General features: G+C 60.1%; 38 protein-coding genes and 6 pseudogenes (1 of these 44 running past the window's edge). 11 read left to right on the forward strand and 33 right to left on the reverse strand.

What is annotated here, in order from left to right; genetic code table 11:
• The 3 genes from E4K65_RS40475 to E4K65_RS40485 all read left to right on the forward strand — a co-directional run.
• Positions 1-236 (forward strand): ATP-binding protein (locus E4K65_RS40475; RefSeq protein WP_135177966.1); only part of this gene is annotated, 236 nt, incomplete at its 5' end.
• Entirely contained in the window at positions 233-916 is a 684-nt protein-coding gene (locus E4K65_RS40480) for a response regulator transcription factor (protein ID WP_135178852.1), read from the forward strand. The genes E4K65_RS40475 and E4K65_RS40480, both read left to right, overlap by 4 nt.
• A gap of 85 nt (positions 917-1,001) precedes the next feature.
• Positions 1,002-1,388, forward strand: a complete 387-nt coding sequence (locus E4K65_RS40485; RefSeq protein ID WP_167771550.1) for a response regulator transcription factor — start codon at positions 1,002-1,004, stop codon at positions 1,386-1,388.
• 918 nt (positions 1,389-2,306) lie between these two features.
• Here E4K65_RS40485 and E4K65_RS50235 read toward each other — a convergent pair.
• From E4K65_RS50235 to glmS, 3 genes and pseudogenes are all read right to left on the reverse strand, one after another.
• Positions 2,307-2,950 (reverse strand): annotated as a pseudogene (locus E4K65_RS50235) (Effector protein NopP).
• A gap of 627 nt (positions 2,951-3,577) precedes the next feature.
• On the reverse strand, positions 3,578-5,542 hold the full coding sequence (locus tag E4K65_RS40495) for a glycoside hydrolase family 127 protein (RefSeq protein ID WP_135178854.1): 1,965 nt from the start codon (positions 5,540-5,542) through the stop codon (positions 3,578-3,580).
• Positions 5,543-6,647: 1,105 nt separating this feature from the next.
• On the reverse strand, positions 6,648-8,474 hold the full coding sequence (gene glmS / locus E4K65_RS40500) for a glutamine--fructose-6-phosphate transaminase (isomerizing) (RefSeq protein ID WP_135178912.1): 1,827 nt from the start codon (positions 8,472-8,474) through the stop codon (positions 6,648-6,650).
• 992 nt (positions 8,475-9,466) lie between these two features.
• On the opposite strand from glmS, the gene gmd reads away from it, so the two are divergent.
• Complete coding sequence (gene gmd / locus E4K65_RS40505; RefSeq protein ID WP_135178855.1) at positions 9,467-10,552, forward strand: GDP-mannose 4,6-dehydratase; 1,086 nt, start codon at positions 9,467-9,469, stop codon at positions 10,550-10,552.
• Complete coding sequence (fcl, locus tag E4K65_RS40510) at positions 10,533-11,510, forward strand: GDP-L-fucose synthase (RefSeq protein WP_135178856.1); 978 nt, start codon at positions 10,533-10,535, stop codon at positions 11,508-11,510. The genes gmd and fcl overlap by 20 nt, the downstream gene beginning before the upstream one ends.
• Before the next feature lie 311 nt (positions 11,511-11,821).
• Here fcl and E4K65_RS40515 read toward each other — a convergent pair whose 3' ends face one another.
• The 6 genes and pseudogenes from E4K65_RS40515 to trbJ form a co-directional block, all read right to left on the reverse strand.
• Positions 11,822-12,958, reverse strand: coding sequence for an MFS transporter (locus E4K65_RS40515; protein WP_404558859.1), 1,137 nt, complete (start codon positions 12,956-12,958; stop codon positions 11,822-11,824).
• 412 nt (positions 12,959-13,370) lie between these two features.
• On the reverse strand, positions 13,371-16,472 hold the full coding sequence (locus tag E4K65_RS40520) for an efflux RND transporter permease subunit (RefSeq protein ID WP_135178858.1): 3,102 nt from the start codon (positions 16,470-16,472) through the stop codon (positions 13,371-13,373).
• 3,193 nt (positions 16,473-19,665) lie between these two features.
• A pseudogene (gene trbF / locus E4K65_RS40535) lies at positions 19,666-20,097 on the reverse strand (conjugal transfer protein TrbF); the annotation flags it as partial.
• Positions 20,098-20,100: 3 nt separating this feature from the next.
• A complete protein-coding gene (gene trbL / locus E4K65_RS40540; RefSeq protein ID WP_135178859.1) occupies positions 20,101-21,462 on the reverse strand; it encodes a P-type conjugative transfer protein TrbL in 1,362 nt (453 codons plus the stop codon).
• Positions 21,459-21,779, reverse strand: a complete 321-nt coding sequence (gene trbK-alt, locus E4K65_RS40545; RefSeq protein WP_135178860.1) for a putative entry exclusion protein TrbK-alt — start codon at positions 21,777-21,779, stop codon at positions 21,459-21,461. The genes trbL and trbK-alt overlap by 4 nt, the downstream gene beginning before the upstream one ends.
• Positions 21,780-21,790: 11 nt before the next feature.
• Positions 21,791-22,141: pseudogene (gene trbJ / locus E4K65_RS40550) on the reverse strand (P-type conjugative transfer protein TrbJ); the annotation flags it as partial.
• 443 nt (positions 22,142-22,584) lie between these two features.
• Here trbJ and E4K65_RS40555 point away from each other — a divergent pair.
• A complete protein-coding gene (locus E4K65_RS40555; protein WP_135178861.1) occupies positions 22,585-23,151 on the forward strand; it encodes a hypothetical protein in 567 nt (188 codons plus the stop codon).
• A gap of 25 nt (positions 23,152-23,176) precedes the next feature.
• On the opposite strand, the gene E4K65_RS40560 is transcribed toward E4K65_RS40555, so the two are convergent.
• The 13 genes and pseudogenes from E4K65_RS40560 to E4K65_RS40620 form a co-directional block, all read right to left on the reverse strand.
• Entirely contained in the window at positions 23,177-23,722 is a 546-nt protein-coding gene (locus E4K65_RS40560; RefSeq protein WP_235885940.1) for an IS66 family transposase, read from the reverse strand.
• 50 nt (positions 23,723-23,772) lie between these two features.
• Positions 23,773-24,285 (reverse strand): hypothetical protein, encoded by a 513-nt coding sequence (locus tag E4K65_RS40565; RefSeq protein ID WP_135178862.1) that lies wholly within the window; start codon positions 24,283-24,285, stop codon positions 23,773-23,775.
• A 43-nt stretch (positions 24,286-24,328) separates the two neighbouring features.
• Entirely contained in the window at positions 24,329-26,320 is a 1,992-nt protein-coding gene (locus tag E4K65_RS40570; RefSeq protein WP_135178863.1) for a c-type cytochrome, read from the reverse strand.
• 9 nt (positions 26,321-26,329) lie between these two features.
• Positions 26,330-26,773 carry a copper resistance CopC family protein gene (locus tag E4K65_RS40575; protein WP_167771551.1) on the reverse strand — a complete coding sequence of 148 codons (444 nt, stop codon included), beginning with the start codon at positions 26,771-26,773 and terminating at the stop codon, positions 26,330-26,332.
• Between the two features lie 131 nt (positions 26,774-26,904).
• Positions 26,905-27,372, reverse strand: a complete 468-nt coding sequence (locus E4K65_RS40580; protein WP_135178865.1) for a hypothetical protein — start codon at positions 27,370-27,372, stop codon at positions 26,905-26,907.
• Between the two features lie 95 nt (positions 27,373-27,467).
• Positions 27,468-28,790, reverse strand: coding sequence for a bacterial ammonia monooxygenase, subunit AmoB (gene amoB / locus E4K65_RS40585; RefSeq protein ID WP_135178866.1), 1,323 nt, complete (start codon positions 28,788-28,790; stop codon positions 27,468-27,470).
• A 27-nt stretch (positions 28,791-28,817) separates the two neighbouring features.
• A complete protein-coding gene (gene amoA / locus E4K65_RS40590) occupies positions 28,818-29,675 on the reverse strand; it encodes a bacterial ammonia monooxygenase, subunit AmoA (RefSeq protein WP_135178867.1) in 858 nt (285 codons plus the stop codon).
• Positions 29,676-29,796: 121 nt separating this feature from the next.
• Positions 29,797-30,588, reverse strand: coding sequence for a bacterial ammonia monooxygenase, subunit AmoC (gene amoC / locus E4K65_RS40595; protein ID WP_135178868.1), 792 nt, complete (start codon positions 30,586-30,588; stop codon positions 29,797-29,799).
• A gap of 494 nt (positions 30,589-31,082) precedes the next feature.
• Positions 31,083-31,469, reverse strand: a complete 387-nt coding sequence (locus tag E4K65_RS40600) for a hypothetical protein (RefSeq protein WP_135178869.1) — start codon at positions 31,467-31,469, stop codon at positions 31,083-31,085.
• A gap of 93 nt (positions 31,470-31,562) precedes the next feature.
• A complete protein-coding gene (locus E4K65_RS47895) occupies positions 31,563-31,775 on the reverse strand; it encodes a DUF4238 domain-containing protein (protein ID WP_167771552.1) in 213 nt (70 codons plus the stop codon).
• 1,052 nt (positions 31,776-32,827) lie between these two features.
• A complete protein-coding gene (locus tag E4K65_RS40610; protein WP_135178871.1) occupies positions 32,828-33,256 on the reverse strand; it encodes a CopG family transcriptional regulator in 429 nt (142 codons plus the stop codon).
• 6 nt (positions 33,257-33,262) lie between these two features.
• Positions 33,263-35,244, reverse strand: a pseudogene (locus E4K65_RS40615) (conjugal transfer protein TraG).
• 40 nt (positions 35,245-35,284) lie between these two features.
• A pseudogene (locus tag E4K65_RS40620) lies at positions 35,285-37,017 on the reverse strand (relaxase/mobilization nuclease domain-containing protein).
• Positions 37,018-38,633: 1,616 nt separating this feature from the next.
• Between E4K65_RS40620 and E4K65_RS40625 the strand changes: the two are divergent.
• The 3 genes from E4K65_RS40625 (at position 38,634) to E4K65_RS40635 (ending at position 43,236) form a co-directional block, all read left to right on the forward strand.
• Complete coding sequence (locus tag E4K65_RS40625; protein ID WP_135178872.1) at positions 38,634-38,999, forward strand: Nif11-like leader peptide family natural product precursor; 366 nt, start codon at positions 38,634-38,636, stop codon at positions 38,997-38,999.
• A 46-nt stretch (positions 39,000-39,045) separates the two neighbouring features.
• Complete coding sequence (locus E4K65_RS40630; RefSeq protein ID WP_135178873.1) at positions 39,046-40,578, forward strand: radical SAM family RiPP maturation amino acid epimerase; 1,533 nt, start codon at positions 39,046-39,048, stop codon at positions 40,576-40,578.
• Between the two features lie 675 nt (positions 40,579-41,253).
• Positions 41,254-43,236, forward strand: a complete 1,983-nt coding sequence (locus E4K65_RS40635; protein WP_135178874.1) for a RiPP maturation radical SAM C-methyltransferase — start codon at positions 41,254-41,256, stop codon at positions 43,234-43,236.
• Between the two features lie 309 nt (positions 43,237-43,545).
• On the opposite strand, the pseudogene E4K65_RS40640 reads toward E4K65_RS40635, so the two are convergent.
• Positions 43,546-43,716 (reverse strand): annotated as a pseudogene (locus tag E4K65_RS40640) (AbiEi antitoxin N-terminal domain-containing protein); the annotation flags it as partial.
• A 92-nt stretch (positions 43,717-43,808) separates the two neighbouring features.
• Between E4K65_RS40640 and E4K65_RS40645 the strand changes: the two are divergent.
• Entirely contained in the window at positions 43,809-44,168 is a 360-nt protein-coding gene (locus E4K65_RS40645) for a hypothetical protein (protein WP_235885944.1), read from the forward strand.
• Between the two features lie 184 nt (positions 44,169-44,352).
• On the opposite strand, the gene E4K65_RS40650 is transcribed toward E4K65_RS40645, so the two are convergent.
• From E4K65_RS40650 to E4K65_RS40670, 5 genes are all read right to left on the reverse strand, one after another.
• The gene (locus E4K65_RS40650; RefSeq protein ID WP_235885945.1) at positions 44,353-46,206 is read right to left on the reverse strand and encodes a TRAP transporter large permease; all 1,854 of its coding nucleotides are present in this window, start codon (positions 46,204-46,206) and stop codon (positions 44,353-44,355) included.
• Between the two features lie 35 nt (positions 46,207-46,241).
• On the reverse strand, positions 46,242-47,267 hold the full coding sequence (locus E4K65_RS40655; protein WP_135178877.1) for a TRAP transporter substrate-binding protein: 1,026 nt from the start codon (positions 47,265-47,267) through the stop codon (positions 46,242-46,244).
• Positions 47,268-47,454: 187 nt separating this feature from the next.
• On the reverse strand, positions 47,455-48,465 hold the full coding sequence (locus tag E4K65_RS40660) for a transketolase family protein (protein WP_135178878.1): 1,011 nt from the start codon (positions 48,463-48,465) through the stop codon (positions 47,455-47,457).
• A complete protein-coding gene (locus tag E4K65_RS40665; protein WP_135178879.1) occupies positions 48,462-49,313 on the reverse strand; it encodes a transketolase in 852 nt (283 codons plus the stop codon). Before E4K65_RS40665 ends, E4K65_RS40660 begins: the two co-directional genes overlap by 4 nt.
• A 23-nt stretch (positions 49,314-49,336) precedes the next feature.
• Positions 49,337-50,086: an SDR family NAD(P)-dependent oxidoreductase gene (locus E4K65_RS40670; protein ID WP_135178913.1), complete on the reverse strand. Its 750-nt coding sequence runs from the start codon at positions 50,084-50,086 to the stop codon at positions 49,337-49,339.
• A 114-nt stretch (positions 50,087-50,200) separates the two neighbouring features.
• Between E4K65_RS40670 and E4K65_RS40675 the strand changes: the two genes are divergently transcribed.
• Positions 50,201-51,097, forward strand: coding sequence for a LysR substrate-binding domain-containing protein (locus tag E4K65_RS40675; protein WP_135178880.1), 897 nt, complete (start codon positions 50,201-50,203; stop codon positions 51,095-51,097).
• A gap of 571 nt (positions 51,098-51,668) precedes the next feature.
• Here the strand turns inward: E4K65_RS40675 and E4K65_RS40680 are convergent.
• From E4K65_RS40680 to E4K65_RS40700, 5 genes are all read right to left on the reverse strand, one after another.
• On the reverse strand, positions 51,669-52,571 hold the full coding sequence (locus E4K65_RS40680; RefSeq protein ID WP_135178881.1) for a terpene synthase family protein: 903 nt from the start codon (positions 52,569-52,571) through the stop codon (positions 51,669-51,671).
• On the reverse strand, positions 52,568-54,118 hold the full coding sequence (locus E4K65_RS40685) for a hypothetical protein (protein WP_135178882.1): 1,551 nt from the start codon (positions 54,116-54,118) through the stop codon (positions 52,568-52,570). Before E4K65_RS40685 ends, E4K65_RS40680 begins: the two co-directional genes overlap by 4 nt.
• Positions 54,119-54,401: 283 nt before the next feature.
• A complete protein-coding gene (locus tag E4K65_RS40690; protein WP_167771559.1) occupies positions 54,402-55,400 on the reverse strand; it encodes a polyprenyl synthetase family protein in 999 nt (332 codons plus the stop codon).
• A gap of 132 nt (positions 55,401-55,532) precedes the next feature.
• Complete coding sequence (locus tag E4K65_RS40695; protein WP_135178884.1) at positions 55,533-56,876, reverse strand: cytochrome P450; 1,344 nt, start codon at positions 56,874-56,876, stop codon at positions 55,533-55,535.
• Positions 56,876-57,671: the 3' portion of an SDR family oxidoreductase gene (locus E4K65_RS40700; protein ID WP_135178885.1), read on the reverse strand. The gene runs 50 nt beyond the window's last position; the window shows 796 of its 846 coding nt (coding positions 51-846); the start codon falls outside the window, past its right edge; its stop codon occupies positions 56,876-56,878. The genes E4K65_RS40695 and E4K65_RS40700 overlap by 1 nt, the downstream gene beginning before the upstream one ends.

The following is a 57,671-nucleotide window of genomic DNA, read 5'->3' on the forward strand; positions in this document are numbered from 1 at the left end:
ATGTGGGGCACGTCCACCTTGCCGTGACCGATTGTGGCGTCGGCATCGCCGAGAACGACGCGGACCGCGTCTTGGATCCCTTCTTCACCACCAAATCGACTGGCCTTGGAATGGGTCTTTCGATCTGCCGGTCGATCGTGGAATCTCATGGAGGACGACTGTCGATGGTCCACAAAAATGGACCGGGCGCGACGTTCCAGTTTGCCTTACCGCTGCATAAGGAGGCCGTCTCGTGACTGCACGATTTGACGCGCCAGATGAAGGCAGCAATGCCGAGGCCTCGACAAAGGCGACCGTCCTCGTCGTGGAGGATGACATCTCAATGCGTCGCTCGCTTACGAACCTTTTTCAATCGGTAGGGTTAGACGTCGTTGCATTCGGATCAGCCCGCGAAATGCTGCAGCGCACAATTCCGGACGTTATTAGCTGCCTAGTTCTTGATGTCCGACTGCCAGGCTTGAGCGGCCTTGACTTCCAGACTGAGCTAGCGAGGCTGAACATACATATTCCGATCATTTTCATTACCGGCCATGGCGACATTCCAATGACTGTCAGGGCCATGAAGGAAGGAGCGGTCGATTTTCTCAGCAAACCGTTTCGCGATCAGGAACTGCTTGATGCCGTGGTTGCGGCGACCGAACGCGATCGCAAAAGACGGGAGGCTCAGCAGACGGTCGCGAACCTGCAGTCTTTATTTGAGACCTTAAGCCCGCGCGAGCAGGCGGTGATGAAACTGGTCGCTGCCGGCCTGATGAACAAGCAGGTCGCCGCCGAGCTTGGGCTCGCCGAGATTACGGTCAAGATCTACCGGGGACACGCAATGAAAAAGATGCGTGCACGCTCGCTGGCCGACTTGATCAGAATGACTGAGACGCTGGGAGTTCGCACTGATCGTCCTGAACAAACCCAAGTATGATTTTACAATTTCATCAGTCGAGCCCACTTTTCGCGCAAGGTGGCTAATGCTTGCAGCCGCTATTTCCGCTCCAGGAGGGCTCGTCTTGTCCACGCCTTTGATTTCCGTCGTTGACGACGACGCCTCAGTCCGTGCGGCGACAGAGAATCTTTTGAAATCGCGTGGCTACATCGCCCAAATATTTGCGTCGGCCGAGGAACTCCTGAGGTCCCCGCAATTGGACGAGACATCCTGTGTCATTACCGATATGCAGATGTCGCCTATAAGCGGCCTGGAGCTGATGGCAGAGATGCGGACACGGGGTTACGACGCACCATTCATTTTCATTACCGCTTTCCCCAACGACCGCGTGCGCGCGTCAGCGCTGGGTGCCGGAGCGATTGGCTTCCTCGCCAAACCCTTTGCCGGACAAGCGTTAATCGAGTGCCTCGACACCGCGCTGAACGCGTATGACGGCCGAGGCGGCATCTGATGCAATCAACATGCGGCTTGAATTGATGTGCGATCTAAACGCTCCACGCGTCGATCTCGCCACCGATCAACCTCTTCGGAGTCAAACACGCTAGTTGCTCTAAACGGCGAACGAGAGGCGAATTGTTGCCCTGTCCATGCTTTACCGACTCTCGCCGGGCGGCTAGTTTGGTGCAGAACAATCTTATCGCTGCGAGGACCGGAAGGGCGCGTTAGCTCGGCTCATTCTGTAGGTCGACGTTCAACTTAATGCTCACCCAAAGCAGTCGACGACTTAAGCACTTCTTAACTCGTCTGGATCGAGGCTATATACTTCATTGCAGAGTGGAGCTGGCGCAAGAGCGCTCGATAAAGCAAGAGATTGGCTGTTCGCAGCCCGACTGCAGTGACGATGATAACGGAGCTTCACCTAGGACAACCGCCCCGCGTGTTGTGTTGAGCCTTTTCTGGTGAAAGAGCTCTGCACGATGCGCGTGCGCACGGCGTCGTTATGTCCGTTGACGCATGCCGGCCGTCTTGCCCATAAACGCCGCTTCGCTGTGCATTTCCTTGCCGACCGACTCACGGCAGGCGCGACGCGCTTCCTACTTCGTAGGCCGTCCTCTGTAGAAAACTTCTGCCTCCAAGCCGTCCAAGGTGCTCGGCGCAACACGCCCGGTCCCTCGGGGGCCGGGCGCACTTTGGCGGCACCCCATGTAGGTCCTCGCCGCAGCGAGCATTGCCGTAATTGCCTTGCGCAGTGAGCCCCCTACTTCCAACGCTCAAACAACTCAGTAACGGCTAGCCAAGGTGCACTCTGGGGGCAGTCTTCTGAACCAACACAGAGGAACTCTCAGCCGAAAAGGCTATAAACACAGACGAGCCCGGAGCAGGCTAGATTAGTCTACTCCATCGGGCCCAATCACCGGTGATCCCATGGTCACATAAAATCATCCTCATAATCGTATGCTGAGCGGCTCGCTGGGATCTCGGTATCACTACCTTCACTGTCGTCAGCTTTGGAAAGATATCGCGCAGGAGCGCCTTTTCGCTGCCATTTGCCGTCGCTATTCCTTACCCACTTATCTGACTTCTCTGGATCGAGAACCATGTTGTCGGCGTCAACCTCGATGAATCCCATCTTTGCCGCACGGGCTCTTGCTTCCGGATTAGCCGGACGCGAATTGAGCAGCGGCTGTTCGCCGTCCATTCGAAGCTGGTGCTCGAGCAGGATATCGCCAGCGTTCTCGACAAGCGGATGAACGACTCGAAAATCCACCGTCGAGGTAGTCCCGTGGTGTCGAGGAAATAGCTTCTTCCACCTTTTGACGTCGAACTCGGTCATGCTGTCGCCGCCTTCCGTTCTTAGAAGTCCGACACTCTTGTTGCCCAATTGGTAGCTAAAGATCGCGCATCCTCGGAATCTCGGGTTGTTCCGTAGTTTTTGGCAACTTCTGCAGTTCGCCCTGCCTTGGCGGACACGAAGTCGGAGTACTCTTGGGGGTTGTCGCGGATGTACTCGATTTCGTCGCCATGATAAGCCTTCGCGGCTTCTCGGAATGAGCGACGATCGATCTCTATGATGGGAGGGGTTGAAACGAGCGAATACGGTCTTGTTGCCGAAGATTAACTGCCACTCCAACCAGATTCGGCTAAGCGCATACTGGCGAACGCATCCGCAAAGTTGGCTGTGTCCATTTGCTCATCAGTTTCTGCAAAGTTGGAGGATTGGAAGTAGGACGAGCCATTGATCCGATTATACATGGCGATTGGTGCTCCCGTCGGACATACCGCATCTAGTTTTGGCTTCTTCGGCCTAGCGGCGCTGATAGGGAGCCTGGCTTACCAAAACCTGACGTGGCCGCCCTTACGTTGGTTTGTCATAGACTTCCTTCTGAACGACACGGGGGCACACGCTCGTGCCATTGGCATTCATCTGGTTTTGATGAGAGGTCGCGAACACAGCTCCGAGGAAGCTCCTTTATTAGAAATTTGGTTGATCGCCGATTGACCTGCTGACGCCAATCGGATTGTGCTCTTTTCGTTGTTCCGCCGCGCCGTCTCATATCCGGGTTTTCTTTTCGACGTTCCAGTGGAACTCGCGGACCGCCTTCGACAGATTGGCCCATTTCCAGAATTTGAGCAACGATATCGCCTGCCCAGAAACGTAGTCTAACGTCGGCTCGTAGAAGCGCGACCGCGCGTTCGGCGTCAACGCTCATTTACCCAAATCCGCATTTCGCCTTCGCCGCGGTTAGCCCAGCTGAACAACGGAATGAATGTCAGCTGCTGCGGTTCTAGCTGTCCAGGCACTTTGTCGTAGTGATAAAGCGCCGCTTCTTCATAATGCGTGTGTTGCAACCGCGTCCCGCCGGCCTCCAGCAAGATCTTGCCACTAAAGAGACCAGTTCCTTCGATAAGTGAAAACCGACTGTCTGCATTAAGCCAAAGGTTGTGTAACTCGGTCCCGTTGTCGGCCTCCTCCAGACAATAAATTAAGGGGCCACGCTGGATGGCCACCTTGCCGGCCAAATTGCGAAGTTGTGGATGGCCGTATACGCGACGCACTTGCATTGGCAGCGATAGTTTGACGCGATCTCCCTGCCGCCACGTTCGGCGAATGTGCAAATAGCCCTTGCGCGGCTCGCAATTCACGGGCTTGCCGTTCACGCTCGCCTGCGGCGCGCTGCACCATTCCGGCAGGCGCAGGGCGAGCGTGTGGGCAATTGGCGGCGCAGATTCGACGGCGATTTCCACCTGGTCTCTCCAGGGATAGCTGCCGCTGATGAGCAACCGCAGCGCATGTCCGTCGACGGATATTGCCACCCTATTACCAACGTAGAGATTTACATAGAGCGCGTCGGTGCTGGGCGTGTAGATGTAGTGACCAATCGATGTGAAAAGGCGTGCGATGTTCGGTGGGCAGCACGCGCAGCCAAACCAGCGTCGTCGAACCGGCGAGACGTGATTGTAGATGCCATTAGACCTCAGCGTTTTGGGATGCACTTCGAGCGGGTTAACATAGAAATAGTGACGCCCGTCGAACGCGATGCTGCCGAGAACGGTATTGTAGAGCGCGCGCTCCATCACGTCGGCATAGCGGCCGTCCAGTTCCATCTCCAACATACGGCGCGCGAACATCATCAGGCCAATCGACGCGCAACTTTCCGCGTACGCCGTATCATTTGGCAAATCGTAATCGCTGCTGAACGCTTCGCCGGCGCCTTGCGAGCCGATGGCTCCGGTAATATAGATCTGGCGCTGAACCATGTTTTGCCATAGCCGCAGGCAAGTTTGGCGCTGCTGCTCGTTCTGGCGCAGACGCGCGAGATGAGCTACTGCCGTCATGAGGTATACAAAACGAACCGCATGACCGGTTGCGGTCCGCTGCTCCGAAAGCGGCAACTGCGCTTGGCTGTACGCTTTGTTTTTTACCATCCAAGGCGCGGCATCGGATTTTGGCACGCAGGATTGCTGGCGCTTCTCGTACTCAATGTCGTAGAAGTGTGGCTCCGTGCCGCGCTGCTCTACGAAATAATTGGCCAGCGTGAGATATCGCTGCTCCTTTGTCGCTTCGTAGAGGCGTGCCAACGCAAGTTCGATTTCTGGATGGCCATCATAGCCGTGCAACTGATCGCACTCTGGGCCGAAAACTGTGCAGAGGTGGTCAGCAAGCCTGCAAACGACCTCCAGCAACCGCCGTTTGCCAGTCCCCTGAAAGAATGCGACACCCGCTTCAATCAAGTGGCCAGCACAATAAAGCTCGTGGCACTCCGTTAAGTTGGTCCAGCGCTCCTGAGGCGCGTTCAGTATGAAATAAGTGTTGAGGTAACCGTCGCCGCTTTGGGCGGCCGCAATCAATTCAACCAGCTCGTCGACGGCTTTCTCCAGCTCTGGATTTGGTGCCTGGCATAGCGACCATGCAGCCGCCTCAAGCCATTTTGCGACGTCACTGTCCTGAAAAACCGTGCCATGAAACTCGCCCCTCGCACGCCCGGCAGCAAGGCGGAAGTTCTCTACCGCGTGACTCGGTATCACCTCGGGATTGCGATCGTTTAGCACCTCCCATTGGTAGGGAATTGCCACTTCCCTGACCAGCTGCTGGCATTGCCCAATCAGTGGATCCGAGACCTGTAGGTTGTGAAGATCGACTTCGGCCACATTTCGATCATTCATCGCATTCCTCCTTGAAGTGTGGCGAGCGGAGACCTAGCTTGGCAGGCCATCTCACCACGATTGCGTTGTTGAGCTTGTCGCCCGGAGATTTTCGGCTACACACTCGTACTCTCGGGGCGAGGCTTCAAAACGATCAAATGGAGAGGCTGCCCTAAGGCGCCGCCCTCCCAGACATGCGTTGACAGCAGTCGGTCGAGGAGCGGGACAGCAAATCCCGTGCCCGGAATAAGGAGCGGTTCTTCTGGTCAACCAGATCTGCGGCTCCCCGTAGGAGCCCGATGCGATTGCTGCCCACCAACCGGATTTGCCAGTCGTGCTAAATCCCGCGTCGCTGCAAGGCCGGTTGATCCTGCTATATGAGCGGGTCGGCCGTCGCTGGATAGAATAGTAGTACTCTCCTGCCGCTACAGGCGGGGGCACCGCGTCTTTCCGGCGCGGCGCCCCCTGCACTTAATTTTAGGCCCTCGACCTTGCGCGAGAATGTTCGGTTTCTAACAATCCATTTGATGACACGTAGCAGCTGGGAGGGCCGCGGTGACGCGTATGGTCCAACAGGATTGCGTGAGCCGCTGCTAGGCGCCGAAGCGACAAACTGGACTGCTAATCCTAAGCAATCGTCGCAGGGAGTCGAAGTGCATGCTCAACGTGCCCGACATGGGGGCGGATGCTGGCAATCGCGAAAAGTAGGTTGTTGCGCGTATGCGCCGCCAGTGAACAATCCGCGACGGAGCGGCTCGAAGCTGTTGTGTGCACCGACTTGCTCGTCGGCTTCGGCAAGGTGGGAGGATGAGTTAGAGAGTCACTTTTGTGTACCGAGCTTCAGGCTGATTTGGCCCTGCAAAGCAGATAGCAGACTGGATAACCGAGAGCCGACTTGGATCTCCCAATTGTGCGTAATTCCCACTTGTTATCGATCGTTCCGCTCGAACGACAGCATGGTAACGTTCACTCCATTGGCGTTGGCCGGTTGACGATGACGTAAGCAGGACTGACTCTGCTCATCGAGCTGGATCGGTCTACGATTTAGCTGTTGATAGTGGGATCGTTCTCCTTGAGCTCGCCCACTCCATTAGTGGCCTCAATGCTCAAATATGACACTGCCGCCTCATTCCACAGTCACCGATTTTGCTAGATTACGCGGCTGGTCCACGTCCGCGCCCCTTACGAGCGCGGTATGGTAAGCCAAGAGCTGAACCGGAATGGCATAGACCATCGGCGTAAAGCTTGCGACCATCTCCGGCAGCACAATGGTCATGAGTGTGTCCACCGTCGCTTCCAAAGCACCCTTCGAATCGGTCATCAGGATGATCTTGCCGCCCCGAGCCGCAACTTCTTGCATATTCGAGACGGTCTTCTCGAAGACCTCGTCATAAGGCGCGATCACCACCACAGGCACTGCCTCATCTATCAGTGCGATCGGTCCGTGCTTGAGCTCGCCGGCGGCATAACCTTCTGAGTGGATATAGGCAATTTCCTTCAGCTTGAGTGCGCCCTCCAGCGCCAGGGGGGCCGATGTGCCACGACCTAAATAGAGCACGTCCCTTGTGTCGGCGATATAACGCGCGAGCTTCTCGATCTGCGGCTCAATCAACAGTGCGGTAGCAATCAACCGCGGCACTTCGATAAGTGCACGCACAAGCTTCGTTTCCTCGATCTCAGACAGTTTATCGCGCTCTTTGCCTGCTGCGACGGCAAGCGCGGCCAATACCATCAGCTGGCAGATGAATGCCTTGGTGGAGGCGACGCCGATTTCTGGCCCCGCCAGCGTCGGCAGAACGGATTCGCTCTCCCGCGCAATCGTCGACGTCGGGACATTGACCACAGATATCGTGTGCACGCCCTGGTCCTTGGCGTATCGCAACGCAGCTAACGTGTCAGCGGTTTCGCCCGACTGCGAGATGACGATCGCGAGATCGCCCCGGCGCAATGGCGCCTCCCTGTAGCGGAACTCGGACGCTACATCGATCTCGACAGGCAAGCGCGCCAGCCGCTCGAACCAGTATTTGGCGATGTGCCCGGCATAGCTTGCAGTGCCGCACGCCGTAATTGAGATGCGCTGAATGGATTTAAAGTCGAACGGCAATGTGAGCGGCAGGGCGACGCGCTCGGCCGCCGTGTCGAGATAATGCGCCAATGTCTTGCCGGCCACTGTCGGCTGTTCGTGAATTTCCTTGGCCATGAAGTGGCGATAATTCGCTTTGTCCACAAGGAGTGACGATACGCCAGACTTTGATGTTTCCCGCTCGACGACAGATCCGTCTACGCTATAGATCACGCACATCGTGCGCGTAAGCACGGCCCAGTCGCCGTCTTCAAGATAGGTGATGGTGTCGGTCAAAGGCGCGAGCGCGATCGCATCCGATCCTAGATACATTTCGCCGTTACCATGCCCGATCGCAAGGGGCGACCCCCTACGCGCGCAGATCAAAAGATCGTCGTGGGCCTTGAACAGGAACGCCAGCGCGAAGGCACCGCGCAGCCGCGGCAGCGACGCTTGTACCGCATCCTGCGGCGAGTAACCCTTCTTGAGATAAGATTCGACGAGATGCGCCACCACCTCTGTGTCTGTCTCTGAGTTAAAATGGGCTCCATTCCGCTCCAGTTCGGCTCGCAACTCGCGGAAATTCTCAATGATCCCGTTATGAACGACCGCGACATTTTCCGTCGCATGCGGGTGAGCATTGCTCTCGGTCGGCTTTCCATGGGTCGCCCAGCGGGTATGACCGATTCCCGTGTGACCCGACGGCGGATAATAGCGCAGCCGCTCCTCAAGGTTTCTCAGCTTACCTTCAGCGCGGCGGCGCTCGATATTGAGACCTTCGAGAGTCGCGAGGCCTGCGGAGTCGTAGCCCCGATATTCCAATCTCTTGAGCGAGGCCACCAACTGTCCAACGACCGGACCACGCCCCAAAATGCCAACAATTCCACACATATCGATCAATGCAGCCCAAGTTTAAGGAGTCAGGAACCCGGTCATGAAATTCGCTTACCCGATGGTAACAGGTGTCAAGTTCGGTTTTCGCGACCGCCTGTACCGCCGCCGCATTCACAAGCGTGAGTTAGATCTCTTTCAGCCATCATCGCTTCGCGCGGCTACATTCCGCTTGTAACTGCCGATCGAGTACAAACGGCTCAGCAGCTTTAGCTTGAATTGTTCCGCGTTACTGGAGACGTTTTTCCAGCGCGGGTTTAGGAGACTTATCATACTTGAACCGAGGCAACTTACGCTCGGCCAAGGTTAAAGGATTGGCGCCGAAGCTCCATTGTACGAAAGTAAGCTCTCGATATCGAAACGTTCGTCGATCTATACCAACGTTTGCTACTCTTTCTCACTTTGTCGCGCGTCACCCGTCACTGCCTTCCGCGAGTTGGATATTAGCAACGGCACAGATCATGGTTGATGAATCGACCCAAGATTGCGTGTTCTGTTCGGAAGTTAATAGCGCTTGGTAGACTGCGGTTCTATGAGCAAGCTTTGGCTGTGTTCTGACTTGCGTGCCGCCATTCCGACAAATGCATTGACGAATGCAACGTCGCTCTCCCACGCCATGACGAGACCGCGCGAAATGCACACTTGCTCCTGAGGACAGATAAGGAGCACAGACCGTCGCTTCTATCTCATTACAAATGTCGCCCAGGGACAAACGCGCCGCGAGCACGCGCGAGGGCGTTTTGCCATCCATCTCGCCTGCTTAGGAACATCGCGTTGCTAGGGTTACTGGGCTTCATTTTCGAAGCTCAATGTGTTGGCATCCTTCAGTCCGGATATAAATGAATGTATATAGTGTGCATTCCTGCATGATGTGTATGACTGGAGCTAACGATCGCTTTCTTTTAATTGCGGGTGGAGCGCGTGTGCGCATCTAGATTTTTCGAGAAACGGCTTCGCAATGGTGTTTCTTTGCGGCGCTATTAAGGGAAACCATGGCGGCTCAGGAGTCAAAACGGCGCATTGCGCTGATTACGGGCGTCACCGGGCAGGACGGCGCATATCTGGCCGAGTATTTGCTCGGTCTCGGCTACACCGTGCATGGGATCAAGCGCCGCTCATCTTCGTTCAACACCGCGCGCGTCGATCACCTCTACCAGGACCCGCATGTCGACAACGTGCCGTTCCTGATGCATTACGGCGACATGACGGATTCGACCAGTCTGATCCGCCTGATGCAGCAGATCCGCCCCACAGAGATCTACAATCTCGCCGCCCAGAGCCACGTCGCCGTCAGCTTCGACAGCCCGGAATATACCGCCAATGCCGACGCCATCGGCGTGCTGCGCCTCCTGGAGGCGATCCGCATCCTCGGCATGGAGAAGCAGACGCGGTTCTACCAGGCCTCGACCTCCGAGCTCTACGGCCTCGTGCAGGAGATCCCGCAGAAGGAGACCACGCCGTTCTATCCGCGCTCGCCTTATGGCGTCGCCAAACTCTACGGCTACTGGATCACTGTGAACTACCGCGAAGCCTATGGCATGTTCGCCAGCAACGGCATCCTGTTCAACCACGAGAGCCCCATCCGCGGCGAGACGTTCGTCACCCGCAAGATCACCCGCGCCGTCGCCCGCATCGAAGTCGGCCTCGAGGACACGCTCTATCTCGGCAATCTCGAAGCCAAGCGCGACTGGGGCCATGCCAGGGACTACGTCGAGGGCATGCACATGATCCTCCAGGCCGACAAGCCTGGCGATTTCGTGCTCGCCACCGGTGAGACGCGCTCGGTGCGCGAGATGGTCGAGCTGGCCTTTGCGCAGGTCGGCCGCCGCGTCGCATGGCGCGGGCACGGCGTCGGCGAGACCGGCGTCGACGAGACGACCGGCAAGACCGTGGTGAAGATCGATCCCACCTATTTCCGCCCGACCGAGGTCGATCTCCTGGTTGGCGACGCCAGCAAGGCGCGCCAGGTGCTCGGCTGGAAGCCGAAACGGACGTTTGCCCAGCTCGTCGGGGAGATGGTGGCGAGCGATCTGGCGGAGGCAAAACGGGACGCCGGCCGTGGCAAGCACAGCGTTTGAGCTGAAAGGCAAGAGCGTCTACGTCGCCGGCCATCGCGGCATGGTCGGAGCCGCGCTGGTGCGCCGGCTCGAACGGGAGGACGTCAAGCTCGTCACGGTGGATCGCCGCGAGGTCGACCTCTGCAATCAGGCCGCGGTATTCGACTGGTTCGCGCGCGTGCGGCCGCAGGTGATCTTTCTTGCCGCCGCAAAGGTCGGCGGCATCGTCGCCAACAACACGCTGCGCGCCGAATTCATCTACGACAACATTGCGATCGCGGCCAACGTGATCCATGCCGCGCACCAGAACGGTGCCGAGAAGCTGATGTTTCTGGGCTCGTCCTGCATCTACCCGAAGCTGGCGGCGCAGCCGCTGCGCGAGGATTCCGTGCTGACAGGCCCGCTGGAGCCGACCAACGAGCCCTATGCGATCGCCAAGATCGCGGGCATCAAGATGGTGGAGGCCTATCGCAGCCAGTATGGCAGGGACTTCATAAGCGTGATGCCGACCAATCTCTACGGTCCCGGCGACAATTATCATCCCGAGTACAGCCACGTGGTTGCCGCCCTGGTCCGCCGCTTCCACGAGGCAAAGCTCGCGGGCTCGAAGAGCGTCGTGGTCTGGGGCACCGGCACGCCGCGCCGCGAATTTCTCTACGTTGACGATCTCGCCGACGCTTGCATCCATCTGATGAAGACCTATTCCTCGCCGGAATTGGTCAATATCGGTACCGGCGAGGACATCAGCATCGCCGAGTTAGCACTCATGGTTGCGGCGGCCATCGGTTTTCGCGGTGAGATCAGATTCGACACGTCGCGCCCTGACGGCACACCGCGCAAGCTGCTCGACGTCGGGCGGCTGTCCGGGCTCGGCTGGCGCGCCACGACCTCGCTTGAGGACGGCATTCAGGTGGCGTACCGGGCGTATCGCGCCGACGGCGATGAACGGTACCAAAGTGATCTGCCTGTTCAGGGATAACGCGCCAAATCCTAGGCATCAATCCGCGGTGAATGTCCAGCCGAGCGGACTTGCCGCTCACGTCCTCCAACTTTGCTTCGCAGTTGACAAGCTTTCATTGTCACCGGGCTCGGTCGGACGCCAAGAACCCAAGTGACGCGGTGTATCCTAGCTACGACGCAGCCAACCACTTTCAGGAAAAGGAGAATCGCCATGATCGAGACCTGCTACCATGAAGTCGAGAGCTCATCGTCTCTAAGCCGCTAAGTGCCGACCGCTGGACGGTCATTAGTCGGAAGCGTACTGGTGTCCCTTTCCTCTCGGCCAACGCCTTAGCGATGGTCTGTCATCATCCTCGCTGACAGCGTAACGATGGACATGAGCACGCCCAACATCCCAAACGCCACGCGCAAGCCAAACATGTGTGCGACGAGCCCAATGCCGGCGGGTCCAACGAGTATACCCGCGTAGCCGGCTGTCGTGATGACCGCGATCGCAACGGCTGGCGGCATCATTTTCTGTTTGCCGGCGCGTCGACAAAGTACAGGTACAACATTAGAAATGCCCAATCCAATGAGCAGGAACCCCGCCATAGCAATTAACGCAACGGGCGCGGCCACCACAGCCAAGAATCCTGTTACGATCGGCAGAGTCCCGAGTATCAATATGGCACGGTCACCGATTCGCGCCACCACGGCATCTCCGCCGAGGCGCCCTGCGGCCATTGCGATCGAGAAGAGCATACACCCAATGCCCCCATGCGCTTCCGCGAGAAGATCTCGTTCAACGAGAAGCAAAGCGCTCCAATCGAGCATTGAACCTTCGACAAGGAAAGTGATAGCCGCGAGCACAGCTATTAGCAACACACTGCGATTGGGCAAAACAAACGATGGCCCCTGCTGCCCCGCCCCCGCCGCGAGCAACCCCGGCCAGGCCGATACAATCGCGATCGTCATCAACGCCGAACAGACCAACGTCGAAAAAAGCGGGCCAAGCTGCAGCGACAGGAGCGAGGTCACGGCGGCAGAGCCGGTGAATTCCCCAATGCTGTACTGGGCGTGGAGGCCAGACATCAATGGACGGCCCGTGACGCGCTCCAATTCAATCGCGTAAATGTTCATGGCTACATCGATCGAGCCCAGTGAAACGCCGAACGCAAACAGCGTAGCACCGAGCCTGACAGGTGTGTTGGCAATTCCAAGGCACGGCAATAAGATCGCGAGTCCAAGTCCACCCCCGAGGATAATGGGCTTGCTGCCGTACCGCGCATTCAATACGCCGGTCAAAAGCATCGCGATAACGGATCCCGTTCCGAGACAGAGCAACAGAAAACCAAGCATGCGGTCACCGACCGCGAGCCGCTCCTTGGCGAGTGGCACCAAAGGCGCCCAGGCCGCGAGGCCGAATCCGGCCACAAAAAATGCGAGCCGGATCCCAAGCAGGCCGGCAGACCAATTAGCAGGCAGTATCACGGGCGCTCCTGAGAGAACGGCCTCGCGAGCGCGACGCCCCTCATCCTGCGTGCGTCGCCTGCAGGCGGCGCTATCGACAATGATGGCGTCAAGCTGGCATTCTTTATCCCTGCAAATGCAATGCCGTCACAAAAATTAGTGGACTACCTCACTAGGCAAGCGGACGGTGATCGTTGAGCCCATGGATAGGGTGTGTCGGTTATTCCTTCCCGGTTAAGCTGGCCATAAGAGGGTGACGTTTTTGCTGATCTGCGACAACCGGAGGCGCAACGCTCACTGTGGCTTTGTCGCAAAGCCTACAAACCTCGCAAAGCCAACGGGACGTGAAGATCTCGATTCGTAAGGGAACGTGAAGCGATCGCAGGCTCCTTCGCGCACCACACTGAGCGAACCTGGATTGATTTTATCGTCATTGCTTGGCCATCTGGGCATCAGCAGCGCCGGTAAGGTCGAGATCGGCAGCGATCGCGCGGCCGGAGCTCGCATCGCCACGATGATCGGACGCGATCGCGACATAGACCGCCGGCAGCACGAAGAGCGTGAACAGCGTGCCCACAGACATGCCCGCGACCAGCACGAGCCCGATCGAGAAGCGACTCGCAGCGCCAGCTCCCGTTGCGGTCATCAGGGGTATGAAGCCCGTGACCATCGCCGCAGTGGTCATCAAGATCGGGCGCAGTCGGACGCGCGCCGCCATCTCTATAGCCGAGCGACGGTTAAGTCTCTCCTTGAGCTGCAGCTCATTGGCGAACTCAACCATCAGGATGCCGTGCTTGGAAATTAACCCGACCAGTGTCAACAGTCCGATCTGGGTGTAGATGTTCATCGTCGCCCAGCCAAAGAATGGCGGGATCAAGGCGCCGACGATTGCCATCGGCACGCTGATCAGGATGATGAGGGGATCGCGCAGACTTTCGAACTGCGCCGCAAGCACCAAGAATATGATTATGAGTGCAAATGCAAAGGCAATGGCCAGTTGGTTACCCTCGTGCACATATTGGCGCGCGTCGGCAAGGAAGTCGTGACTGAAGCCTGCGGGCAGTTTCTTCGCCTCCGCTTCCAGGAAGTCCACAGCCTGACCGATCGAGACGCCGGGCATCGGCACAGCCTGAAAGGTCGCGCAGTTAAGCTGATTGTAGTGGGTGAGCGCGTTCGGATCGGTTGCAGTCTCGATGGAGACTACGGTCGACAGCGGAAGCATCGAGCCCCCCGCAGTTTTCACATAATAGCTCCCGATTGCTTGCGGCGCCAGGCGTTCTTCGCGGGGCACCTGCGGGATCACCTCGTAGGAGCGGCCCTGCAAATTGAAGCGGTTGACGTAGTTTCCGCCGAGTAAGGTGGCGAGCGCGTTTCCGATGGTCTGCATGGTGATGCCAAGCTCGTTGGCCTTGGATCGATCAACCTTGATTCGTACCACCGGCCGGTTGAACTCGAGGTCGGAGTCGCTCACCATGAACAGACCGCTCTTCTGCGCGGCTTCCTTCAGCTTCGACATCTGCTCGTAGACGGATTGGAAGTCAAACGTCGAATTGATCACCATCTGCACTGGTAGGCCATCCGAACCACCCGGAAGTGGCGGCAAGCTAAAGGCAAACGCGTTGATGCCTTCAATTTTGGACAGCTCGGCCTGGACGAGCGACTTAAGCAAGATCGATGAGCGCTTGCGCTCGTCCCATGCCTTGAGCAACATGCCGGCCATGCCACTCTGCTGGCCGCCAACACCATTGAGTACAAAGCTCAAATCGGTCTCTGGAAATTTTTGGAGCGCGTGTTCGAGCTTGGTGCCGTAATAATCGAGGTAGTCGATATTGGCGTATCTCGGCGCCTTGGTTAAAGCGAATACGATACCTTGATCCTCCTCGGGTGCGAGTTCCTTGGAAGTATTCACATAAAGAAAGCCGACGAGGCCCAGCATGGTCAGCGCAAACAGGCCGGTAATCGGACGATAGTCGAGCGAGCGGTCGAGCTTTCGGCCGTACCATCGTGTCATGGTGCTGAACCCGCGGTTCACAAATGTTGCAAACCGCCCCCCCTCTGCGCGCCTCAGGAAGACCGAGCACATCATCGGCGATAGGGTCAAAGCAATCACGCCCGACACGATCACCGCTCCTGCCAGCGTAAACGCAAACTCGCGGAACAGCGCGCCAGTGAGGCCGCCGAGAAACCCGATTGGAGCATATACCGCAGCCAAGGTAATCGTCATGGAGACAACGGGGCCGACGATCTCGTGCGCGCCCCTTATAGCAGCCTCTAGAGGCGGCGCACCTTCTTCCAAATGGCGATGAATGTTCTCCACCACAACGATCGCGTCATCGACCACGAGACCGATTGCGAGAACCATCGCAAGGAACGTCAGGAGATTGAATGAAAACCCCAGCGCCAGCATCATGCTGCAGACACCAACAAGCGATAGCGGAATAGTGACCACAGGAATGATGACCGACCGCAGCGAGGCCAGGAAAAGGAAGATTACCGCCACCACGATCACGACGGCTTGGATGAGCGTCTTCTCCACCTCATCGAGCGACGATTGAATGAATTTGGTGGAGTCGTAGGCCACGTTCATCTTCAGTGACGGCGGCAGGTTACGCTCCATTTCTGGAAACAGCGCCCGAACGCCTCGCGCTATGTTTAGCGGATTGCCTTGCGGGCTTGCCCGGACGCCGATAAAGACCGCGTGCTCGCCGTTCATAGCGACGCTAGTGTCAGTGGTCTGCGCGGCAAGCTCGACTATCGCAATGTCCGCTATGCGCACAAAGCCACCGTCATTGGATTTGACGATCATACGCTTGAAGTCATCGACACTCCGCAGATCCGTGTTTGCCGTGACATCGGAGATAGTGAAATAGCCCTTGGTCTGGCCGGCCGCGGCCTGGAAGTTGTTAGCGGCGATTGCAGCCGAAACTTCGGCCGGCGACACGCCGTGCCCTGCCATTTTCGCGGTATCGAGCCATAGCCGCATCGCAAAGCTCTGGCCGCCCAGGATGTCTGCCGCTGCGACGCCGTCGACCGTTGACAAAGCGGGCTGCACAACGCGCGAGAGGTAGTCGGAGATCGCGCTGGCCGCTAGTTCCTCGCTGGAGAAGGCGATATACATGACAGCGGTGGCCTGACCGGTCGACTTAGTGACGACCGGATCGTTCGATTCCTTCGGAATTAAGTATTTGACTGAGTTTACCTTGGAGAGCACCTCGGTGAGCGCTTCATTGGGATCAAAATTGAGCTTGATGTAGACTTGGATCGTGGAGGTACCGAGCACCGATGAGGAAATAACGTAGTCGACGCCCTCGGCGGAAGCGACTGCCTGCTCCAGGGGAGTGGTGATGAACCCCTGGATCATGTCGGCCGAGGCCCCAGGATAGGAAGTCGTGATATTGACGACCGTATTAGATAGCTTGGGATATTGCCGGATCGGCAGTACGGTGGCCGCGCGAAAGCCGATCAGTAAGATCAGGCAACTAACGACGACAGACAATACCGGACGTTTGATGAAAAGCTCGGTAAATGCCATCTCGACTCGCATTTCAAGAGGAATATGTAAATTCGCCGGCAACGCACACCAGCGATGATCATCAATGCGGCGACTGTACTAGAGACCCGAGCACAAGCGACGCGTTATTGGCTACTCTAAGAGCTCAGGCGCTGGCGAGCGTGGACGCCCTGTCCTCCGCTTCCAATTTCGTCGCTCAATAAAATGCTATTCCGCTGATCTGGTGGCTGATCGGGATCTCGATAGTGGCACCTTCTAGGAATCTCCTGCCCTTTTTGCGTGCAACAAGATGTTCGTCTCAACACCTGATTGGAACGCGCCGACTTCTGGCAAGGCATCAGTTCAAACTTCGCACTGAACCGCAGATCGAATGATCTAGGTTCGACATCGAAAGTACAAACGATCTAACCGGCGCTCAACTCTACAAAGGTAAGTGGGTGATATAGCATCGGCTGCAAAGCACTAAACCAAGGTTTGTCGAATTGGCCGCTGATCGCCGCCAACAAGACTTACAGGGTTGCCGGACACAACGTTCACGGCCCCACACATTCCGTGCGCACGCGCTGTCGCTTGGCTGACGCGCCGAACAAATTCGTATCGGCGCTCGCCCTCTGCTACCAGCTCGATACGCCTCTCGTAACAGTGGCTTGAGTGTTTCTTGCTCGATATACTGCGCACGGTTTGGCTACTCATTACGCTACCGGGTTGGCAACGCCAGTATTACGTTGTCGATCAGCCGCGTTGAGCCAACATAGGCGACCTCACAAAGCGCCGCGGGGCGCAGCAGTGGCCTCGGTTGCGACCTGTTTCACCTGTGTGACGCGGTCGTCGAACGCTCCGACTTCCGGGCACGTGGCAGCCAGGGTTTGGCTTGGCGATGCAAAATGTCTTATGGAGCGATCACGGTCCATCCACGCCTTCTTCGCGGAACGCTTGGCCATTTGGTGAAACTGCAGCGCGCTGCAGTCTTCGTCACGCCACCTTAGGATTACGCTTGGCACTATGGCCCCTCGGCCATTCCGCGTCAGAGGCGCATTCTTATGGGTATCCATCCGATCCTCACGGGGGTACGCTAAAAATTCGACATCTTCAGCTTCCTCGTTCAGGGATGGACAACCGACCGAAAACTCACATCTAAGTGGTCTCTCAGGCATCCTATCCGAAGCGGCTGCCCCTTGCGGCCCTCTAGAAGCGCGCGTATGCGCGCAGCGATCTGCCGTGCTTCCTTCGGCCGCAGGTTGGGCTTCATGCAATCGAGTATGGGTAGCATCGCCTGAACTTCGTCGATGTTAAATATTGCGGCGTCGCGATCTGATGGTCCCAGAGACTGATCGGCGGCACGGGCTTGATTGGCCGCAAGCACCGCAAGGGCTTGCGACCGCAAGGACACGATATGCCGCTCGAATATATGCATTTGTTGGCCTGAGCTGCCCTGTGGGCATAGTGCCGCAAGCGCTGGTGGCCAACCCCGTCACGAAGACTGGAGCTGGCCACCTTTGCTCCCGGGAGGCTCAAATCCTCAAGGCTACCAACTTGTATCTTCTAGAAGTACCGAAGGGCACCTACCAAAATCGGTCGGTCCCATCCTCACCGGCGGCTCTCTAAGCTAGGTCTTCGCCTTGGATAAATTGGAGACACCAGCATGCCCAGACACGTGCGCTGTGCATAAACAAGAATGAACGGCCAAACGCGCATGAGAGACGCGAGAACGTTGACGGAGTAAATCCAGACGGAGCGCGATAGAAGCAGTCCCTTTGGAAAGATTATAGTGCCGGCAACGCAGTCGGCGTCGTCGTCGCTACACATGGCGGACACAATTGCACCAAGATAACCGCGGCCGCGGCTTCGCAGGCAACCTCCTTCCCTTCCAGAGGGTTGGTGATGATTGATCGGAAGCAGTGCAGTGCGGCGCGGCTCGGCGCCGTTTGGTGGCACTGGAGCAGACGTTGTCCCTTGCCCGCCCCCATTGCTAATTGAACTTAGCACTCGGCGCTCGTCCCCCACGGGGCAGCGCTGTCCCTGCAACCCCGCTAACAGGCTCCAAGCTCAGCTAGCGGTGGCAAAATGCTAATCGGGAGCTTAGCGCTCGCAAAACGAGTAATATTGCCAGAACGAGACCTAGCCCGTGTGTCGGAAGCAGTGCGAACACGGCTCGGCGCCTGACGGCCTGGGGCATCATGAGGCACGATCTCTGCCGCATCCGCGGTGCAATGAGCTTAACGGAAGCGTCACTCGGCACATGGTGGTCCTTCAGCTCATGCGCTGTCCCTGCCACGCCCCCGTTAAACCCAACGATTGTTTATCGGGGCTGGCTTACCGAAAGCTGACGGACCTGCGCAGCAATTTACATAACGAAAGCAGCCCATGTGGCCGCTTGCCGCCGAGAGCAATATCGACGTTTACCCCTCGGATAGTAGCCACTCGGCATGTTTGCGATCAGCGGCAGCCGCTCCGGGGCGACGCGCCGGATAGCGCGCAGCCAATCCACTGCACGTTTATGACTGAGTGACCTCACGCCCCCCGGCTCGTGCCGGCTTTTTGACCGCGCAGGACTGGCCATTCGGATCGCGCATCAGTTGCTTTCGAACCCGAATACGCCACGCCGCTTACCGGGGCCCGCTCCACGCTGGGTTCTCGTACCGAAGACGATTGTGTCCGTTTCGTCAAAATGCGCTACCAAGCCTTCATCAGGCCCATTAGCCTGTAAGCGTCTAAACTAGACTGAATTGGCGAGTTCGACAGAAAGCAGCGCGGATGCGACTCGGCGTCTATATCAAGGAGCTTTCCCTATCACGTGCCGCTGGCTCAATAGTTAGCCCCCGGGGATCACAAGGTAAGGCACCCGGCTTTCCTGCGAGGCCCGTCGCCTCAGGGTACGGTAAGACTTTAGCGATAGAGCGTCCTCGGGTGACCTACCAGCATTGGTGGTCATGCACAGCAATCGAGAAACTGCCGGTCAAACTTGAAGATATGCGCGTTTACCCCGCTAATCCTGGGCAGGTTGAACTTCCCCGCTGCTCCGCTGGGTGCCCGGATGGATAGCTGATTACGGTGCCTCCTCAGCATAGATTGCCCGCGGTGCTTCTCACCTCAGTTAAGCAAGTGATGGGTTCTGGGATCTGACGCTGAGGTCGATCGTATATCGGTCGTTCGATGCGCACCACGGCTGCCGTGAGCAATACCACTACGTTGTAAACCGTCGAGAACAGCGCTCGCGCGCGTAGTCGTTCAGCGCCACAGCGCCCGCCGTGGTCGTGAAATCGTACGCCTTCAGCCAGTTCTCCCGCACGATGATCGGGTCGGCCGGAAGCGCGCGCACCATCGCGATGAAATGGGCGAGATACCAGGCGATCTGCGGATCACTTGGTCTAAAATCAGCCACAGCGGGCGCAACGGCTTGTGCCTCACCGAACTTGTCGACCTGCACCACCCAGGGAACGACGGTGCCGTGCGTGGATTGCCAGACGAGCGCGCCGGCGAGGCCGCAGCTGAGGACCAGCGAACCGAAGGCCATCAGCCGCCAGTTCTTGGCCTGCACGCGCGCTGAACCGATGCGATCGTCCCAAACTTGGGCCGCACGCTGATAGGGGGTTTCGGGTTCGGGCGTGCGGCCGTACCGGACCGACGACCGCCTGAAGACTGACATTGATTATTCTCCTTCTGAGAGGTCGACGGAGTGACCGCCGCCATGGCTGTCGCCGGATTTGAGGGCGTGGGCCGCCGTCTGCGCACCGTGAACAATCGTCTGATTGCGTTTGACACGTTGAGCCCAGGCGGGCGGACCGCTCTCGCTCGCCGCTTGAGGCGTGGCTCCATCGTTTGCGGCCCCGCCACGCTCGATGGTCCCCATGGTCGAGGAGCCACCGGTGTTTGCGACACCGGCACGGGCGCCAGAGGTGAAGCTCTCCGTCATTGCCCCCGCTGCTTGCGCAGCGGCGCGTCTGGCGGGAGCTGCCGCGGCGCTGGCAGCAGCACGGCCGGCGCCGCCGATACCTGAGGCAACGCCGCCAGCGCCGGACTGACCGGCTGATGCGAGGCTGTAGGCGGAGGACATGCCACCCGCCATCGCCGCACCACCGCGTGCGGCGGCCGCAGCACCCGAGGTCGCGGCCATCGCTCCCCGCCCCGCGAGCCCAAGCGCGGCGCCACCCGCCATCGCCGTGCCGGCGACGGCGAGCCCCGTGCCGACCGCAGCGCCCGCGCCAAGCTGCGGCGCCCCTGAGACTAGACCGGTCGCGATACCCGGACCGAAGATGCCGAGGCCGAGCATGGCGAGTGCCGCGAGCACGACGGAGAGCGCCTGCTCGATCGTCGGCTGGCCGCCGGCATAGGCGGTCGTGAACTGGGAGAACAGCCCGGTGCCGATGCCGACGATGACGGCGAGCAACATGACCTTCACGCCGGAGGCGACGACGTTGCCCAGCACCTTCTCTGCCAGGAAGGCGGTCTTGTTGAAGAGCGCGAAGGGAATGAGGATGAAGCCGGCGAGCGTCGTCAGCTTGAACTCGATCAAGGTGACGAACAGCTGCACCGCAAGAATGAAGAAGGCGATCAGCACAAGAAGCCAGGACACCATCAGCACGGCGATCTGGACAAAATTGGCGAAGAAGCTGGTAAAACCCATCGTCTGGCTTGCCGCATCTAGCAGCGGTTGCCCGGCGTCGAGGCCGACCTGTGCGAGCCGGCCGGGCCGCAGGAAGTCCGCGGTCGAGATCGACGAGCCGCCGGCCTTCAGACCGAGGCCGGCGAAGCTGTTGAAGATGACGCCCGAGAGGCTGTTGAAGTTGGTGATGATGAAGGCAAAGAAGCCAATATAGAGTGTCTTCTTCACCAGTCGCTGGAGAATGTCCTCGTCGGCGCCCCAGGCCCAGAATACTCCGGCCAAAGCGATGTCGATGACGATCAGCGTCGAGGCAAGATAGGTGACCTCGCCTTTCACCAGGCCGAAACCTGAATCGATGTAGGTGGTGTAGGTATTGAGGAAGGTGTCGATGACGCCGACGTTGTTCATGGCGTGCCTCCTTCCCTGGCGTTCGTCGTCGAAGACGTGGCCGGCGCGACCTGCGGCAGCAGAGGCCGCGCCGGCCTGCCGAAGAAGCGCGCGCGGTTCTCCTCCCAGACCGCCTGGCAGAGCGGATCTTCGGCATCCTCTGGCCCAAGCGCGCGGCAGCGGCGCAGCTCGGCCGAGAGATCGTCGGGTGCAGAGATGGCGGGGGCCTCGGATACTGGCCGCGGCGCCGGGCGCCGATGGATGTAGGACAGCGTGGCCATGAAGACGGCCAACAGGGCGACCATCGCGACTGCGCGCCAAAAATCCGAGCGATCCATCTTCGGCGCCCTTAGTTAGTGCTGAACATGGTGACGTTGCCGGGCTGGTAGCCGCCGCGCGTCGAAAAGATTTTATATTGCTGCCGCCCCTGCGATTCCGTCGCCGTCACACGGGCCTGCTCCAGCGCGTCCGCTCGTCCCTTCGCGGCGAGAACCGCGACAAGATCGGACAACTGCTGGGACTGCAAGGCAAGCAGCTGATTGCCGGCTTGGGCGGCCTGCAGCGCGCCACTTGCGGACTGGCTGGCCGACACCAGCGAGGTCATCGCACTGGAATTGGTCGGAATATTGCCGACGACGCCGGCCTGCACCTTCAGCGAGTCTTCGAACGCGCCGACCGAGTTCTGCCAACGGGTTTGTGCAGGAAACGAGTTAGTTCAACAAATATTCAGTCGTCGTAGGGGGCGAGCGTAGCGCAGAAAAAAAATACTGGCTGTATCGAAAGCGTGCTGATCGGACCTGCGACAGGTTGCGTCAATCAGGCGGTGGCTGCGCTGCCTCGCCGGCCGGACATTCGGTTCCAACGAACGACTTTTGAGCGAAACTGTTGGCCCATTTCGGACCTTCCACTGTTGTCGCTACAGACGAGTCGGCTCTGAGTTAGATCAAGAGTTTTGGGGGTCGCCTCGATGTGGCGTGTGATGCTTCACCTGTGAAGAGTTCAGGCTGCACAGCCGGCGAATCGCCGGTAAAACGGATCATCATGGGTGAAGCCAAGTGACGAAAGCGTCTGCCATGTATCCGCGGTTCCGGCGATCCGGCCGGCAGATGCTGCTGGACTTCACACGGTGACCACAAGAAGCCAGTGGTCATTGACCTGCACAACACAGGCCTGACCGGCAAGCACGACAAGTGTTACATGGCAGCGACGGGAGCTTGCGACACCAAGGTTCTCGGGCGAGCATCTGATCAGCCAGAGCGTTTTGAAGATACTTGCCGAGAAGCAGACGAGCTCAGCGGATTACCTTGGCAGAAGCCCGGTGAGAAGAAAACGCTGGGTTTCGGCAGTCTGACCACGAACGCCCTCTGCAGGCGACATAACAGCCAACTCTTGCCGATCGACACTGTCGGCGAGAGGCTATTCGAGGCGATCCAAAAGTGCGGGACGACCGATACCGGGCCTGGCCTACTATTCTTGTTATCCGGCCACGACGTAGAGCGCTGGATGTTGCGATCGTTGGTGATTTTTGGGGTCTCTGGCAACTTCGCGATCGACGGCGCCGTCATCGACCAGAACTTTGTCGACCGGCTGCGCATCATCGCGCTACCTAGCGTCTGCACGAACTGCTGCCCTGGGAATGGAAGCTCCTGCACCAAGCCGACAAGCCTGGCGATCAGCAGGCCGCCTGACCTTCACGCAAAGCTATCATAGAGCTCGCTGTGCCCGCGCGCATGCGTCAATCAGCCGACCTTCGTCGTACGCGTACGGGAAGTCTGCATGTCCGGTTTGACGAGCGGCGACTGGAAACGGAACTATGGCGCGAACTGCGACACCGGCAACTGGCGAAAGCAGCCGGACCAGTAAAGCCTCGCGACCTACGGTCACCGCGCCAGCCGTCGACTCTACCGAGCTCGATGCGTCCGTCGTCGAGGACGCGCGTCAGGCCGCTCCAATGATTGAGAGCATAGCGGATGTCCTCGGCGAGCGTCGAGCCGCTGGAGATCATCGACAGCTGGTTTTCGAACCACGGCTTCAGCGCGGCGATGATGGGCTGCGAATGCTCCCTGCGCGCGGCCAGCCGAATTTCCTGCGATGATCCGCGCACCGTGGCCTCGATCGCATAGAGCTGTGCGATCTGGTGAACCGCGGCCTCGGCGATCGGCGATTTGCTGTTGCGCGCCAGCTTGACGAAGCGCCGACGCAATTGACTCCAGCAATGCACGAGCGTCCATGAGACCTGCGGTCGAACAACCTTGGCGAGCCGATCATAGCGCACCCGCATGACTTTCCTGATAATGGCTCACACCTAAGCCCCCAATGATTGACGGCTTGCTATTTTGATTCCTTCACAACCACGTTGAGGGTCTGTACCGTCTCGGAGATTGTGTGATGCTGCGGATCCGCCCAATAGAGTCTTATTGTGTGCCGGCCAGGCTTGGCAGGGAGATCGAAAACATAGAGATAGCGGCCATCACCAAGCTGGATCAGCTGGTCTGCCATTGGCATGAGCTCGGTTTCGTCCATCGCAACATGCAGATGAACCCTCGGATTAGCAGAGCTCATGGTCATTTCTGCGATGTTATCGTCGGCTTGGAAAACGAAAGCAACACGCTCGCCGATGGTATTACCCGATTGCGGCAGGAGGATCTTCAATGCGGGCAGCTCGCCGGTATTTCCCGATCTCGCAACAGGCGCACCGTCAGACCCGCGCATATGGTGCATGCCCGGCTCATGGTGTTGTGCGTGGGCTGGAGCCGCGACCAGAGCGCCAGCCACAAGAATCATGCACCAAATGAGCTGTTCGAATCGATCGCCAAACCGGTTGGGACGGGATGATATTTGCATGCTTTCCTCCTTGGTTTGCGAGCCCTGAAAGATTTCCACTAATTCAGTGCACATGTTGAGCGGGTGGCGGGAGAATTTTGGACTCCCTATTGAGAACTCGGACCCGCGAGACCAGCTCGTCGGAATTTTCCCAACCACATTCGTCCTCCTCCTGCAACCAGCGCGCACGGATATATCCGAACCTGTCGATTAGGAATTCCATAGAACGTCTTCCCATTTCCAAACGCTTGGGATCTCCACGATTTGTAGTGCTCCGGGAGAGCAGATCGTAACTTTCTCTAACCTCTTGTGCTCCATGCCGGACATTCGGGACGCCCGCCGCCAGCTTTGCGTCCGGCGACACGATAATCGCCCACAATCGTTCTTTCCGGAATCTTTTCTGCTCAAGGCGTAGCTGTTTGACGCGCATTGCGTCGGACTTTTCGGGAAACACGAGCAGCACATTGCTTTGCTCACGGAAGTCCTTCAGTTCCCTCTCCGCCCCATTTTCGTCCTCTAAGAAAAAATTTGGAGCCCCCAGCCACGGATGATCGGGTATGATTTCAGGCGACAGGAGGCGCGCCTGAAACCCCTCTGAAAACGTCCGCAGGAAGTTGATCACATCCCAGCGGGCCTGTTCGTCCAATACATCAGCAAATCCGGGCATGCCGCTTTTTGGAATTCCATGGCTAAGCCACCAAAACATGTCGCCGACCGTGTGCAGCGCAGTATGCGGTTCGCTCAAATTCGCGGGCGGCTTGGGAAGTGTCGATGCCGCGGGACCATCGCCAAGCCCTCCGCTGCCGTGGCAATCCGCACAATTCTGGGCAAATAGACGCTTTCCATTGGTTATTGATATCGTCGAATAGGCAACCGACGGGCGGCGGTAAGTATCGGGATAGGCTTGCACGGATATCTGCGACAGACCGCCTGCGACCGAAATAACGGCGGCGGCGCCTGCCGCGACTGCTTTTACCTTTCGCCGCTTTCTCAAACAAACGAGCAGGCCCCAGAAGAGTGACAATAGTGCTAGTGAGAAGGCGCCCGCCGCGATAACGGGCGTCGGCCACGCCGGCCACGTGGCTTCGATCGAAAAGCGAAACGGCAGCCACCAGATGGGCTGATCATGTCGTGCTGGTATGACTGAAGAGAGCGCGGCTGCGCAGCCGACGATCAGAACACCGCAAAAGAATTCAGTTGCTGCCCATCCAGCTCCTGCAAGAAAAGCCGCGGGTCTTGCTCCTACGGTTTCCATGACGGGTAGGAAGCGCGTGCGAATCCGATTGGCCACCAACAGGATGCATGCAAGTAGAGCAAGCTTCGTTATAATTAGTTGACCGTAGGTCGTGCCAAGCCACTCGCCAGCCGAACTAGCGGAGCTAAACGCGAGCACCAAACCTGATGCGACGACGACGACCACGAAACCGATTGCTAGTTGGGAGAAACGTCGCAGCGTCGCTGCGACATAGACGCGCCGAGTCTCCGTGGGGGTGACAGCGACCGAAGCCACCAGCCAGATCCAAGCCGGTAAGGCCCCAAGCCAAGCAGAAACCGCGAGCACGTGAAGTTGATAAGTCGGAACGAGCCAACGGCTGTCGTCTTCCCCGGCGGCGTGTCCAGCAAGTGGACCAATCAGCGCGATCAGTGCTGCTGTCCCGGCTGTCACGATTGAAGCTGAACGTTGCCGCTCCCTCGACCAGCCGCGAATTAGGATCGTTGTCGGCAGCAGCAAAAGAAGAGAGAGCGCTAACCTTGCAAGCGTGATCCGACCGTAATGTGTGTCAAATCCGAAGCTTTCCAGCGTCTGGCCAGCCGCTACTATCTCCAGTAGTGCCATATCTGTCGCGATCGCGACTTGAGCGATAAATAACCCAGCGGTAACGAAGAGGTGAATGCTGGCTGCCCAGAGAAAGCCCACCTGCACTCGTCTTTGCCAAGCGGCAAGGAACGCATCGGAAGACGGCCCTGCCAGCAACAGAAAGAGTACTCCGCCTATGACCCATGCAAGCGCAATGTCAGCGATGGCCTTGCACAGAGCTGGAAACAATACCGTCACTCCGCATGCCTAACGTTCCTCGACGGTGAACTGATAGCCGTAGTCCACCACATGCCCGTCTTGCGAGAGCACGCGGTAATGAACCGAATAGCTGCCCGGTCTCATGTCAGATACTGCCGTTACCATGCACTTCGGATCATTGCCTGCTTTCAAATCGCCGAGCGTTAGCGACTGACCGTTGGCGTTCTTGAGCTCCACTTTCGAAAACTTGAGCTCTATGCGTTCGTTGAAGCACAGTTCGATCTGCTGCGGCGAATGAGCTAACACTGCCCGGCTCGCGGGATCTGACTTCACGAGAGCGGCATGTGCAGAGGCAGCCGTCGGCAGGCACACGAGGCCCACGCACAGCAACGTGATGCCAAGCGCTGATGCCGGACGCCTGCTTGCGGACGAGAGTTCTTTTACCGTTTCTTGAATCAGCCTAGTTCGCGCCCTGCCGGCTGCGGCAGTCAAGTTTGGCGTGCCAGCAGGATCAAGTGATGGCCGCCCCGTCGCTACTCGGATGCAATCGCTCTTGTTTCCGTGATTTTCGTGAGACATGAGTGTGACCCTTATTGCAAGACAGCGGCCGACAAAGTGCTAGCCTAGCTTTCCTTGCGCAACGTGGAGTACCAAAACAGGGCGGCTCCGGCTGCCAGCGTTCCTAGAACGATTGCGAAACTGTCCCTATATCGGACCCAAATCCCGTTGCCGTAACCAACCGAAAACGGAAATCTCGATACGTATTTCGGTCCGTCGCCGACTGTCACGAGGCCCACAAAGCGCCCGGATTCGGGGAACGTGTACTGAAACGATAGTGAGCCTGTCGGATATTTTTTTGGCGGGATTCGAAGGACGGCCTCGCTGTCTACGTCGTTGCCGGCGTCTCGCAACAACCGCACCTCGATGGGCAGATCACGTAGCACATCGCCGATGGCATCCAAGACGATGACGGTGCGGCCGATTTCCGGAATGTCCTCGCAAAATTCCTGATTCCCCTGCTTGGCCGGCTGGTATCCGGTAAAATGCATCATATAGGGCCCGGCGCGAAGCTTGCACACATCTTTCTCCATCGATACTCCCCCGTGTGCAATCGCTGGCCGCGCCCCACCGCAGTCTAGGATGAGGAGCAAAGATGCAATTCCAAGCACTGCGGCTTTTACGGTGTTCAACCCGCACCTCCTTTCGGATTCTCAGCCGTGCGGTTGTCGGGATCGGTGAATACAGGGACCATGGGGCCGCTGACGTTTGAGATTGTCCGCTTGCCGTGCTCGTCATAGTAGAACAACAGTCCTCCCAACGTGTTGTCCGGATCGTTGATCAGGCTACTCAAGCGCTCCGTCTCCCATGCCGCGTCGGCCGCTTCGATATCGACTGTCTTCGTTTCACCCGGCTTGAGCGGTCGGCTGTCGCTCACCTTAAGCCCATTCGGAGGAAGCAATTCCTTGGGGTAATTCGGATCCACCGTCGCCATTGCCTGGCTAACCTCATGGTTGATGAAGCGCTGATTGGAAGTTAAGAACTCGCCAAGCTGTGCTGACGAGCTCCCATTGTTCGTCAGTGTCACGTTCATACGAAGTGAGCGGCCAGGGACGTCATAGTTTGACTTGTTGACCACAACTTTGACCTGCTCAGGCACTTCCGGTAGGGGCTCGACGGTTGCGCGGGACCCCTGCAGCGGCACCGTCCTTGGATAAGCGGTGTCGGTCGCCTGAAAGCCGAAGAATACGGTGAGAATCGTCGCCACGAGCAAACCGGCCCCGAATAGACGATCCGTGCTGGTAACGAGCTGAGATCGATCGCCGCCTTTTTCCGTCAACGCGCGAAAACGAGGCAGCAGGAGCGGCCGGCGCAACCACCAGACAAGCCACACGATAGCGATCGCAACCCACAAGCCATGCCAGAAGAACACCCTGCCAAGGCCCCAGGTTTCGAGATTGTCGATAGTCTCGCCACTGAGAGTTTTGATTGAAAGCTTGAAGTCGCTTTCGTTCCCCGTCACCGTCAGCCAGTTTCCCGGTCCGAGCAGCGGCCCGGCTCCCATCACGTTGATCATCGGATGGACGTGATGGTAGCCTGGCACTCGTCCTTTGAGCACTGTTTTGAATTCATAGTCCCGGTTCAACTCCAGTTTGGTGGATTGAATTGCTGGGACGCCATTAATGTAGCTCTCGGTTCGGGCTAGCACCGGGCCCGGCGTCCCGTTTCCCAGAAAGGCCGCTTCGGGAAGGGGTAGGTTGACGGGCCAGATCGGGAAGAGTCGGAACTTGCCGGTGACAACGATTTCACCGTTCACGGGAATTTCGTTCGTGCTCCACTTCACATCGTAAAAATGAGCCGTTCGCATCCGCAGAAACGGCTCCTGATTGCGCTCACCATGCGCCAGAGCAGCATCTGGGACGAAGGTCAGTATTCCGATCTGCATGATCGCCGCCGCTGCCGATAAGACTACACGCACGCATGAGCTTTCGTGGAAACAGAATGTTCTCATTTGGAGTCCTCCACAGTCCCAGCAGAATCATTCGGCTGCGACGGAGCGCCCTTGCAGGCTGGTACCGTCTATCGCTTTTTGGGCTGCCTCAGCTGGCTCATCCTTATCGGTGAGCCCCATGAAATTTTTCAGGGTGTTTGGCGTCGTTACCACACGAGCGAGGAGCATTCCGATATGCCACCACGCCAAATACATCAGTATGGATACGAACGCCGAGAAAAAGGACGCGATAATGGCTGAGTGGCCACCAAAAGTTCGAAGCGTGCCCCGCTCTATCAGCCGGATATACTCGGGCAGCGCGGTGCGGGTGAAGGCATAGCTGATGTAATCGCCCACGGAAACAAGCTGCCCCATCACTTCTACGGGTAGCCGATATGGCGCCAGCCAAAACCAGTTAGTCGGGTAGAAAAGCAGTGCGAATGCAAAGGCGCCGGACATCGCCGTGAACAGAAAATTCCCGGTCAGCAAAAGAGCGATATCGAGGACTAGTGCGCCAGGTATCAGCAGCGCTGGAATGACCTCGCTCATCGGAAAGTACGACCACAGGTGGAAACCGAAATATCGATTTATCCACTGACCGAACAGGAGACAAACGACCGCAAATGTAGCGGCGATTGGAAGTCTAAATTTCGTCCAAAACACATACTGCAAAGCTGCAGGGAATGTTATGGCCATAATTGGAGTCAGGGTGACCCACCACTGTCTGTCTTTCCAATCGATCCACATATCCCAGTCCCCTGCGGTCAGCATGTAATGCAGGTGGAATGCGCCGGAGACGGCCAGAAAAAGGATAGCGGCGACGAGAAGGTCAAACACTCTTGAGATTCTTGCTGACTCTTTAGGCCATTCGAGGCCATACAGTCTCACAGACGTTCCTCCTTGCATGGCTTCCTCCTAATTCTTTTACCGAGTTGAGATCGACCTTCCTGGAAGCCGACGCCCGACTGATTACAAGACGGCAGCTTTGCATGCCGGGCTGTCAGCGATTAATGGTTCATAAGCGGTTTCAGCGCTGGGTGGCGACCGAAGCTTGGTCCTCTTGAGAAAGCCGCCCGATCACTTCAAGCATGTGCATCGCGATCTGGATCAGGAGCCCACCCAAGGCCAGCACACTCCAGCCCATCACGACAAAACCCCAGTGCAAGGGATAGGAGAACACCTCTTCCATCAGGAAGAAGGCATGACCCCACTCGTTGTAGCCCAAGTTCGGCAATATTAGAAACGGACCTACAACCGCGAGCACGAATGGAATTGAGATCTGCGTTGCGAACTTCGGCAGCCTCGTCATCGCGTACAGAAATGATCCCACGCCAAACAGCACGTAGAGTGGCATGGTGCCGTAGAACAGCACGATGTGACTTGGCGTGAAGCTTGTATCCCGGACCACAACCTGATGCCATGAGGCGTCCTGCTCGGCAAAGAAGCTGGTAGCGAACCAGACGCAAAAGGCATAGACGAAGTTGAACAGGACCAGATTGAAGTAGCGCCGGAGCTCTTCCCGCGGTTTGAGCGCGCCAAGATTGCGGTCTCGCGTGAACCATAGATACGCCCAGGTCACCACCCAGAGCAAAGGGATGACGCTAAGCTCAACCTTCAGCAACGTCATCCAGGCGGCATCGAACGCGGGCTCAGTCGAATCCAGGCCGGCACTCCAAGCATAGACCTGCTGAAAGATGCGCCAGAACACCATCAGCGCTAGCACCGCCAGAGTGACTCCTGCTGCAAGCTTGAAATTCCCCAACGGCTGAGTACGGTCCTCAGCGGCAGACTTGGCGTTATGAGTCATCGTGATCGACATCTTGTCTCCTCCTGGAGATTGCCTAAGGTGTGATGTTGTTTACGAGGGTGATGCTCACTCCGATCGTTGACCGAAAGGATATGATCTGTCTTCAAGCTCCCAGCTTTCTGGTTACCTCCTTGAGGCGGCCATTCTCGTCTCTCCTAATCTCTCCTAAATCTGCAAGTCCTGAAGGACCAGCATAGACCAACGGTTGGATTCGGCGGCCACCAATCCAGGTAGGTGCGGTGCAGTCTTTCTCCGCGATGCTCCTTGCTCCCACCCTGAGAATTGAGCCTCCGCCATCAACTGGAATTTCGCATTCACAGCATAGAAGACGATCGGCGGACCGACCTCGGTGGCGCAGCTGAGCATCATAAGCGGTGCGTCTCGTCGTCCATCACCAGCGCTGGTTACCATTCCCGGCCGTTTTGCTCCCTTAGACATCACGAAGGTTGGCAATATACAACCTGACGCTGCGTAAGCTTCAAGCCCCTCCGGTGTGTCCAATTATCCTATGCTGGCAAACGCAATGACCAGCCCATGCGCCTCCCCTGCCGATGCTTGGCTTGTGGTATCGACGGGCTGCCTGGGGTGATTACGCCTGCATTCGCTCGGGGAGCGTCAAGATGATCGTGCATCCCGCGGAAGGTGGTACAGGCAATCGAGACGCGCAGCGGGTTCGCTGAGCTAATCAGCGCGTTATTGTCGAGGACGATCTTGAAGCAGCCTTCCTCAAAAGCCGCTTTCATTTCGTCATAGGTGACGTTGTAGTCGTCCGGCAAGGCACCTTGAGCCTTGGCTTCTTGGACGCTCGCGTTGTATGTCAGTTCGTTCTGGAGGCGCGCGGCAATGTTCATCCTGCCGACGTCGCTTGCGATATCGCGGATGTTCTTACGCACATCTGGATTTCGTAAGGCCGTGAGCCCAATGAGCGTGAGGAGGTGCGCGCGATCGTCTTCGTTCTCTAGGTTGCGCACCTCATTGATACCGGCTTAGGCATCGGCCAACTTGGTCTCGAACTCCGACATGGCTGCTTCGAGCGCATCCGGATCCATGCCGTCGAGCTGGATGCGATTGAAGTAGTTCTGGCATGCCACATCCTGGGTGTTGTTCTTGTAGCGCTGCGCCTTCTTGCGGTCGAAGACCGATACGTGGTGAGCCTTCCCATGCTTATTGGCGAACTGGCGCAGGTAGCACTGTGGCACGTAGTGCTGCTTTATTGGCCGATTTCGCGTTTTTCCTATGCAGGCGTTCCCCCGCCAGTGGCCATATTGTTTCCCAGACTTGGCTTGTTTGTGCAAACGCAACCCGCGACATCTAAATACTCGGACGACGAGCCAAGGTGATAAACCTACCGGCGCTGTTGAATGTTCGCTAGTGCCGCTTATGCGATGTCGCAGTTAGGCGAGCAGGATATGAACCTAATTTGACGTCGACAGTTTAGCCCAACCAGATGTGGGAGTATCAGATCAAGTCACGAATCTAGAATCTGTTCGTTTGGCATGCACGACAATAAACCGGCCCTCAACCCACGCCGCGGATGGCAGCCAGGACTGCTCCGCAAGATTGTGCTCGCGACAGCTAGCAAGATGTTGAGTCATGGGATTTCGGCTCCGCCACCTGACTTTTTCGACGCCGTTGCCGGCCGGAGCGAAGAGATCATTCTTGAAGCCATTGCGGGAGCAACTGCCGCGAGCCACGACGATACTGATACTTTGATCGCGAATATTCGGGTCGCGACGGCTTCTTAAGCGATTCGGTTACGACCTCTTCCTCGCAACCGAGCAGGCATATGATCCGCTCCTTGCAAAACTTGCCGCATATCTCGCGTTGGAAGGATCCGATGGGTACAACGAAATCAGCTATCAGTGTGCTTGGGGGGGGGCGCAAGCTAGCCCGGATTGGGGGACGTTGTGGGGCGTCAAACAGAAGATCCGGGATTTCACACCGGGTATATTGCTGAAAGCCTGTATGAAGGGTGATTTCCGACGGCTGGCGGTTGAGTGCCATGCTCCCAACCGCGCGCTCCCCGAGGACCTTCACACCCGAGTTCGAGCCCGAACAATGGTTGTCTCTGGTATTCCTGTCCTCGCCTTTTCGCCGACCGATGTTGAGATAGACGCGTCCGCCTGTGTTGAGGAGATCGGTTATGCAGCGTCGGTTCTCGCACGGGAACTGCTCGCGATGCACGGAATTGAACCGCCACTGCGGCGAGATTTTCGTCCGCGCAGCTAGCGATCGTCTTAGACGGCTATCCTCACGTCTGCTCGCTCTGAATATCCTCCGGAATCTCCTGCCGCAGCTTCGGCCCTTGACTGAGCCGTCGCCCGAGGGCCGCAACAAAATTGTCGTACCGAACTCCAGCCTGCGCCCGCGCCGCCTTCGCGGCCGGCTCGGGGAGTGGCGGTGACGTCGTGAGCCAAAAGCGAACGAACAGCGCCAAGGTTTCGACCGAGATCCCCGTGTCGCGCTCGAGCCGCGCGATGCGGCGATCAATTTGGTCGAGTCGCTTGGCGATGGCAGCCTCCCTCCGCTCGTCGGCATCCGGCGACAGGAAGGACGCGATCGCGGCTTCGGCGATGAGAGACATCGGCTGCTCGCGCCGGGTGGCATAGGCTGACAGCGTCTTCATGACGTCTGGGTCGAGGTAGACCGACATCTGAGCTTTCTTCTTCGGCGCGGTCATGCTGCCTCACAATCCGAGATCGTCGCCGGGATCGAGTGATGCCTGGCGCGCGACGCCCTGCATCACATCGTTCAGGCGCCTGATCCGTGGGGCATCTTCGTCGAACTCGTCGGCAAGATCGGCCGCGAACTCGTTGTCGAGCGGTTCCGTCTTCTCCACAGTGTCGTGACCCAGTTCATGCTGCCGCCGACGATCGGCGATCTTCGGATCCTCTACGTCGGTCTCGTCGCTGGCCGAGGCCGGAGGGGGCATGGGGCGCGGCGGGAGTGGCCGTAAACTCCAATCGTCCGGCCGTGTGTCGTTGGGCTTGGTCAGCATCGGCGGCGCCAAAATGCGTTCCTGGAAACGAGTGTCCTCGTAGTAACGCGCCTTCCTCGCGCGGATCGGATGCAGGCCGGACATCATGACAATCTCATCCGAGGGCGGAAGCTGCATCATCTCGCCGGGCGTCAACAGCGGCCGGGCGGTCTCCGACCGCGACACCATGAGATGTCCGAGCCAAGGTGCCAGCCGGCTGCCGGCATAGTTCTTCATCGCCTTCATCTCAGTTGCCATCCCCAACGCGTCAGACACCCGCTTCGCCGTCCGTTCGTCATTGGTCGCGAAGCTGACCCGGACGTGACAGTTGTCGAGGATCGAATTGTTCGGCCCATAGGCCTTCTCGATCTGGTTCAGCGACTGGGCGATCAGGAAGCTCTTGATGCCGTAACCTGCCATGAAGGCGAGCGCCGACTCGAAGAAGTCGAGCCGGCCGAGCGCGGGGAATTCGTCGAGCATCAGGAGGAGCCGGCGCCGACCTGCCTTGGCCTGGAGATCCTCGGTCAGGCGGCGGCCGATCTGATTGAGGATCAAGCGGATCAGCGGCTTGGCGCGGTTGATGTCCGATGGCGGCACGACGAGGTAAAGGGTCGTCGCTCGCTCTGCGCCAACGATGTCGGCGATCCGCCAGTCGCAGCGCCGCGTCACCTCCGCCACCACGGGATCCCGGTAGAGACCCAGGAACGACATCGCCGTGCTCAGGACGCCGGAGCGTTCATTGCCGGATTTGTTCAATAATTCTCGCGCCGCGGAGGCGACGACAGGGTGCACGCCCGCCTCACCGAGATGCGCCGTCCGCATCATCGCAGCGAGAGTCGATTCGATCGGCCGCTTGGGATCGGACAGGAAGGCCGCAACGCCCGCGAGCGTCTTGTCCTCCTCGGCATAGAGGACGTGGAGAATTGCGCCGACCAGGAGCGCGTGACTGGTCTTCTCCCAATGGTTACGCTTCTCGAGGCTGCCCTCGGGGTCGACAAGGATGTCGGCGATATTCTGGACATCTCGCACCTCCCACTCGCCGTGCCGAACCTCCAGCAACGGGTTGTAGGCTGACGACTTTGCATTGGTCGGATCGAACAGAAGAACCCGGCCATGCCCCGCACGAAAACCGGCGGTAAGCTGCCAGTTCTCGCCCTTGATGTCGTGGACGATCGCCGATCCCGGCCAGGTCAGCAGCGACGGGATGACGAGGCCGACGCCCTTGCCCGATCTCGTGGGAGCGAAGCACAGGACGTGCTCCGGTCCATCATGGCGGAGATAAGCGCGTTCGAACCGGCCGAGCACCACGCCATCAGGCCCGAGCAGGCCGGCCAGCGCGATCTCCTTCGCGTCTGCCCACCACGCGGAGCCATAGGTCTCGGCATTCTTGGCCTCGCGGGCGCGCCAGACCGACATCCCGATCGCGACGGCGGCGGCGATGATGCCGCCGGATGCTGCGATATAGGCGCCCTCGATGAATACGTGCGGCGCATAGGCATCGTAGGCATACCACCACCAGAAGAAGGCGGGCGGAAGGTAGATCGGAAAACGAGTAGTTCGAACCAGGGTTGCCCGAGTTGAGATTGGAAGCCGAGTTGCCACGCCGTCCATTCCGTTGCGGTCCAGATCGTCAGCAAGACGACCGCAAAAACAGTGAAGATCTGCCCCCAGAGTATCTTAGTTGCGGACATTGCGACCGCCTTTCCTAGATGAGGTGATGGGAGGGATGGCTCACAGGCCGAGCCCCCGGCTGCGCCCAAAACCCCAACCGACGCCGCCGTCGTCGCGGGCAACGCCGGAGACATGCCGGCCGAGCTGCTTCTCAAGTGAGGGTGTCCAGGGCACGAGCTGGAATCCGAGGCCGTCGTCGATCATGGCGAAGCGACCGGAGGCGAGCGCGAAGCGCTTTCGGTAGGTCCCAGCGACATAATCGCCGGTGACCGACGGATTGAATGGTTGGCCCGTCTCGGCCGCGACCTGCTGACCAAGAGCCTCCAGCTCCCGGCGGCGCAGCGTGTCCACGAGGTTCTTCGAAAACACCAGCCCGCGCGCCTGGCGCTCGGCGAGACCCTGCCCGATCAGCTGCTCGGCCCGCTGTTCCAAGGCTTGCCGGACCTCGGCGCCGAAACCGGCCTGGCCAAGCGCCACCGGATCGCGCGCGACCGCCTGCCGGTCGAGCCATGTCGCACCACTCGCCGTCACCTGCGCTTCGATCGACAGATCGGAGCGAACGGCCAGCGCCACGCGACGCTGTCCTCGCGCGTCGTCGAATTTGCGGAGTTCGACGATCGAGCCTGGTGCACTGTCGCCGGCGGCGTCTAGATCGGGGAGTGGTGGCTGCGGCCATCGACGCCGTCAACGACGGCATAGGCGGTTCCCTTCAGTTCGTCATCGAGACCGCGATCGACGAGGCGTCCGATGACGGGGACGTCGAGGCTTTCGCCTGCCAGCACGTAGCTCGCGGTCCCGCGGTCGATGCCGCGTTCGGTCAGGCTGCGGTGGATACGCTTGATAATGTCACCGCGATCGCCGAGCTCGCGCAAGGTCGTCTCTGCGGCCTCGTCCATGACCCATTGGCCTGGCCCGACCTGATGCGCCAGGCCAAGGCTCTCCAGGCGCCGCAGCCGGCCGACCTTCAACGCATGAAACTGATCGGGCTGCTGCACCGGGTCGGGCGCCAGGTCGATGATGCCATTGCGACCTGCGTCGCGAACAAGCTGGCGATCGAGCTGTGTCCAGCGTTCGGCTTCGACCTGGTGCTCGAGCGAGCGGCGAATGTCGAGATCGGAACGCAGTCCGAGCTCCTGTGTGACCAGATCCTGCGCGCGGGCGCGCATCCCCTCCTTGATGTAGGCGCGAGAAATGACGAGGTCCTGGCCGTCGTCGGCGATGCCGCGCACGAGGATGTGGACGTGCGGATGCTGGGTATTCCAATGATCGACGGCAACCCAGTCGAGCTTCGTGCCGAGGTCTCCTTCCATTTGGCCGACCAGCTCACGGGTGAAACCCTTGAGGTCAGCCATATCGGCTGCATCCTCCGGCGAGACGATGAAGCGGAAGTGGTGCCGATCATCTCGGCAGCGCTCGGCGAAGGCCCTCGGATCGGCATCCTCTGTCTCGGGGCCAAACAGGTGCGCTCTCTCCCCGTTCCGGGTGACACCCTCGCGCCTGAGATAGCCGAGATGCGCAGCGAGCGGAGCCGAGCGCACCGTATGACGGACGACGCGGGTCTTGATTGTCACCAGGCGCGAGCGGCCGGTGAGCAGACGGTTCGCCCGTTCACTGGCGACCCGGCCGCGGCCAAAGCGCGATTGACTATGGCCGGTGAGGCGGCCGGCCCGCGACACGCCGCCGCCGGCGCGCTGCGCGGCCGCGAGCGCCTGAGCGATGAACGGCTTAGCCCGCTGGCTCCTTGAAGAGCGGATGCGGCCAGGACGGGGCTGAAATTCCTTCTCCTCAGCCATGACCTATGCCGGCAATGTGCGAAATTGCGAATCCGTGTAATGAGTTGATGGTGAGGCACACATTGCGTGCCCAAGGCGCACATTGCCGGATCAGCAAAAAACGAAAGCAATAACAACCGACCGCCCGGGCGCAACACCCGATTATTGCGACTGATTGAACAGCAGCTTCCTAAGCTTGCTTTATAACGGATTCCGACCGGGCCGCTGATTAAGAGTCAGCCGCGGGTTGAGAACAATCAATGACTTACTGGTCGCACCACCGGGCTTATCCGACCCAAAGTGGGCATTCGTTGCACGATCATAGTGATTGCACTGCCTGATATCCGAACACGCGCTACTCGGACTTCACGGGGCCAACTGCGACTGCAAGACCATCGATCATTGATGACGCTTGTCGTCGTCTCCGCCTCAATGATTGCGGGCCTGCCAGCACGCGCACGGAACGTAATTTCTCCAGCGAGTGGATCGGCAGCTCGCGCCAACCGAAGAAGGCGTACCGGCTGCTCGTGGGCGGTGCGATCAGCTCAGCTGCGGGCGTCGGCGTGCCAGCCCCCGCAATTCGATAAACTGATCAACAGCGGCGAGCCGCGCATTGACGAACACAACCTCCTGGTCGCGCGACGAACGCGCGCGCGGGAGCAAGGCGCGATGCTCTGCCAAAGGCCCAACGCGGCGATCGGAAATCGCATCGGGATGCCCATCGGGCGACGATCATGGCTGTGCTCGAGGCCTCGCCCGACATCACCATCGATGAACTGCGGCACAGCTTGAGCAAAAAAAGGCCTATGCTTTGGCTATGGCACGATCCGCCGCTTCTTCGAGCGTCACAAAATCGCGCGCAAAAAGAGACTCCCATGCCGCAGAGCAAGACCGTCCGAACGTTTCGAAGGCCGGGAGGCTTGCGCGAGAGTCAAATCAAAGGGAACGTTGGGCAAACGCTTGTTCGCGGCTGCCTGCCCCTCCTCCAAGTTTAGACTAGCGCAATCCACCGCAAGCGAGGCTCTCGTGGTCCAACCGGAACTACCCACGCTGACATCGTTCTCTCGCGGTCGAGGCGCATTGGGTCACACGTTGTGATTGCTCCCGAGAACGTCGTCGTTCAAGGTTCATCCAGATTAGCACCTTGCCTCGGGTGGAGCGTTCCTTCGATCAAGGTTTTTAACATTGCGGCCGGGCCTGTTAAATGCCGCGCCTTGACGAGCAAGGCCTAGATGATGCGCGCAAATCTTGTTGGCGAGTGCCACGGATGCGACCATGATCGGTCGTCTTTGCAGTCCGAATCCAGAGCGGGGCATTCAAGCCTCGTCAAGCAACTTGATGATCAAGGTCGCACTAACTATCAGCAACGTCCGAAGTCGTCGATTCCCGTGTTTTGATATCGCCCCAAGCCGCTGCGTTTGCATACTGACAACGAAAACCTCGTCCCGCGTAGTGGGCCGATTGTCAGTTCGGCAACAAAATGTCACTAAGTGGACGATACGCACGGTCAGAAAAAGCGAAAATCAGCAATCTTCAATTCGGCACGCCGCTTGCCTTCTTCACAGCGTCGGCACCGATCGCTTGTGAGCCCGTGATGGATGATTTGGCGACTTTGAGCAAAGGCAGGGAGACTGGCTGTGTCGCGAACTGACGTAGAGCGATTCGTCAACGATCTCGGGAACGAGGATGGTCTGCTTGAACGCATAAAACCAACTGCTACCGGCCTTGCATCGATTGTCGCGATCGGAAAGAGCCTCGGCTACAGCTTCACACTTGATGAAGCTAAAAGTTGCATTCGAGCCCGACAGAAGTTGACGACTAAACGGCTCGCCGGTGGGACTTTCTATTCGAGTGATACGATCTCGACCAGCGCTGTGCAGGCCCTTGCGGAGGTGGCCACGAGCGGCGCGGAAGCCGCGGAAGCGGCCTCTGACCACGCCACCGCAGTTGAGCCCGTTGCAGTTGTTGTGGTTGTTATTGTTGCGGTCGCGGCCGAGGTCTGACCTGCCTTTCGCTCTGACCGCATCGGCTGGTTGACGGAGGCGATGAATGACACTCGCTGCCGCCGAGCACTACCGACAGATTTTTGACCGGCGCTCCCCGGAGCAACTGCGCACCCTGTCGCACCTCAAACGCTTCATGGAGCGGTTAGTCGGTGACGCGGAGTTCCGCAGCGCACTTGCTGAGGCAATCGCCACCCCTCGAGCGGTAACAGAGCGGTACGGCATCAAAGTGGATCCAATGGAGGTGCTACCGCTCTGGCGCGGTGGCTACCAACAATACCGCTTCAAGCCGGAGTCTGCGCCGTGGCCGCTGGCTGTGATGTGGGATGAGTATCTCCGCGAGATGATGCGTCATCGAGACCTCTTGCGCGATGAAGGCGAGATGTCAACGATCAATCCTCGCTTTCATGCTTGGCGCGAGCGGCAAATCCGGCGCTGCAATGACCAATTGGGCGTGTCGGCGGCAGCGCTCACGCACCCCATAATCGCTTTCGAGCTAAGCGAAGGCTGCACCGTCGGCTGTTGGTTCTGCGGCCTCTCGGCCGATCGCTTCAAAGGCTATTACGACTATAGCAAAGAGCATGCAGCGCTTTGGCGGGGCGTGGTTGGTGTCGCGAGCGAAATGTTTGGTTCGGCAGTCCGCACGGGTTTCTGCTACTGGGCCACAGATCCTATGGATAACCCACACTACGACCGCTTTCTGTTCGACTACTATCAGATTACGGGCGCGTTACCGCAAACAACAACGGCAGCCCCGCTCAAGGATCGGGCACTCACCAGGCGCGTGCTCGGGCTCTTCAATCTATATCGCACGACGACGAATCGTTTCTCCGTGCTGAGCACGGCACATCTCAATCAGATTCACACGGCGTTTTCGCCTGAGGAGTTGCTAGGAGTCGAACTCATCCTGCAGGGCAACGAGGCGCTGACGGCAAAGGCCATGGCCGGGCGCGCACGCGAGCGGAAGGAGAAGCTCAAGGGCGCTAACAAGGACGGTGCAATCGCCTTTCTGGAACGCAATCACACGACAATCGCCTGTGTTTCCGGCTTCCTCGTAAATATGCGGCAGGGGCGTTTACAACTGGTGACGCCGGTGCCGGGTAGCGAGCGATGGCCTCTCGGGTACCGCATCCTGGGCGAACGCTTCTTCAGCACGCCTGACGGATTCCGGGGCGGGCTGCAGAGCATGGTCGAACGGCATATGCTCGAGGGCCCAGCCCATGATCTGCCAATCCGCTTCCGCAGGGACCTGCAATACAAGGCAGGGAGCCGGTACTTTCATCTTCGCTCACGCAACATGGAACACCGCGTGCTCGACGACATCGCCCCGATTTCCGTTGGCCGTTTGATCGCGGACGGCAACTGCACAATGTCGGAGCTGGTTATTCAGGTCGCAGCTGACGGAAAAACCCTCCTTGGGGTCGCCGACTTGCTCGATCAGTTGTACATGGCCGGCCTGATCGAAGAAGACCTCGACGATCGCTTCATCTGGCAGACCGGTGACTGGACGACGAGTCGCGTCCAAGGAGTCAAACACGCGGGCTCCCGCACGGGTGCAGATTGTGCCGATTCGCATTGAGGTACTACTTAGCCTCAAGCAACGGCAGCACCCCACCATCCAACAGTGCTGAGCGCGATGACAAGCCGCTCCGCATCCACGGTCCGTGGCTTCGTGGCGTGCACAACCGACGTGGCCACAGAAGCCCAGCGGACTTCCGCGCTTGCGTTGCGTGCATCAGCGGCGCACGACTGGACGCACGCTGTTAAGTCAAGAATGGCTTGCCCCGCCCAGTCGTCAATCAAATGGTTCTGCCAGACGACAGTGCCGCTGGTTCCGGAGAGGTCGTGGCGCGCCACTGCAACTTGCACTGGCGGTGACCCCCGGTAGCGAACGACGACGCACCTGAAACTTTGATAGGTCCATGTGAATGATGACTTCAATCCGTTCACCGATGATGAAAAACAACGCGTCGCACTCGAGCGTGGCGCCGCTCAATATCAAGAGCGGAGCCGCGTGTAGGCAATTGTTCACCGCTCGGCTCCAGCACTCTCCTTGTTCATGCCGTCCAGTCGCCGGGGGGGGAACGAACGTGAGGCGGAAATCGTGGCTCGAAGCGGGCTGCGCAGTGGCGGAATCAGCCGACTTTATGTTCACGGCTCCAGTCAGGAATTGCGCAGGAGTTCACTTTGCCGTCCGTCGCATGAGACTATGGCAGGGCGAACGCACCTGTGCGCACATCATGAATAACGTGGTATGATTATGAGTATCGATGTGCCAATCGTCCTAGTCAACATGCCTGTGTCGGCAGTCGAAAGGCCGTCGCTGGCGCTTGGTCTGCTGAAATCAGCGCTGACCCAGGCTGGACTGCAATCCACCATAGTTTATGCCAACATCTGGTTTTTAGAATACATAGGCATCGCCGACTATGGACCTCTTGAGAATTGCCCGCCAGAGGAGGCACTGGTTGATTGGTTGTTCGCGGGCATTGCTTTTCCTGGCTTCGAACGCGAACAAAACGCCTTCCTCGACCTTTATTTCGAGCGCAACCCGATACGCGCAGGCAAAGGTATGGCCGAGCGTCGCGCGAATTTCCTCAAGCTGCGTTCGCTTATCGGCGGGTTTATCGACTGGACGGCTGACAAGATACTGGAGAAGCGGCCGGCTATGGTCGGATGCAGCTCGACCTTCACCCAGCATGTCCCATCGCTCGCGTTGCTGCGCCGGCTGAGCGAGCGCTCACCTGATCTTGTCACTCTTATGGGTGGAGCAAACTGCGAGTCGGTAATGGGGTTGAGCACTCACGCGCGTTTCCCATGGGTCGACTATGTCGTGTCGGGCGAGGCCGACGCACTAATCGGCCCTCTGTGTTGGGACATCCTCAATCGCGGCAGAGATATTCCGCCTGCTGACCTGCCATTTGGCGTTTTCGGTCCGACGCATCGCGAGGCCGGCTATCCCGCGGCGTCGACGCGCGACTTAGTGCCCCGCGCAGTGATCGAGAACATGCGTGACCTGCCGCTGCCAGATTTCTCGGACTATTTTGCGGAGGTCGAGGCATCACTCTACGCCGATCGCATCCATGCCGGGCTGCCGATGGAGTTCTCTCGTGGCTGCTGGTGGGGCGAGCGTAGTCATTGCATGTTTTGCGGGTTGAACGGCGGATCGATGACCTACCGCCAGAAGCCCGCGGGCCAGGCCGCAGCGGAGATGATTGAGATGTCGGCGCGCTACGGCTCGTCGCGCATCGAAGCTGTGGACAATATTATGGCCATTGACTACCTTGAAAAGGCGCTGCCTCACCTCACCGCGCTACCCGAGAAGCTCGCGATCTTCTTTGAGGTCAAAGCCAACCTGAAGCGCCAGGAAGTGGAGAAGCTGGCTGCTGCCGGCGTCCGCTGGATTCAACCGGGCATTGAGAGCCTGGATACTCGTGTTTTGAAGCTGATGCGCAAAGGAACGACCTCAGCGCACAATGTTCTGCTCTTGAAGTGGTGCCGTCAGTACGGCGTGCGGGTCAGTTGGAGTTTATTGTGGGGCTTTCCCGGTGAGAGTGATGCATGGTATGCGGAAATGGCCTCTTGGTTGCCGTTGCTGCATCATCTGCAGCCGGGACCTGCGGTACGCTTGCGATACCAGCGCTACAGCCCTTATCATCACACAGCCGAGAAACATGGACTGAAGCTGGTCCCCACTGCCCCCTATCGCTACGTCTATCCGCTGTCGGAGCGCGATCTCTCGGATCAGGTATACTACTTCGAAGACAGCGAAGACAACGATGTCGGCGGCCATTTCACAGTTCGCGACGCTCACCGCCGTCCGGGACTAAATGCCGCCGCCAAGGGCATCGATGCCTGGCTGAAAGCCTGGTGCGCGCCGACTTTGTCTATGCTGTCGATGCAGGACTACGGCGACGAAATCATAGTCGAGGACACGCGAGCCATAGCAGTCGAGCGCGAACACCGCGTCAGAGGCCTCGAGCGAGAAATTCTTATGGCCGCGGACGAAGGCTCGCCTGAAACCCGCCTGCGCGAACGGCTAGGCGTGGCGAAGGTAATGCAGAGCGAGATTGAGGCGGCGATAGCTGACATGATCGCCCGCAAACTGATCGTACGGCTTGACGCGCGGTTGGTTGGGCTCGCGTTATGGCATCCATATACGCCAATCCTTCCCCCGACTGCGTTTCCTGGTGGCTATCTCGAACGACGCTCCACCCCAGCAGCCCCCCCGCGCAAATAAGGAACACAGCGGTGTGCACTTCGCAAGGTCGCACCTGTCGCCGGGATCTTTCTCGGCGCTCGCGCCAGTCTTGTCGCATTGTTCGCCCGCGTCGTTGAGCACAATCAACGGCGCCGAGCCCCAAGCTCCAACATATTATGGTTTGAGATATTTGGCCGAAGCGGCGGCGATAATCGCGCCAACCTAGTGGAGCCGATGAAGTTTATGCGGCGTACGGTGGGGTGGGCAATGATCGCCCAACGACGGGGATAGCTCTTGAAATCTTTGTCTTCGTTTTCCCGTCGAAGCATCGCCGATAGCTCGTCGCGCCTACCCCTGCAATTCGAGTGCAGAGCGTCCACCGACGACGAGCGGCGAATAGTTGAGAATGGTCTGAAGCGATATGACGACCTGCCGCCAGCTCAAAGTTCCACGCGGCCGGCGAAATACGCTGCGCGCGGGTTGTTCGAGCCAATCGGATTTCACGTAGAGATGTTGGAGTTGGGTCGAGTAAAGCTCTCGGAGAGCGCAGGCTTGTTGACGCGCTTGATAGCCTCTTTGTTATTCGCAAATGTACTCGTTCGGGAGGACACATGGCCTTCGTGGACGGGTATATGGACCTCGACTGGGACGGCCGCGTGGATGAGATCGATCCGGCAGTGATGAAGGTGCTCCGCGTGCTCGATCGCAAGATACGCTTCACCAATGGCATTGCCTTCGGTCCCGACAACCGCCTCTACGCCAGCGCATCCTTCACCGTCGATATGACGTGCTTGGCGAGGCAGTGCCGAAGCGGGTCGTCTTCGGCAACGTGCTGCAGCCGGATTCCAACCCGGATGTCAAAGGGCCGGACGGGGGGGCCTTTGGCATGGACGGCCGGCTCTATTGCACGGTCTACAACCAGAAGAACGTCACCGTGCTGGATCGGCGGGGCGAAGTGGTCGATCGGCTGATCCTGAACGGGCCTTCAGCCGACGAACTGTGCCTTCACCCTCGGAGGCAAGAAGCTCCGGGTTACGGAGGTTGGCAAGGGCCAGGTCGAGCAGATCGATATGTCTTGCGACGGCCTGCCCCTGCACCTGCCGAAATTCGCTTGAACAGGAGGCACGGGTTTCTGCAAGGCTCCTGCCGAGCTCGTCAAAGGAAGCCGATCGACAGCCAGGGCACGGCGGCAACGATCAGCGTGCCGATCAACAGCGCGATCATATAGCCCACGATCGGCTTCATGCCCTCGTCCGGGTTGATGCGGCTGATCGCGCAGGCCGCGTAGTAGCCGACGCCGAACGGTGGCGCGAACAGGCCGATGCCCATGGCGAGAACGACCACCATCGCGTAGTGGACATCGTGCACCCCGACCTGTCGCGCGATCGGGAACAAGAGCGGGCCGAACAGGACGATGGCCGGGATCCCCTCCAGAACACTGCCCAGGATCACGAAGGTCACGATCGTCACCGCCAGGAAGACGGGGACTCCGCCGGGAAGGCTGGTCATGAACTTGGCAAGAGAGGCGGAAAATCCCGACTGGGTCAGCGCCCAGGCCATGCCCGTCGCTGCGCCGATGATGAGCAGGATCGCCCCCGACAGCGAGGCCGTCTCGACCAACATCGGATAGATGCGACGCCAGTCGAACTGCCGATAGATAAAGAGACCCGCACAGGCCGAGTACAGGATGCCGATGGTCGAGACCTCCGTGGCCGTCGCGACGCCTTCGACGACGGCGGTCCGGATCACGAATGGCAGTGCGATGGCCGGTATCGCGATCACAAAGGCGCGGCCGATCTCCCGTCCGGTCGCCCGTTTGACGTGAGACAGGTCCTCGCATCGGTATCGCCACCACACCACGGCCGCGAGCATGACCGCGAGGACCACGCCCGGAAGCAACCCTCCGGTGAATAGCGCCGAGATCGACACGCCCGTCACCGAGCCGATCGTGATCAGAACCAGTGACGGCGGGATGGTTTCGGTCTGTGCGCCCGTCGCAGCCAGGAGGGCAACGAGATCGCCAGGCTTGGCCCCCCGCTGCCGCATCTCGGGAAACAGCACCGGAGCCACAGCAGCCATGTCCGCAGCCTTGGACCCGGAGATGCCGGAGACCAGATACATCGCCCCGACCAGCACGTAGTGCAGTCCGCCGCGGACATGACCGAGAAGGCTCGCCAGGAAGCCGACCATGGCGCGCGCCATGCCCGCCATCTCGATCAGAAGGCCGAGAAAGACGAAGAGCGGCACGGCAAGCAGGATCAGGTGACTCATGCCCTCGTCCATTCGTCCGATCACCACCACGTCGGGCGTGCTGGTTGTCAGGGCTAGGTAACCGACCGTGGCGAGGCCAAATGCAAACGCGATCGGCACGGCCGCAAAGACCATCGCTCCGACCACGAAGATGAAAAAGATCAGAAGATTCAGATTGCCAAGCGGCTTCAACACGGGCGCCAGCAGAACGAACGTTCCGATGATGCCTGCGACGATCGCCAGAGAAGCCAGCAAGCTGCGCAGGCTCGCGATGCGGATGAGCCGGATCACGGCTGCGATCAGCATCAGCCCGAGTCCGATCGGCAGCGCCGCCGCGCGCCAGCTGTTGACGATCTCGAGCGCCGGCGTGGTGACGAATGCCTCGTCGGCGGCGAATTCATAGGCCGGCCAGATGACGAGCGCGAGGAATGCCAGCGATGCCGCAGCCGCCACGACATCCAGGAACGCGCGAACTTCCGTCCCGAGAATCCCGACGATCGCGGTCATCCGCATATGCTCGCCGCGCTGGAACGCAATCACGGATCCAAACATGGCGAGCCAGAGGAAGAGAATGCCGGCAAGTTCATCCGACCAGACGATCGGCGAACGGAACACATATCTGGCTACGATGCCTGCGGACAGAACCGCGATCTCGGCCAGCACGAGTAACGCCGCCGGGACTGCGACGACGTGACCGAGCACCGCATTCGCTTTCACTATCCAACTGCGCGAGCCTGCTTGAGACGCGCCGGCCGCCATACCGGCATCTGCATGCGGCATATGACTCACGCTGGTCATGATAGCTGACCCGCGGCTTTTTCGAGCTGCGACCACGCCTCCTCGCCAAACTTGCTCTTCCAGTCAGCGTAGAAGCTCGTCTTGGACAACGCCTGGCGGAAGGCGGCACGATCGACGTCGATGAACTTGAGGCCTTTGGCCGAGAGATCGCTTCGTAATGACTGACTGAGCTTCGCGATGTCGGCCCGTTGGTCAACGGCGGAGCGATCGAGCTCGCGCATCACGATCTCCTGCACGTCCTTCGGCAGGCGCTCGAAGGCGCGCTTGTTGCCCAGGATCCAGTAGCCATCCCAGACGTGCCCGGTCAGGCTGCACGTGCTCTGCACCTCATAAAGACGTGCGGTCGCGATGATCGGCAACGGATTCTCCTGGCCGTCGACCACCTTGGTCTGCAACGCGGAATAGACCTCGTTGAAGTTGATCGGCGTCGGCCCGGCGCCGAGCGCCTTGAACAGCGAGGTCAGCAGCGGCGCGGGTGGAACGCGGATCTGAAAATTCTTCAGATCATCCGGCGTTCGCACCTCGCGGCCCGACGAGGTCACCTGACGAAAGCCATTGTCCCAGGCCTTCGACACCGCCATGATCGGCGTCTTGGCAATCTGCGACCGGATATAGGAGCCGAGGTCGCCGTCCATCGCCTTCCAGACGCTGTCGTAGTTGGCGAATGCGAAGCCGGTGTTCACAATGCCTGCGCTAGGCACCAGGGTGGCAAGGATCGAGGACGATTGATTGAAGAACTCGACGCCGCCGCTGCGAACCTGGGTCAGAAGCTCGGTGTCGGAGCCGAGCTGGTTGGCCGGGAACAGCCTGATCTCGAGCCGGCCGCTGGTCGCTTCGCGGATACGGTCGATCGCCTCCTGCGCCCGGATATTCACCGGATGGGTCGGATCCTGTCCGGTCGCGAACTTGTAAACGAACTCGGCGGCAGACGTCGGACGGGTCAGAATGCCGCAGAGAGGGACGGCGGTGGCCGCCATCAACAGCGAGCGGCGGCTGATGCGTCCGGGCTTCGAGACAGTCATGTTGTCCTCCAGATTCCTGCTTTGAATTTGCTGCCCGCTTCATCGCCGGCATGCGGGTGTTCGGACTCTTCGCCTTCCGGCTCTCGACCGCCGGCATTTGGGCATGAGCCATCGCTCGCCGCCGCAACAAGCGGCGGGCGTAGCTCTTCGCAAGGGCTTGGCTTGGTTGGCGCTTAACGCCGGTAGACTAAAGCCACTGCTTGATCTGCCTTGCGACCTCTGCGGTTGAAATCCCGTAGCGGTAGTGCAGTGTCGGAAGGGCGCCGGCGTCAAGAAATTCGTCCGGCAATGCAATTTGGCGGAAAGGCGGATGGACGCCTGAACGCATCAGAAGTGCGGCAACCGCCTCGCCAAGACCACCAATCGTTGTGTGGTTTTCGGCAACAACGACAAGGCGACCCGACTTGCCGGCTTCACGCAAGATCGTGTCGGCATCGAGCGGCTTGATGGTTGGAACATGCAGCACCGCAATATCGATGCTGTCGTCCTTCAAGATTTGCGCGGCCTCGAGCGCACGCATGGTCATGATGCCGGACGAGATGACCAGGGCCTCCTTCCCGTCGCGGATCAGCTTGGCCTTGCCGAGCTCGAATTTGTAGTCATATTCGTCCAGCACGACCGGCACTTGGCCGCGCAGCAGGCGTGTGTAGACTGGCCCCTGATGCGCCGCAATGGCGGGCACCAGCTGCTCGATTTCGTGGGCATCGCAGGGATCGATGACCGTCATGTTCGGCATCGCGCGAAACAGCGCGAGATCCTCCGCGGCCTGATGGCTCGGGCCGTAGCCCGAGGTCAGGCCCGGCAATGCGCAGACGATCTTCACGTTGCGGTCTTCCTCCGCAATGGTCTGGTGAATGAAATCATAAGCCCGCCGAGACGCGAACACCGCGTAGGTTGTCGCGAATGGCATGAAGCCTTCGGCGGCGAGGCCGGAGGCGGCGCCGAACAGAAGCTGCTCGGCCATGCCCATCTGGTAATAGCGGTCCGGAAACTCCTTCGCGAAGATGTGCAGATCGGTGTATTTGCCGAGATCGGCCGTCATGCCGACCACATCAGGACGGCTGCGTGCGAGCTCGACGAGCGCGTGTCCAAAGGGCGCAGGTTTCGTCTTCTGTCCTTCCGCCGCGATCGAGGCGATCATGGCTGAGGTGGTCAGGCGCGGCTTGCCCGGCTGCGGTGCTGATCTGACGGTCTTCATGCCTGCCTCCCGGCTTCGAGCGCTTTAAGCGCAAGTTGCCATTCGTGCTGCTCGACGCGAATGAAATGGCTCTTCTCGCGCTGCTCCAGGAACGGAACACCCTTCCCCATCAGCGTGTCGGCGACGATCATCCGCGGCTTGGGCTCGGGATGGGACTTGGCCGCATCGAAGGCGGCAACCACGGCATCGAGATCGTTACCGTTGATACGCTGCACGAACCAGCCGAAGGCCTGAAGCTTGTCGACCAGCGGCTCGAATGCCATGACCTGCGTCGAAGGACCGTCCGCCTGCTGATTGTTGACGTCGACGATGCCGATCAGATTGTCGAGCTTATAGTGGCCTGCCGACTGGATCGCCTCCCAGACCGAGCCTTCGTCAAGCTCGCCATCGGAAAATAAGGTGTACACCCGCGCCTCGGATTTCTTGCGCTTGAGGCCGAGGCCCATGCCGACGGCAATGCTGAGTCCAAGCCCAAGCGAACCTCCCGACATTTCCATGCCGGGCGTGTAGGAGGCCATGCCCGACATCGGCAGGCGGCTCTCGTCGCTACCATAGGTTTCGAGCTCTTCCTCGGGGACGATTCCCGCCTCGATCAGCGCGGCGTAGAGCGCGATGGCGTAGTGCCCGTTTGAGAGAAGGAAGCGGTCGCGTCCTTCCCAGGACGGATCCTCCGGCCGGTAGCGCATCGCGTGAAAATAGGCTACGGCAAGCACGTCGGAGATGTCCAGCGCCTGGGCGATATAGCCCTGCCCCTGAACTTCACCCATGCGCAGCGCATTGCGGCGAATGTTGTAGGCGCGGTCCGCCAGCCTGGGCGTGTTAATGAGTGCGTTGGTCGACGTTTCCATCGTTCGGACCCTGTCTCGCTGGCTCAGTGGATAAGCATGCCGCCGTTGACGTCGATCACGGCGCCTGTCACGTAGGCCGAGAGATCCGAGGCCAGGAAGGTGTAGATGCCGGCGACGTCTTCCGCCGTGCCGAGACGATTGAGCGGAATGCCTTCCAGTATCTTCACCCTCATCTCGTCGCTCAGCTTTCCTGCCGTGATGTCGGTGCCGATCAGGCCGGGCGTGACGCAGTTGACGCGAATGCCGTCCGGACCGAACTCACGGGCCATCGCCTTCGCCAGGCCAAGCACGCCGGCCTTCGCGGCCGAATAGTGCGGGCCGCCAAAAATTCCGCCGCCGCGCTGGGCCGAGACCGACGACATGCAAGCGATCGAGCCGGATTTCCGTGCGCGCATATGCGGGATCACGGCCTGGGAGAGGAACAGAATGCCCTTGAGATTGACGTCCTGGATGCGATCCCAATCGGCAGGCGAAATGTCCAGGAACTTCACGGGCTGGGTGATGCCCGCATTGTTGATCAGGACATCGATGCCGCCAAAGGATTCGATCACGCGGGCCACCGCCTGCTCGCACGACGATTTGTCGGCGACGTCGCATCCTAACCCGATGTGGGACCCTCCAAGCGATGCCGCGGCATCCGCCGCAGCGCCGGCGTCGATATCGAGAATGGCGACCCGGGCGCCCTCGGCCGCGAACCGCCGGGCGGTGGCAAGCCCGATCCCGCGCGGCGAGGCCGCGCCCGAAATGATGGCCATCTTGCCGGTGAGCAGCAGCATCAGTTCCTCCCGCGAATTTGTTCTTCCTTGGCAGGGCCAGGAATGACCCGCGGAGGGCCAACAGACAAGCGCACAGTTGTCATGGATCGATGAATCTGGTTCACTTATGGGATGCTGTCAAACGTCCCGATATCGGCAATTCGCGCCTTTGAAGCCGCCGCCCGCACCGGATCGTTTCGCGATGCGGCGAATGAGCTTCACCTGACGCCGAGTGCGGTTAGTCATGCCATCCGCAAACTCGAGGACACGCTCCGCACCGTTCTGTTCGAGCGAAGTGCGCGGTCCGTGCGGCTCACGCCAGCCGGCGAAAATCTGATGCGCCACACGGGAGCGGCATTCGACCAGCTCCGCCGTGGCCTTGAGGAAGTTGCCGCGCGCGGACCGCAATTGGTACGCGTTCATTCCGCGCCGAGCTTTGCCGCGCAATGGCTGGCACCACGGCTTGCACAGTTTCTGGCCGCTAATCCGAAGCTCGAGGTGCGGCTGGCTGCCAGCACGGACTATGCGCGTTTCAGCAACGATGATTTTGATATCGACATCGTCTACGGTCCGCCTCGGGCGGAAGGTGTCGAGGTCATTCCTCTGCCGGAAGAGACGGTCACCCCGCTCTGCTCCCCCGCGCTTGCAAAACCAATCAGGAAAGCTGCCGATCTCCTCGATCAAACGCTTATCCGTTCCGACGTGAAGCAGGTTCAGTGGCACCAGTGGTTCACGGCGAACGGATTGGAAGCACCTGCGCTCCACGGCATGAGGTTCGATCGCAGCTTTCTCGCAATCGCAACGGCTGCGGAGGGATTGGGAGTAGCGTTGGAATCAACGCTCCTGGCCGAACGCGAGCTGGCGAGCGGGCGACTAGTTGCACCGCTGGCAGGGCGCGCCAACGAAATCCGCTACGTCGGCCATCGCCTGATCTACCCGCGCGCCAGCCGACAGAGACCAGCGGTACGAGCCTTTGCAGATTGGCTCGTGGCGCAACTCGCTGGCGAGACCGCAGGTTCCTCGCACTAAGATCGAATTCAAGCCGAGCATCACCGCAACCAAGCAAGCGTGCGGCTGTTTTGCATCTCGAGCTCCGACGGTCGCGTCTTCAACGCATAGAAGTCGGCGCCAAAAGCAAACGGGCCTCCATACATGCTCGCAATCGTCCCATTCGCGCCCATTATCCGAGGGACTACCATCGGGAGTAGGTGATGGCAGAAGATCGTAGATTGGCGTGCAAAATCGTACGATTGGTAGCGGGCCCCACACCAACCAAACCTAGATACCTGATCCAATTTTACGCGCGAGGCCATCTGTCAGGTCTGCAACGCGCTGAACTCTACAGTCCTGGAGACGTACTTTGAAGGTTCGCGAACCTCGGTATCCGGGCAAAGCGGTTGAACTCGGGAAAGATCGAACGGTAGCGCATGTTCGTCGTCATCAAGCAGAGATCACGTCCATTGGCTACTCACCTTGTATCCGGAAAGCACCCGGTGCCTCGCGCCTCGACCGACTGTTGCCCTCCGAAGGCAAAGGTCACACGTTCGAATCGTGTCGCCGATCCAGCACGATGTCCAGATGGTGGTCCTTGCCCGCGCGTTCAGGCCGGCGAACGCTGCCCTCCCCCCGCAGAGTCGCTGCGGTACCGGCTGGCCGAGGTCTGGTAGTACCGCGCGCAGATGGCTACCATGGCCTCGATCAACGATCCCCACGTCGCCGGAAAGCGCTCTTCGGCCATCACCCGCTGCAGCATGCGCGTATAGCCGGCCAGCTCGTCGTTGAGGAACTCCACCACAGGCATACCTGGATAGCACTGCAGTAGCAGGATCGCCGCGTTGTCGGCCTCGCCGACCGACCTGTCCTTGTCGCGTCCGTGCAGATCGTTCTGCAGGCGCCCTATCGCGGAGATGAGCCGCAGGATCTGGCGAAACGCCGGACGCGCGCGCAAGGTCGCCATGTCCAGCCCCCACAGCAACGACAGGCAACAGAACACGTTCGCGTAGGCAATCGAATCGATGCCGTTCTGCAGGTACTCGGCGTAGGACCAGCGTTCCGACCCTGCCGCCTGCGCGTGTCCGGCGCGCAGCGCCGCGCAGTAACGCCGGGTATCGTCGAGAAGCTGAGCATAGTCGCGACGATCGTAGGCGAGCGCGGCCAGCGAAGCCCGCAGCACAGCGCAGCCCTCGAATCCGGGGAGCGCGCACGGCTCGCCGTGCCCCAGCGCCTGCTCCACCGCGGCGAGCTGCTCCGGCAAGATCAGGCCAAGGTCGTTACAATCGTCGAGCCAGAACAGCAGCGCCAATTCGCGATAGAACGCCAAGATCAGTGTTTCGTCCTGCGGATCGCGACCGGTGCGGACGCTTATGTCGCGCAGGCTCGGGCGGATACGCTGCAGAATGTACTGGCCGCCGTTCACCGCTTCTACGGCATGCTCGTCAGCGAACCCGGTCAGGGAACGCCCCCACTCCAGGACCTGATGCAGCGCGCGTTCTGGTTGGATCATGGCGCCGCTCCTGCACCCTCGGCTAGGACGCGCCGCCCCCAACGAAGCGCCAGCCACAACCCGGCGAGTTCGGCCACGCGCACGACCCGAGTGGGGCAATACAGTTCCTTGCCGATCCACAACGGCGTTTTCGGCAATGCATGCGCCGCATGGCGGGCGAGCATCCACTCCAGCGCACGCGCCACCACCTGCGCGATGCGCCGGCGCCCTGTGGTCTCTTCGCTCTCGTCCATCACACGTAACGCGAACAACGCATAGGCGGTTTCCTCGAATGTGGACGCGCGACCGGCGCCCCAGCCGCCGTCGCCGCGCTGCGCCTGCAGCAGCGCCGCCAGCGCGCGCTCGTCCCGCCACTGGGGCTTGCCTTGCGCCAGCGCAGCGACCGCATGCGCGGTGGGATACAGCCACGAAACGTGCCATTTTTCGTTGTCCCATAGACCGTGCGGGTTGCGATTGGCCTCGACGTAGGCGCTGGTGCCGGCGGCGGGCTTTCCAAACAGTCGCAACGCATGCAGGGCGTGGATGTTGGTCGACACCGAGGCATTGCGCTCGCCGGGGAAGGTGACGAATAGCTCGCCGATTTCAAAATGGCGCAACGCATTGACCGCCGCGTCGCGGCCTGCAAGGTGCAAGACGCATAACGCAACGGCCGTGTCGTCTGCATCAGCCGCGAAATGCGAGGCCGGGCCCAGACCGCGCACGCTCAGGCGGGCGTCGAGCTGCGCGACAATCACGCGGACCGGGTCGGCGAGCGCGGGATGCGCGAACAGCCCGGCCAGATGAAGGGTGTACAGCGACCAGCATGGCTCGAAGACATTGATCGGCCACACGTTGGGAACGACGCCTTCAATGCCGCTGCGCGTCGCCCGCGATGCCATCTGGAGATACGCATCGGCGCGCCCGACCTGCGGCGTGCTTCCCCGCGTCACGGCGTACGCACGCCACGCGGCGGTGGCCGCCGGACTGATGCCGATGCTGCCCTCGTCATCCGGGTATGCGGTCGTCGGCGACGTCCCCCAGGCTTCCCAGGAGTGCAGCAACGGATGACCGCTCGGCAACATCGCCAACGCCCGCAGCTTGTCCAGGCACGCTTGTCGCAACGGCAACAGCGCTGGATGGCGCGGAAACGCCGCGTCACCCAGCAAGGATGCGGCCTCACCGCAAAACTGCGGCAGGATCAACTCCGCGCCGATCGGCGCGTCTTCCGGCACCGCATGCGCGTAGGGATCGGGTTGGACCTGGAGGAACCGGATTGCAGCCCGGACAGCGTCTGCAGCACCGGGAAGAGGATCGGCACGCTGCAATGCCAGTAACGCTGCCCAGGTGGGCGCATGCCGGAACAGCGGGAAGTCCGCGCTTCCCCATCCGCCGTCGGCCTGTTGCTGCGCGATGAGCCACGCGTATGCGTCCTGCCGACCGGCGACGTTGCCGTGGAAGCGCAGCGCCCGCGCCGTGTCGTAGACGGACGGACCGACGCTGCCGCCATCGCTCATTTCGCTCAGCAGGCCGCGCAATTCGGAAAGGATCTGTTCGGACAGCACGTTCACGCGGATGTTCCTTATGCAGACGGTCGAAGAGAACCGGGATCGGGCAGACGCAGCCCATGTCGCCGCATGTTCGTCGCATAGGCAGCGCCGGACGGCCGCCCTGCTCCGGCGCGGCGAGGCCCCGATGCTGGCGCCGGTCCGCCGCGTAGGCTTGCGCGCGGGCGCCGCGTGCGCCGGGGCGGGCAACCGCTGCGATCGGCACCGCGACTCGGACAAAGTGCAGCATGTATCTCTCGCCGGTCGATCGCAGCGGCACGGGGCGTCTCCATCCGGACGGGCGCGCTCATGCGCATGGCGCGTGCTTGAAGAGATACGCGTTGGCCCGCTCTAGGAGTTGCGCCAACCGTTCCGCACGCGGCCCCAGCGGCGCGATGGCCTCCCCGGCATCGCGCAACAGATCCAGCGCGAACTGGCGTGCTGCCTGCAGTCCCATGATCGACGCGCAGGTCGGCTTCTGCGCCGCCGCGTCCTTGCCGGGGGTCTTGCCCAGCGTCGCGGCATCCGCTGTCACGTCGAGAATGTCATCGATCACCTGCAACGCCAGGCCGAAACAGGCGCTGTAGTGATCGAGCGCACAGTACAGCGCAGCGTGCGCGGCATTCTCCGCGAGAGCGCATAAGACGCCCATGCGAACGGACGCGCGCACTAGCGCTCCGCTCTTCATCCGGTGCATCGCCACGATCCTGTCCAGCTCGACGTGCTTTCCCACCAGAGACAGATCCATGGCCTGCCCGCCGGCGGCACCCTCGGCTGACACCGCCCGCGCCAGTTCGCGCACGAGCGCGATACGGTTGTCGCCCGGCGCATCCAGGCTCGCCAGGGTCAGGAAGGCGTGCGCTTGCAGCGCATCGCCGACCAGGATCGCTGTAGCTTCGCCGAACTTGACGTGCACGGTCGGAAGGCCGCGGCGAAGCACATCGTCGTCCATCGCGGGCAGATCGTCGTGGACCAGGGTGCAGGCGTGCATCATCTCGATGGCGGCGCCAACGTCATCGAGCATGTGCGCCGGCGCGTCGGCCAGTGTGCCGGCAGCCAGACAGAGCAAGCCGCGGGTGCGCTTCCCGCCATGCAAGGTGGCGTAGCGCATCGCCGCCATCAGCTCGGTCTCACCGTCATGTTCGGCGCAGAGAAGACGCGCCAGCACCTGTTCGACCCGGTTTGCGCCCTCATGCATCCAGATCTCGGGCAGCAGCCCGCCGGATGCGCCCCGCGCCTGCGCGCCCAATCCGCCGAGCGCGGAATCACCAGTTCTGTCATCCTCTGGCGTAGAACCGGTCTGCATGTTGTTCATGTCCTTGTCCCTGACAGGCGAGCCGCCGCGGTGTTGTCTGCGTCGCACCGTGCGCGCGCCGAGTGCAGCAATCCCGCGCCTCGCCGGCGCCGCTGCCTCGCCACAGCGGCATGTGATGCCAGCTCATGAGAATCCGATGCGGATAGTCATGGACGGATGTGCGGTCGGGTAATAGCGCCGGCCTTTTTCGACGCCGTTCAGCAACCGCGGCCGCGTCCCGCCCTCGTGCATGGTCAGCGCCAAGGCGATGCAGAACTGCACCAGTTCCAGACATGCCAGGTGGTAGCCGATGCAGACGTGTGGGCCGGTACCGAACTGCAGCATGTCCACCGGCCGGATCGGCTCGGTGCGTTCCAGCCACCGCGCCAGGCGAAACTGATGAGGCGCCTCGTGCAGCAGCGCCGAGGTCGAGAAATGCAGCAGCGGGATGCACAGATCGGTGCCCGCGGGAATGCGCCGTTGGCCGAGTCGCAATTCACGCACTGCGCGACGCACCAGGAGCGGCGTCGGCGGATGCATGCGCAGCGTCTCGCGGAACAGCGCCTCGGCGACCGGACACTGCGCCAAGTCCGCGTGCCGCGTCGGCACCGCGCCCACGCGTTGCGCCTCCTCGACCAGAGCGTCCCACAGCCCAGGCTGCCGCGCCAGCTCGATCACCATCCAGGCCATCGTTGAGGCGGTGGTGTCGTGACCACCAAGCAGCAGCAAGCGGATATTGGCGACCAGAACCTCATCGGCGAGCGCATCGTCGCTACGATCGAAGGCGCTCACCATGTCGTTGATCAGCCCGGGGCGCGGGGCATGTTCGCGCGCGTCGCGAACGAACTCGCGCAACCGCGTATCGATCCAGTCGCGGGCGGCGCGACCGCGCCGCAGGGGCAGTCCAGGCAGGTCGACCGGGGGCGCGACGATCAACTGCAGCAGTTGCCGGTACTTGCGACGCCATTCCGGCAGGTCCTGCGCGGGGATTCCCATGAGGCTGAAGATGAGCTTGAGCATCAGATCGCCGGTTTCGCGCAGGATGGTTACGTCGCCGCAGTCGCGCCACCTCTGCACCCGCGCCCGGATGACGGGCGCGAACAGCTCGCCGACGCCAGCCTGGGTCAGCCCCGTGGGCAGGAACGCCGCCTGGATCGCACCGCGCGCCTGCCGGTGCGCGCCGCCGTCCTGGGCGACCAACGTTCCGCCAAACAATTCGGGCGCGATATCTTCGATCAGCGTCGAGGACACGTCCTTGTGCCGGAGCAGTGCGATCGCATCCGGATCCAGACAGGTCACCATGTGTCCGGCAGGGCCGAAGTCCAGCCAGAAGTGGCTGCCCAACGTCCGTTCCGCGCGCCGCAGCAGGCGCGGCAGGTCGCAGACGATGGCGGGAAGATGCCCGACCAAGGGGAAAGCGCCGGGCACGACCGGGATTTCGTGCCGCAGCCGATCTCGACGGTTCAGCGGGTTGAGCAGCATGGCCATCAGCAGCGCGGCGACGCAGCCGCTTCGGCGGTGCCGGCGGAAGGCCGCGCGGCGCGGCTGTTCCCACCGTCGGCGTACGTCGGCACATGCGCCAGCATGCCGCCGTCGATGCACACTACTTGGCCGGTGATGAACGCAGCATCGTCGGAGAGCAGGAACGCCACCAGCGCGGCCACGTCCTCTGGGCGGCCGACACGCGGTAGGAGCTGGTGCCGGCGCAGATGCCGTTGCATGCACTCGTCCAGCTTGGCCAGGAGACGCTCGGTCATGATGAGACCCGGCGCAACCGCGTTGCAGCGGATCTGCGCATGACCGTACTGGGTGGCGAGCGAAGCCGATAGCATGTTCATCGCCGCCTTCGATGCGGCGTAGGACGTGAGCGCGCTGTCACCGCTGAGCCCCTGGCACGACGACATGTTGACGATCGCGCCACCGCCGCGGGCGATCATCCCTGGAATGGCCTGCCGGCAGCAGAGCAATGTGCCGCGCAGATTGGTTGCCATGGTCTCATCCCAGACCGCCAAGTCCAGGTCAAGGATCGCGCGGTCGCGCGGAGTCAGATGCATGGCGCCCGCGTTGTTCACCAGGAGGTCGACTGCACTGAAATGCCGCTCCGCCGTATCGAACAGCGCAGCCACAGCCTGCGCCTCGGCGATGTCGATGGCCAGAGCCAGCGCGTGGCCCGCCTCGGCCGCGATTTGCGCGGTACACGCCGCGGCCGCCGAGCCATCGATGTCGGCGACCACCACTCTGCCGCCCTCGCGCGCGATGGCGAGGGCGCATGCCTTGCCGATC

Origin of the sequence: Bradyrhizobium niftali, from assembly GCF_004571025.1 — a bacterium.
Lineage (GTDB): Bacteria > Pseudomonadota > Alphaproteobacteria > Rhizobiales > Xanthobacteraceae > Bradyrhizobium > Bradyrhizobium niftali.

Excerpts from the sequence above, each read along its gene's own strand:
- E4K65_RS40495 (WP_135178854.1), bottom strand. The coding sequence starts at position 5,542 with ATGAATGATCGAAATGTGGCCGAAGTCGATCTTCACAACCTACAGGTC.
- glmS (WP_135178912.1), bottom strand. The coding sequence starts at position 8,474 with ATGTGTGGAATTGTTGGCATTTTGGGGCGTGGTCCGGTCGTTGGACAG.
- gmd (WP_135178855.1), top strand. The coding sequence starts at position 9,467 with ATGGCGGCTCAGGAGTCAAAACGGCGCATTGCGCTGATTACGGGCGTC.
- E4K65_RS40520 (WP_135178858.1), bottom strand. The coding sequence starts at position 16,472 with ATGGCATTTACCGAGCTTTTCATCAAACGTCCGGTATTGTCTGTCGTC.
- trbL (WP_135178859.1), bottom strand. The coding sequence starts at position 21,462 with ATGAACAACGTCGGCGTCATCGACACCTTCCTCAATACCTACACCACC.
- trbK-alt (WP_135178860.1), bottom strand. The coding sequence starts at position 21,779 with ATGGATCGCTCGGATTTTTGGCGCGCAGTCGCGATGGTCGCCCTGTTG.
- E4K65_RS40560 (WP_235885940.1), bottom strand. The coding sequence starts at position 23,722 with ATGCGGGTGCGCTATGATCGGCTCGCCAAGGTTGTTCGACCGCAGGTC.
- E4K65_RS40565 (WP_135178862.1), bottom strand. The coding sequence starts at position 24,285 with ATGCAAATATCATCCCGTCCCAACCGGTTTGGCGATCGATTCGAACAG.
- E4K65_RS40580 (WP_135178865.1), bottom strand. The coding sequence starts at position 27,372 with ATGGAGAAAGATGTGTGCAAGCTTCGCGCCGGGCCCTATATGATGCAT.
- amoB (WP_135178866.1), bottom strand. The coding sequence starts at position 28,790 with ATGAGAACATTCTGTTTCCACGAAAGCTCATGCGTGCGTGTAGTCTTA.
- amoA (WP_135178867.1), bottom strand. The coding sequence starts at position 29,675 with ATGCAAGGAGGAACGTCTGTGAGACTGTATGGCCTCGAATGGCCTAAA.
- amoC (WP_135178868.1), bottom strand. The coding sequence starts at position 30,588 with ATGTCGATCACGATGACTCATAACGCCAAGTCTGCCGCTGAGGACCGT.
- E4K65_RS40610 (WP_135178871.1), bottom strand. The coding sequence starts at position 33,256 with ATGACCGCGCCGAAGAAGAAAGCTCAGATGTCGGTCTACCTCGACCCA.
- E4K65_RS40630 (WP_135178873.1), top strand. The coding sequence starts at position 39,046 with ATGACACTCGCTGCCGCCGAGCACTACCGACAGATTTTTGACCGGCGC.
- E4K65_RS40635 (WP_135178874.1), top strand. The coding sequence starts at position 41,254 with ATGATTATGAGTATCGATGTGCCAATCGTCCTAGTCAACATGCCTGTG.
- E4K65_RS40645 (WP_235885944.1), top strand. The coding sequence starts at position 43,809 with ATGGCCTTCGTGGACGGGTATATGGACCTCGACTGGGACGGCCGCGTG.
- E4K65_RS40650 (WP_235885945.1), bottom strand. The coding sequence starts at position 46,206 with ATGGCGGCCGGCGCGTCTCAAGCAGGCTCGCGCAGTTGGATAGTGAAA.
- E4K65_RS40655 (WP_135178877.1), bottom strand. The coding sequence starts at position 47,267 with ATGACTGTCTCGAAGCCCGGACGCATCAGCCGCCGCTCGCTGTTGATG.
- E4K65_RS40660 (WP_135178878.1), bottom strand. The coding sequence starts at position 48,465 with ATGAAGACCGTCAGATCAGCACCGCAGCCGGGCAAGCCGCGCCTGACC.
- E4K65_RS40665 (WP_135178879.1), bottom strand. The coding sequence starts at position 49,313 with ATGGAAACGTCGACCAACGCACTCATTAACACGCCCAGGCTGGCGGAC.
- E4K65_RS40675 (WP_135178880.1), top strand. The coding sequence starts at position 50,201 with ATGCTGTCAAACGTCCCGATATCGGCAATTCGCGCCTTTGAAGCCGCC.
- E4K65_RS40680 (WP_135178881.1), bottom strand. The coding sequence starts at position 52,571 with ATGATCCAACCAGAACGCGCGCTGCATCAGGTCCTGGAGTGGGGGCGT.
- E4K65_RS40690 (WP_167771559.1), bottom strand. The coding sequence starts at position 55,400 with ATGCAGACCGGTTCTACGCCAGAGGATGACAGAACTGGTGATTCCGCG.
- E4K65_RS40695 (WP_135178884.1), bottom strand. The coding sequence starts at position 56,876 with ATGGCCATGCTGCTCAACCCGCTGAACCGTCGAGATCGGCTGCGGCAC.